This is a genomic window from Nocardia sp. NPDC050175 (assembly GCF_044459885.1).
Classification (GTDB): domain Bacteria; phylum Actinomycetota; class Actinomycetes; order Mycobacteriales; family Mycobacteriaceae; genus Nocardia.
In genome coordinates this window covers 704,977-762,647 of sequence record NZ_JBITJI010000001.1, presented here as the reverse complement: position 1 = coordinate 762,647, position 57,671 = coordinate 704,977, and the positions used below count along the sequence as shown (strand labels likewise).

The window sequence follows — 57,671 nt, the reverse complement described above, 5'->3', positions numbered from 1 at the left end:
GGCACCGCGTCCTCGGCCGCCGGCGTGCCCATCGGCGACGGCATTCTGCTGCGCATCGCCATGCTGGTGGTGCTCACCGCGGTCACCGTCGGATACGTGCTCTGGTACGCGCGACGAGTCGAGCGTGATCCCGAAAAGTCTTGGTCGGGTTGGCAACCCGGCGACCGCGACGTGCGCGCCGAAGATCACGCGCCGGACCCGATGACGCGCAGGCAGGCCGCGGTGCTCTGGCTGGTCGCGGTCACCTTCGCGTTCATGATCTTCGCGATCATTCCGTGGGCGGAGGTGATCAACGGACCCGAGGCCGAGCGGTTCGGGTGGGAATTGGATTGGTACTTCCCCGAACTCACCGCGCTGTTCCTGGTCGGCGCGGTGCTGATCGGGCTCGTCGGCGGCCTTGGCGAGAACAAGATGTCCGAGGCGATCGGCAAGGGCTTCGGCGACTTCGTCGGTGCGGGCATCGTGATCGTGCTGGCTCGTGGCGTGACGGTCATCATGAACAACAGCGAAATCACCAGCACCGCACTGCATGCGCTGGAAGGTGTGGTGACCGGCACCTCGTCGGCGCTGTTCGCGGTCGCGGTGTTTCTGGTGAATATTCCACTGGGCTTCCTGATCCCGTCCAGTTCCGGCCACGCCACCCTCGTGATGCCGATCATGGCGCCGCTGGCCGATTTCGCGAATGTGCCGCGCTCCCTTGTGGTTACCGCATGGCAGTCGGCGTCCGGCTGGGCCAACCTGGTCACCCCGACCACGGCGGTGGTTACCGGCGGTATTGCCCTGGCGAAGGTGCGCTACGACCGCTACGTGCGGTTCGTCGCGCCGCTGATGGGCATCCTGTTCGTGCTGATCTGCGCGTTCCTCGCCATCGGCGCCTGGGTCTGACACCCATGACCGCCACCCAGTGCGTCATCGGGCTCCTGGTCTCGGGCGTCGTCGCAGCCACGAGTTCGGTGTGCGGCGGTCCCGATCTCGAGCCCGTGCTGCACGCTCTTCCGCCGACCACCAGCCAGGCGGTGATCGTGCACGCGCCCACCGCCGCAACCACTTACGCGACGTTGGAAACATTCGAAAAGGTCGACGGCGACTGGCACCCGGTGTTCCCGGCGATGGTCGCCAGAATCGGCGAAAACGGCTTCAGCGACCACCATCGAGAATCGGAGCCATCAACCCCAACCGGCACATACGGCTTCGGCGACACCCTCTACGGACTCGAACCCGACCCCGGCACCCACTATCCCTATCACGTGCTAGCCGTGGATGATTGGTGGAACGCCAACCCGTCCACGCCCGGCTACAACACCTTCCACCACGGTGCCGACCCAGGCGGTGCCAGCGAAGCCCTATGGCAGGTCACCCCGCAATACGCCTACTTCGCCTTCATCACCTACAACGTGCCACCCGTCCCCGGCGCCGGCAGCGCAATCTTCTTGCACGCCAACGGGTCCGACGACACCTCGGGTTGCGTCAGCCTCGCCCGACCCGACCTGCTCCGCGTCCTGCGCTGGCTGGACCCGACCCGCTCGCCGCGCATCGTGCTCGGTCCCGACGACGAACTGGCGTGAATCAGGCGGACCCCTGCGTCGCCCCTCAGCCGTCCAGTGCCGACGCGATGACGGTCGCTATCTCGCGAATCTGGCTGCACGCCTCGGGAACCGGGACGGGTGCGGGCGGAACGGTCAGCGAGATAAGCAGTGTGCCGTCCGGTGCTTCGACGGCGGCGTCGCAGGTGGGAATGGCCACCGACGATCGGTAGACAACAGCCGGTCGACCATTGATCGGATCGGTACCGATCACCTGGTTCCGCTTGCTCTCGCCGAACTCCGCGACCTTGTCTGTGTTCGTCGTAATGGAGAGGGATCCGGTGAAGGCTTCTACCCCGTCGACCGTCGCAACCCTGCGGAAGGTGCAGCCGATATGGGTCAACGTTGTCATCGACGTCACTTCGGCGACATACCGTTCGCGACTCCCCGGATCGAATCCGACTTGATCGATGAGCGAATCACGCACCCGGAAACACGGATCGAACGCGACGAGCCGCGGCACGACCTGATCGGCGGCGGGCGGTACGGCCACCTTGATGCCGGGCACCGGCTCGGCCGCGGGCGTCGAAGACACCGGACCCGCGACCGCACTGGTGGGCGTGGCATCGCCAGGCTCAGCAGAGGAACAGGCGGCGAGCATGCCAATGGTGCCCAGGAGCCCCAAGCCGGTCGCCACGGTCCGCGTACGACGGCTGAGCCGCGATGGCCTGCCCGCTGTCGATGAACTCTGTCGCTGGATCACGTTCGGATCGTCCCCCTGTCGCGCCGGGCAGCTACCCGGTCGATGAATCGTCGGCCGCTCGCTCTCGTCGGCACGATGCTGACCCGACTGTATCGGGAGCGGGGACATACGCCGGGGGCGGCCTCGGCGGCGATGTTATCGTTGCCAACGATTTGCAGTAGGAGGGGAACCTTGGGGTGGGATCAGTGGCATCGCGTCGGCCCGTTCCTGCGCGATCTCATTCGCCGCGGTCCGGTGAGCTGGCGAATTCGGCTGGTGCGCATTGTCCTGGCGGTCGGCTTCGCCGCGGGCTTCGTGGTGTACGTCACGCAGACCGGGAATCCGCATCTGGACAATCAGGACTCGGTCGAGAGCGCAGCTTCCGCGTGGCGACCGCCACCACGCAACGTTGGCCCGGTCGACCCGGCCCTGCCGCCGGGATTTCCGTACCTGGAATTTCCGCCGTCGACGACTCCCGCGTCGAACGGAATGCCCCAGCCCGTGCCGACTCGATACGGGCTCACTTACGCGGTGCCGTCCGGGACGGATTGGATGGCGAGCAACGAGACGGTACTCGGCTTCGTCGACGAGGCCGGGCAGGCAACGATCGCCACCTATGCGGCGGTGAGCAGGTACCGAGTCGGCTATTGCCCGGAGATCGACACTTCGAAGCTGGCCTATGTCGGCGTCACCGGCCGCAACGGTATCGACGTCGCGTCGGCCGCGCGGCAAGAGATCGACAAGACAGCGCAGTTGTTCAGTGATGCCAAGGTCGGGGGACGGCCGACGGTCGAGATTCGCGGACCGATCGAGTTCGAGATCGGCGGCAGGCCTGCTGTGCGCTACACCGCCGCGATCTACCACATCCCGAAGCGGGCGTCGTGCGAGCCCGACTCGGCGGAGTTCGACGTCATCGCCACGCCGGGCTATGCGAGTGCGGAAGTAGCGGTCTTCGTCGTGGAACGTCACATCGACTTGAAGAACTCATTGAAGAAAGAAGACATCGATTCGATCGTGCGGTCGATACGCAAAACCGGCTAGGGGATAGGGCAGAGATACATGGGTGAACAGTTCGAGGCGACACCGTCGGAAATCGCCGGACTGAGCAAATTGATGACCGACATCGGCCGAGACGCTTGGCATGCGTCCGAGTTCATCCACAAGGAGGGGCCGCCCGCGGAGTGGGTCAGCGCGATCATCATCGATGACTTGCTCGATCCGTTGAAGTCATTCGCGGAGCTGACACGACAGCGCATGCTGAGTATCGGCACCGTAACCGCCGACACCGCCCTCGAACTGAACAACGCGGCCTGGCTTTACCACGACAAAGACCGGCAGACCTACGAGGCGCTCAACCGGCACAAAGCCAACCTGCTGGCCACCGGCGATCAGTCGGTGCCGGTCTACTCCGACAAGGAGGCGGTCGGCGCGACGAGTCCCTACGAGTCGGCCGCGCAGTATCCGAAGCCGGAGGAGGTAAAACTCGATGCGCCGTCCGGCAACAAAGAGGAACTGATCGCGCTGATCGGCGATGTGGCGCCCCCGCTCGGTGCCGTCAACGACACCGTGAAACGCCTTACCAAGAGCGTCGGCCGGGAGTACGACCCGCTCGGTGAGGCGCTCAAGCCAATTCCCGGAAACTGGACCGAGATTCGGCGCATCGGTGAGGCCTACAAGATCGCCGGCGAGGCGATGGAGAACTGCGGGAAGAACCTCGAATCGGGCGTCAAACGACTCGACCCGCATTGGAACGGTAAGGCCGCGCTGTCGTTCAACGACTGGGCGAACCGGCAGGTCGCGGCGATGCAATGGGAAGGACCGACCGGACGGATCCTCGGCGAGGCGCTCGGCAAGGTCTCCGACGAGATCCGTGACGCGGTCCGCTCAGTGCTGAAGTGGCTGTGGGAACTGCTCGAGAGTCAAGTCAAGATCGACGGCATCACGGACGCCTTCAAGTTTGCCTTCAAGAAGATTCCGGTGGTCGGTTGGACCGCCCAAATCACCGAACTGGCCATCAAATTGGCGAAAATCGTGAGCGACGCGCTGACCCTGGTGGATAAGATCCAGAAGCTCGTCGACGCGACCAAGAAGTTCCTCGAGGTCATCAAAGATCCGGTGAAGGCCGCGCAGGACAAGGGGAATCAGAAGTTCGAGGAGCTGGTCGAGCCGTTCGCCAAGGGCGTCAAGGCCGCCGACATCCTGAACGATGCGCGCAAGGCCGCCGACCTCAGCCAGACCAACAACCGGCCCACCGACTACGACGTCGGCTCCGGCACGCAGCCATGGGACAACGCATGAGGCCGCCGCGCGGTTCCGGCCCCGACCCGAACGTCGATCCGGCGGTCGAGGCCGCCTACCGCGGCTTGATGAACGCGGTCGACGATCTGCGGACGGCGCGAATTCGGCTGGACAACTTCGATCTGCAAGCCTTTCTGGACGAGCCGACCGAGATCGATGAAGAATTCATGCGATTGCTGGCGGCGCGACCCGGGGCATCGCCGGAACTTGTCGCCTATGCGATCCGGGTGCAGAACGGCGAGTGCCGATGGCCCGACATCGAGGCGCTCGCACGGCCGTTGCCGCCCGAGCTCGAGGAGTTGCGGACCTCGGATCGGTTCATTTGGAAGTGGACCCCGGAAACCCCTGTAACGCAGCCTGATTCGCATATTTCCGGACGCTCTGATCCGTCGGTTGTCGGCCCATCCGACTGGCCCGACGATTTCGACGACTACCCCGGACGGAAATCCTGGCTGGTCTGACGTTTCCTTGCCCCGGCAGGGTAACTGCCGGGGCCGGAAGTGAAACTGTCAGCGCGGTGGTCCCAAAAGCCAGTTGCCGGGCGCGTTTTCGTCGTCGCTGAGGTAGAACTCGGTGATGGCGGTTCGGAATTCGGCGTAGCTGAGGGAACCGTCGCCGTCGCGGTCCAGGCGGCGGAAGGCGTCGCTGGAGTGGGCTGGGTCGATGCCGAGGCTGTCGTACATGTGGACGTATTCGTCGCGGCTGAGGGTGCCGTCGTTGTTGGTGTCGACGATGCGCATGAAGGCGTCGGCTATAGCTAGCACTGCGGTTTCGAAGTTCTCCGGGGTGGTGACGCTCGACTGCATGACGGTAATGAATTCTTGGCGGTCGAGCTTTCCGTCGCCGTCACTGTCGCCGCCGGCCAGTAGCAGACTCCACCATTTGTCGAAGGCGTCGTGTAATGCCTTCGCGTTTTCCGGGGCGTCGCCGCCGGGAAGGGCGGTGAAGAGGATGGCCATCTGGTGGAAGTCGGATTCGGAGAGGTAGCCGTCTCGGCCTTGGTCGAACCAGTCGAAGAGGGTGTTGAACTTTTGATTCTTCGCACGATCTGCCATGGGTCTGTCCTTCTCGCTGACCGAGGTTCGTCGGTCGTGGATCGTCAGGTTGTAGCAGCGGGGCCGAGCCCGAGCAGGCGCGGACACCCGTTGTGGGGCCCGGATTATCGGAAATCGGGCCCCACCGAAGAACAACTCCCATTGTCGCTTGAATCCACTGTGCTGGTGGTGTTTTCATACAGTGATCCGATGGCTGATCATAAACCGAACGCTCGCAATGGATCTCGACGCCTGGCGTCGAATGCCACTTTCGCTTGGTGCGATTCGTTGTCAGGCCGGTTGGAAGGTGGCCTCGACTTGGGCGGTGTCTTCGGTGCCGCGGAAGTAGACGATGTGGCTGTCGTGGAAGGTGAATTGGTGGTGCAGGTCCATGGTTACCTGGCGGCCGGTGGCTCGGTTGGTGGCGTGGAAATGGACGACGGTGAGAACGTCGGAGTCGGCGACGGCGTAGCGGACCGGGGTGAAGTCTTTGACCTCGAGTGTTTCGGCGAGTTGCTGCAGGTATGACGCGACGGCGTCCTTGCCGTGGCGGATGCCGTACCAGGGAGCCACGGTGGAGGTGGTTTCGCTGGCCCAGTCGATGTCGTCGCCGAGGGTGGCCAGCAGGCCGGGCACGTCACCTTGGACGAAGGCTGCGTAGAAGGTCTTGACCGTCTGAATGTGGGACTCCGCGCTCACGGTGTGCTCCTTTGTCGAGGCCGAAACTGCAACGGGGCGTAGGGTTTACGCCCCGGACCGGCTGTTGTCCAGCTATTAGCAGTGTGGCTGTCGGCAGGTCAGCGGGTCTATGCAACCTTCGTAGTGGATGTGGTCGTAGTCCGGAGATCGGTTAGCTGACCACGGCCTGCTGGTCGGGTTTGCCCTGTTCGGTCAGCGGGATGTGGTCGGCGAGGGTGACGGTGAGAGGTACGCCGAGCGAGGCCGACGCGTTGGTAGCCAGCCGGACCGGGTCTAGGGTGGCGCCGGGTTCGGGCACGACGAGGGCGTAGAAGCCGTCGGCGCGCGGGAAAGCTGTCACGAGGCGGACGCCGGGGTATTCGTAGAGCAGGTTCTCGACCTGGGCGGGGAAGACGCCGTTGATCATGTCGCGGCGGCGGCCCAGGATATGGAGGTAGCCGTTGTCGTCGAGGAAGCCGACGTCGCCGGTGGTGAGCCAGCCGTCGGCGATGGTCGCGTCGAGGTCGGGGCGGCGCCAGTAGCCGACGGCGACGCCTGGTCCGGCGACGGCGATATCGCCGGATGTTCCGTCCGTGTCGGCGAAGCGTATGCGGCTGTCGGGCAACGGTTTTCCGGCGGTGTCGGCTAGTTCGGGTGTGTATTCGGCGGGGTCGAGGATGGCGATGAGTCCGGTTTCGCTGCTGCCGTAGCCGTGGCAGAGGATCGGGCCCAGTCGTTTCAGCGCGATGCGGCGGGCGGCGGCGGGTGCGGACGCGCCTAGATGGAATAGGCGTCGCATGCTGGATATGTCGTGCGCGGCCAGGTCGGGATGTGTTGCGAGAGCGAACAGTTGAGGTTCGACGAGGAATAGGTTCGTGATGCGATGCTGTTCGATCGCGGTGAGGACGACGGCGGGGTCGAAGGGCGTGGGGGAGTCCAACAGGACGACCTGGCCGCCGGCCACCAGTGCGCTGTCGACGAGGGTTTGTGCCAGGTAGGCGAGCGGCGTGACGACCAGCAGCCGTGGTCGCGGTTCGCGCACCGTGCCGACGAACGAGCTGTGGTCGGCGTAGGTGTGGCAGCTGCCTTTCGGGGTGCCGGTGGTGCCGCCGCTGAACACGATGAAGCACAGATCGTCGGGCGAGGCCTGGTCGTGGATCGGCGTGGCGGGCATGGAGTCCGCTAGGGCAAGCAGATCGAGGCAGCCGGGAGCCTGGCCGAGACTGTAAGCGCCTTCTTTGGCGAAGCGCGGCGCGGTGACCAGCAGGTCCGCCGCGGTGAATGAGACGAGCTCGTCGGTCGCGTGGGTCGGGAAGACCGCACTGCACGCCCCGAGCAGGTGAGTTGCCATGCGCACCGCGACGACCTCGGGACTGTTCGCGGCATGGATCGCGACCAGGCGACCGGCGGACACTCCGGCGGCCCGCAGAGCACCGGCCAGTCGATAGACGAGGTCGGCCAGCTCGGCCCCGGTCAGGGCGCGTTCGTTGTGGATGAGGGCGACGTCGTCTCGCCCGGCCAACGACTCGACCGCGCGATCTGCTTGGGACCGGAATCCGTCCATCGAGAGCTCCTCCGCGTCGGAACCTTATTCGTACCGTACCGACTGGTCTGAAACATGATTCCAGCGGCCGCTCGGCGCGTCGCGGCGTGCCGAGTGTGGTTCCGGTGACGGGCTCGATTCGCGAATGGACTGCTAACCACCAACTTTCGGCAGCAGCAGCGCAATCCGAAGCTTCGAATCGATGGTTGCGCTGAGGCTGAGCGTCTGGTCCAGCCGTTGCCCGAGCAACTGCGCCTGCGCGTCGGCCTGTCCTAGCGTGTCGGCGATCTGCGTCGCCTGATCGGCCGCCGCGTTGGCCTGGTCCCCGGCCGAACCGCCGAGCTGGATGATTCCGGCGAGCGGCGCATCGACCGACGTCAACGCTCCTGCCAAGGCTTGAAGTTGGTCGGCGAGGCTGCCGAGGGTGTGGTCGGCGCGGGTGAGGGAGTCGATCACACCGACTACCTGGGGCATGCCCTGATTGACCGCGGCGTCGGCCGGTCCGAGATGGGAAACGCCCTGTAGCGCGTCATCGGTGGTGTGATCGATGGTTTTCGCCTGCGCAACACCATCTTTGAACAGGTCGTTGGTGATGCTCAGGTCTCGCGTCAGGATCAGAATTCCGACAAGCGCTGAGACGGTGAGGGACAGGGCGAGCGCCCAGGACAGACGGAGCATGGGATTCTCTCTCGCAGAGGTCAATTCGGGCCATTGACCAGTGGGCCGATGATGGCAAGCAGCGGGCCGAACTCCGAGACGTGACTGGCTTCTTCCTGAATGGTGGCCAGGGTGGCCGCGAGGGTGGCCGCTTTCGTGCCCAGTGTGCCGAGGGTGAGCTGGATGGTCAGCAGTCCGTGGTGGACCGATTCCAGTTGCGTGGTCACCGAACCCACGGAGGTCGACAGAGCGGCGACAGTCGGGCTGGCTTGATCGACCCGACCGGCAACGTGATTCAGCAGATCGGGCAGCGGCCCGGCGAGCGAGACCACCGTCGACGTGGATTTGCCGAGGCCGATCGCGAGTCCGGAGAACTCCCCGGCCTTGTCGGTCAACTGTTGCACATCGCTCGACAATGGCACGAAAGCCTGTGCGCCGGAAGCGAGTTGGGCGTGCTTGGGCATGAGCGACGCAGTGAGCGTATCGAATTGTCCCGCAGAGTCGATGAGTTCATTGCTCAGGGTCGACGGTCGGCCCAGCGGGTCACGGACATCGCGTGGCGCGGGCACGAAGCCGTTGACCAGCGCCAGGATCACCGCTGGTACGACTCCGACCAGCAACACGGTCAACAGGAACACCCGCCCGGTGATCATCGAGTACCCCCGGGTGCTGGAATGAACGCGTCCTGCGCGGGTATCGGCGCGAGTTTGCGGGCGGTGCGGCCCAATTCGGCATTCAACTGGTCGACCAGGCCGATCGCCGCGGTCAGCTGGTTGTTGACGGCGGTGACCGTCGAGTTCGCGTCCGCCGCGATTCGATGGATCGATGCCGCGGCGCTTTGCAGGGTCTGCGCGATTGTCTGCAGTTGGTTCGCGATGCTCGCGTCGTCCTGCCCCGCGGTGAGCAGCGACCGCATATCGGGCAGCACAGCGGCGAGCTGGTTCGCGTCGGCGGCGGCAGCCGTATTCAACTCGGTGAGTACGGTTTTGAGTTGCTCGATCTGCCGCCGCGCGGTCGCCGGTGCGGTGAGGTCGGCCCGTTCGGTGAAGTACTGATTGGTGTCGCGGAAGTTTCGCACAATGGTGCGGGAGCTGTGCTGAACGTCGAGTCCCTTCTGAATGGAGACCAGGACGAGCGCGAGCAGCACCGCGGCCATGACGGCGGCGAGACGGCCCACCCATTCGGTCGCGACGGCGTAGCCGCCGGACGTGGGCAGTGCGGTGGTGGGGAGTAGGTGTATGTCGTTGGGCATCATGAGGTTCCAATCGACGGTCGGGTTCGGAGGCTTCAGCCGGGTAGCGGGAGCATCCGATTGATGGTTTGCGCCGCAGCCACCGAAGCCTGCAGATCGCCGACCAGTCCCTGCAGGACGGCGAGCAGCTGCTTGCCTTGACCGCCGAATCCCTCGGCCGACGCGACGAGCGGCACGATGGTGTCCTGTACCTCGCCGAGAATGTCGTGGATATCGGTCAACTGAGTCTTCGTGTGCTGCGCCCCAGCGGCGCTCGAGCCCAGTTGCCTTGCGGCAGGGGTGATCGCGTCGTGTAGCCGGGCGAGTAGCGGGCCGAGCGCGGTCGTGGCGTCGAGCGCGCTCTGCGCGGTATGGGTCAGTTCGGTGAGTTGCTGCAGCTGGCTGGTCAGCTTGTCATTGACGTCGACGATGCTGTGCGAAGCACTGATGCTGGTCTCGTTGACGCGCTGTTGATTGTCGAGTCGGGTATTCAGCGTGATCATGACGAAGATGAGCAGGCCGAGCACGCCGACGGCCACGATCGACAGCACCAGCCGGGCCGGTCCGCCAGGTCGTCCGAAGAAGATCACTGGCTCCTACTTCCCGCCGAGATCAGCGGCGGCGCTCGCCGCGGAAGCCCGCGCGCGATGGACGGAATCCGCAGTGCCACGGGCATTGTCGAGGATGGCGGCCAGGGTGGCGCGGTCGCCGGCGAGTGCGGTGGTCGCGCCGTCCGCCGGTGCGCGCAGCCCGTTGATCTCGGCGGTCAGCGTGTTCAGCGCCGCGACCAGGGCGGTGACGTTCGTTCCCGCGTGATCGAGAATGCCCTGGAGATCCTTGGCGACCTGCCCGATCAACGATTCGAGTTGCGTGGCGACCACCGCGTCGGTGACCAGCACGCTTTTCAACGCCGTGTGCGCGTTGTCCATCGGCTCGAACGCCGCCACCGTGGTCTGCTCATGATCGACGATCTCGCGCAGCGCCGGGTTGTAATGGTGCGCCGAAACCACTGCGCGATCGAGCCGATGGGGCGTGGCGACGAGGTCGTACATGCGGGGACCGAGATAGCAGAGCACAACGAGAATCGATGCCGCACAAGCGGTAATCCTGGCAGCGTTGAGAACTGTCATAAGTGCGCCTCCGGTGAGTAATGGTGGAATAGAGCGACTTTCGGTTCAGTCCTTTACTCCTCTCGTCTATTCGGCGGGGTCTTGCAAAGATCCAACTATGCGCTGATTCTCCGCAGGCGCACCGACCGCGAGGAGTACGACAATGGACAGAGAAACATCGGTGCGAGACGCGATTTTCACCGTGATCAGCCGGCATTTCGCCATTCCCCGGGATCGGATCAAGCCCGAGCTGACGTTCGCCGACCTCGACCTGGACTCGGTGGCTCTGGTAGAACTCGCCGTTGTCCTCCAGGAGGAACTCGACCTCGATGTGACGGAGGTGGATTTCCTCATGGAGGACAGCATCGGGCGGCTCGCCGAACTACTGGCGGCCGATCCGGCGAGGTAGTCGAATCACGTGGTGGCCGACGGGAGGAACCCGGCGGCCACCGTCGTCGTCCCCGGCACCTCCCCGGCCACGTACATCGACCGGCAGGCCCGGCGCCGCACCTTGCCGCTCGTCGTCTTGGCAACCAGTCCCGGCCCGCCGACAACGACTGCGTCGCAGGAGATTTGGTGGTCCAGGCGCAGGCATTTGCGGATCGCATCGGCGATCTCGGTGGTCAATGCTTCGCCCGCCGGATCCGCGCTGGTCTCCGCGAACACCACCAACTGCTCGGCAGTGCCGTCCGGCGCGGCGACGGAAAAGGCCGCGATACCGCCAGGCCGGATGCGCGGATGGCATTGGCGGACACTTTCTTCCAGATCCTCGGCGTGATAGTTGCGGCCGCGCACGATGATCACGTCCTTGAGCCTGCCGGTGATGAACAGTTCGTCGTCCGCGAAGAATCCCATGTCGCCGGTGCGCAGGTAGCCGCGGGGATCGTGCTCGTCGGCGACCTTGGCGTAGAAGATTTCCGCGGTCTCGGTCGGGCGGCCGAGATATCCGGCGCCTTTGGTGGGGGAGTCCACCCAGATCTCGCCCACCCGGTCCGGCGGGCATGGCAGGTGGGTCTCCGGGTCGACGATGCGAACGCGCGAGTCGGGCTTGGTGATCCGGCCGCAGCCGAAGAAGGTGGTGGCCCGCCGGACCGCGGCACCGTCGACCGGATCGATCCGGACCACCCTGCCCTCGGCCAACGCGTCGGCATCCACGGTGAGTCTGATTCGGCCCCAAGAACTTACGCTCAACGCGGCCTCGGCCAATCCGTACGTGGGGCAGAACGACTCCGGGCGCAGGCCGGTGACGGCGAACTCCGCGTAGAACCGATCGACGCTGCGCGGCAGGATGGGTTCCCCGGCGGACATGACCAGCTCCACCCGGCTGAGATCCCAGGCCCGCCGCTGCTCCGGGGTGGTACGGCGCACCGAAAGATCGAGGGAGAAGTTCGGCGCGGGCGTGCCGGTGGCGCCGACCCGCGACATCGTCTCGAACCAGATGGCCGGCGACCGGATGAAGTCGAGCGGCGAGATCAGATACATGTGTCCGCTGCCGCTCAGCCCGTTCAGGAGCACCGCGATGAGACCGAAATCGTGGTAGTGCGGCAGCCAGGAGACGCCGACGGTGTCCGGCCCCATGCCGTAGTCGCGGATGTTCGAATCGACCTCGGTGCGCAGACTGCGATGTGTCATCACCACACCGCGCGGCGTGCCGGTGGACCCCGAGGTGTACTGCAGGATCGCCCGCTCGTCGCTGTTGGCCGGGGAGTACCACGGCAGATCCGGACCGGGGCCCGCGTCCGGTTGGTCGGTCGCGTACCAGGGCACCTCGGGCCAGCGCAGCCCGCCGCGGGTCAACGCCCCGCTGGCAACGGCCATCTTGCGCAACTCGTCGTAACTGCTGCAGGTGAGCACCGCCCGCGCCTGGCAGTCCCGCACCGCGGCAATGAAACCCGCCTCATTGCCGCGGCCGCCGCCGGGGACGGGCGGCAGCACCGGCGCGGGCACCACGCCTGCCATCAGGCAACCCACCAGCGCCACAATGAATTCCGGCCCGTGTGGGTAGGCCAGTACGGCCCGGTCTCCCGGCACGAAGCCCGCGCTGTCGAGCAGTCCGCGCACTCGATTCGCCTCGGCTGCCAAGGAATTCGGCGTCAAGACGACGTCGTCGTTGCCTGCCTTGTCCACGAAGGTGAACAATGGTCGATCAGGCCGGACCGCCCGATCGGCGGCGAACAGATCGAGAATGGAATCCCCACGCATCATGTCTCCTCAATGCCCTTGTCGGGTCAGGTGGTGAGTGCGGCGCCCGCACCGATCCGGGACTGAAATCCTCGGGTGGACAGGCAGAACAGCGGCCGTGCGCCGTGCAGCCCCAACTCGCGCAACCGCAAGGCGATCGGCTGCTGCGACGGGCCGACCTTCAGCCGGGCGGTCGTCGCCGCATGCGCCCAGATCCGGCCCTTGATGTCCATCTGCGACCGATGCACGGTCCGGTCGAGCCGCGAGTAGAACACCAAATCGCGGGCCGGGTAAGGCATTCCGGGACCGAGCAGGCCGGACATGCCGAGGATCTGCCCGTCCTCGGCGTAGGCGGCGACCGAGGTCCGCAGCGGCCCCACCGCCACCGACACATCGGCGCGCAGCGACGGATAACCCCACACCTCCCGGTTGAGGTCGTCGGCCTCGTCGGTGGAGACCATCATGCCGAGTGGGCGAAAACCGATGCCGCCCTGGTCGGCTCGGCCGATCAGCTCGGTGAGCGTGCTCCAGCCGGACTTCCACGGACCGGGCACCACCAGACCGGCGGCCAGGCAGCGGAACGGTGCGAGGCTGCCGTCGCGCTGGTCGATCGCGAGCAGCGCCGCCAGCACCCGGCCGGGGCCGATCGGTACCAGCCTGCCCAGATCCCGGCTATCCGGCAGGGCGGCTGCGGCTTTCGCGTCGGCGGCGAAGAAGGCGATCAGACCGCGACCATCGCGGCAGATCACCGGCAACTGCACCGGACCGGAGGTGGTGTCGACGGTTTGCGACGCCACCGTGAGGAAGGGGTAGCCGACCGGCCGCGGTGGCTGGTCATAGGTTTGGTAGAGCTGGGTCCTGGTGACGTCGCCGTGATACGGCGTGAGCTGCTCCTCCATGTACGCCATCGCCTCCGGCAGCAGATGTTCGAGATCGTGCAGATAGTGGGCGGGGCTGTGACATTCGGGAAACTGGTGTGCCGCTTCGGTGTAGCTCACGGTGCACCAGTCCGGATGCAGGTCGAAGCAGCTGCCCGCGCCGATCCCGTCCAGCGACGGGACGATGTCGTGCTGGTTGGCGATCGCGGCGACCCACGTTCCCGGATCGACCGGATGTTTGTGCTGTACCGGCGAACCCACCGCGATGGCGTGGGTGACCTTGAAGCGGCGGCAGAACTCCGCCTCCTGCGTGAGGTTCATGACGGCGGGGCCGCCCGCGCTGTGCCCGATCAGCGCGACTTCCGCGCCGTCGGGGATGCCGTACTGATCGATCGCGCTGTGCAGCGCACCGCTGTAGGTGGATTCGTTCTTCAAGGTGGCACTGAATGCGCCGACCAAGTCCTGCGGTGACTCGTTGCGTGCGCGCCCCGGCCGCATGCCCGGCACCTGGACGGCGTATCTTTCGACACCGTCCTTTCCTTGGATCGTTTGAATCACGATGCGTCCGTCGTTGCCCAAAAGCACGATATTGCTGAGGAATCCGAACAACGAACCCTCGTCGGCGAGCGCGCTCGACACATGCGGTCCCGCCTCGATCGGCCTGGCCCCGCCCGCCCCGCGGTCGAACCTGGTCATCACCTTGGTCGAGACCCCGAGCAACAGTCCCGTGGTTGGTGCCGCTTTCCCCGACGCCACCCCCCACGCCGACGCGTCGTTGAACGGATTCTTGTCCTGCAGCGCCTTCACGCTGAGGATCTCCGCGAACATCGGTGCGATGCCGCTCAAACCCGTCACCGCGCCGCGATCCTTGAACAGCACCTGCAGCGCGTCGATGGTCTCGATCTCGTTGCCCGCGAACGCGGCATCGATGAAGCGCGCCAGCTTCGGGTCCTCGGTGAGCTCCGGATGGACCAGCTTCAGCGCCGCCATCCGCAGGCTGAGCGAGCTCACCATGATCTGCACCGCCAGGCTGGTCTGCCCGAATACCCCGCCCAGCGTGGCGGTGAGCGCACCGACCAGCCCGCCGGTGAAGGCGAAGCCGAGACCCTGCCGATTGGTCAGCGTGCCGAGCAATCCGTATGCCACCGCGATGCCGGCTTGCGGCGCGCGCAGCGGCGGTGGCTGGCCGACGAGCGCGGTGGCCCGCTGGGAGATGTCCCGCACGCTTTCGGCGATCTGCACGAGTTCCAGGGCGGCCCCTTTCAGCCGCTGGATATCGTCGTCATGTTCCCGCTCGTGTGGCGAGATGAATCGCGGAGGTCGCCCACGGACGGCTCGGCCGTTCGAACGAGCAGCCGATATCTTGCCAGTTTTCATGGCATATCTCCTGGCCTGAGGGAATCAGATAATTCAGCAGCCACGCTAATTCGATTTCTGGGCGGTAGTCAACGGACTACAACCGGTCCCATTGTTCTAGGAAATGCTTTGGTCGTGGATCGAATTCTCCAAGGCGCACTGACGAATTCGTCAATACGATGGAGAGATGCTTTCCGGGGGATTTCCTTGATCAAATACCTGACGAGTGTCGTCGGCGAGGATGGTGGTGGCAGATGCCGTATGCGCGGTGGTCTCGATGATTCAGTGGGTCGGCGATCTACTTGCCTGGATGGAGAGTTCACTGCCCGAGCTCGGCGAGCAGTACGGGCCGTGGCTGGTGCAGCAACCGCACCCGGACGCGGTCACGGCCTGCGTCCGCGTCGACGTGGCCGCCGCCTCGACCGAGTTCGTGCTCTCGGCGATCCCGCTCGGCGAGCCTGCGCAGGTGGCGCCCGAGATGATGTGCGGGCGTAGCGCATGAGCCGCCGCCGGGCCCGGATAGCCGCCGGGATCCTCGACCGCTGGGCCGGGAATGCGGACGTGCTGCGGCTTTCGATCCGATCGAAACTGCCGAGCGGCGCGGCCGAACGGCGACTGGCCGATGACGTGCAAGGCCTGGTCGCCGACGGTATCGGCGGCCAGGAATGGGCGCGACGGCTGATGGACCTGCTGCTCTATCCGCTCAGCGGAACCGCCTGGCGGCTCGAACACGATGTCACCGGACTCACGGAGGTATGGGAGCTCAGCGGTCGCTACCCGATGGTCTTCCTACCCGCGCACCGTTCATACGCCGATTCCCTTCTGCTGGACCGGATTCTGCGCAGCGCGGGCCTACCACGCACCTATCGGCTCGCGGGTGACAACCTGTCGTTCTGGCCGTTGGGCGCGCTCGGCCGCCGGGCAGGCACGATCTTCATCAAGCGGGATTTCGGCCGCGATCCGACCTACCACTTCGCGGTACGCGCGTATCTGGCCCATCTTTTGGAGCAATGCGCCCATCTGGAGTGGTACCCGGAAGCGGGTCGGACTCGCACCGGTCGGTTGCGCCGGATTCGACCGGGCCTGCTGCGAATCCTGGTGAACGCCTTCCACGATGCCCGGATCGATGACCTGTACCTCGTGCCGGTCTCGATCACCTACGACGTGCTACCGGAAGCGCGAACGCTGGTGGACGAGGATCGAGGCGGACCCAAGCGGCCCGAGGGGTTGTCCTGGATGCTGCGCTACTACCGGGCCAACCGCGTCGCGCGTGGCGGCACCGCACGGCTGGTCTTCGGCGAACCCCTTTCGCTGCGACAGCAATTGGCGTTCGCCGGCGACGCGGGTGACTGGGCCGCCGTGGAGACGATCACGCACGAGCTGGCGCATCAACTCGCCGGCGCGACACCGCTGACCGTGGAGTCGGCGCTGACTCTGGTGCTGGCCGAAGGGGAACGCGGCCCGCAGAGCCTGCGGCAGATCAGCCGTGCCCTCGAACCACTGCTCGCGTTCGCCGCGAATCGGCGAATCCCGGTGGCGGGCAAGGACCGAGTCCGCGGCCCGCGCGGACTGCAGACCGTCCTCGACCGCCTTGTCCGCGCGGGCGTGCTCACCGAGGTCGAGGGAAACTTCCAGCCCGGCTACCGAATCGGCGCGGAGCAGCACCACATCGCGGCCTACTACCGGTATTCCGGCAGCCACTGGTTGATCATGCGGGCGATCGCCGAACTGGCCCTGCTGGCCGCCGAGGACGCGGTCGACCCGGGAGCTCGGGCAATTCGTCTGCGGGACTTGCTGAAACATGTCTTCGTGCTCCCCGAGCCGGTGGAGTACGCGGAGGTGGTCGGCCGCGAAGTGGCCGACCTGGTGCGGGCGCGACGGCCGGAGGACCCGATCTCGGCCAGCCTAGGCAATCAGGCGTTCCTGCTCGCGCCCCGGCTGCTCGGTCCGGTGCTGGAGGCCTATCACCGAGTTGCGGTGTGGCTCAGGGATACTCCCGACCCGCTGCGGGATCGGCGACGCTGGTCGTGCACCGAGGTGTTCGCCGGTATCGACATGAGCACGGTGCACTGGCCGGAATCGGTCTCGCGTGAACTGTGCCGGGCGGCGCTGGCCGCGGCCGCCGCAGCGGGCCTGATGGAATCCGAACCCGATGCGGCGCAGGCGCGTTCGGCCTTCGCGGACGAACTGGCGGCGCTGCTCGATCAGCTTGTCCATCTCGCCAGGTCCGACACCGTGCCCGGCCTGCTGAGGGGGTTGGATGAACGTCTTTGACGCGCATGTCGACGACGTGCTGCGTGGGCAGGCGGGTCCGCGGATCGCGGCCTTCTTCGACTTCGACGGCACGCTGGTGGACGGGCAATCGATCACCGCGTTCCTGCCCGCCGTGCTGCCGATGTTGCCCGCGATGCTGGCCGATCGGCTCGGCCGCCCCGGCGTCTCCACCGCGGCGATGCTGCGCGAAATGCTCGATACCGGGCTCCCTTTGGCCCGATGGCTCGCGCCGACTTGGCTGCGCGGGGCGGGCGACGACGACATCCCGTCGGCGTATCGGCTGGCCCTGCGCCTGTGCGCGGGCCGTCGGGAAACGGAACTGCGGCAGCTCGGCGAACGCGTCTTCACCGACACCCTCGCCGGGCGGCTACGCACCGGCCTGTGGGCGTTGCTGCAGGCACATCGCCGCAAGGGCCACACGATCGTATTGGTCTCGGCCGCAACGCGTTACCAACTCGCGCCGATGGCAAGGGAACTTGGCATCGAGGACGTGCTGTGCACCGAACTGGAGGTCGTCGACGGTGTGGTCACCGGGCAGCTGACCGGACCGCTGCTGTACGGCCCCGCGAAAGCCGCTGCGGTGCAGGCATTCAGCGCGACCCACGAGATCGACCTCGCGACCAGCTATGCCTACGCCGACACCATCGATGACGTTCCGTTCCTGGAGATGGTCGGCAAACCCTGCGCCGTCGGTCCGGCTGACGAGCTAGCAACGCTTGCCGTCGAACGGAACTGGGATGTGCTGCAACCTGATACGGAGCACACGCCAGCCGGGCTGAGCGCAGTGCGCACGGCCGCCGCCTACGGTGGGCTCGTTGTGGGGGTGGGCACCGGACTGTGCGTCGGTCTCCTCGGCGCCGATCCCCGTCGCGCGGCCGAGCTCGGCGTGCTGCTGGCCAGCGACACCTATCTGGGCCTGGCCGGCATCCGGTTGCAGGTGCAGGGTGCCAGGCACCTGCGGGCCCGCAGGCCCGCCGTGTTCCTGTTCAACCACCAGAGTCCGCTCGATCTGGCGATCATGATCAAACTCCTCGGCCAGGACTACACCGGCTTCGCCAAATCCGAGTTGGCCGAGACGCCCGGGCTGTCCCAGCTGGGCAGGCTGATGGATGTCATGTTCATCGACCGGGACGCCAAGCTGCTGTCGCCGGATTTCCTGGAGCCCGCGCTGGATTGCCTATCCCGTGGGCTCTCGCTCGCGGTCGCGCCGGAGGGCACCCGGTCGCGGACTCCGATGCCGGGTCCGTTCAAGAAGGGCGGCTTCCTGCTGGCGCGCAAGGGCGGAGTTCCGGTGGTGCCCATCGTCATTCGCAACGCGGGTCAGCACATGGCCCGCAACGCGTGGACGGTACGGCCCGGCCGGATCGATGTGGTCGTCCACGAACCCATCGATGTGACCGACTGGCCGATCCGCGAGCTGGACGAGCGGATCGAGGGGGTCCGACGGCGCTACCTGGAGACGCTCGTCGGTGTCCCGCAGCCCGACCATCCCATCTCCTGAGGAGCGACGATCATGAGACTTTCGGAGCAGTTCGGTGCGGGCGCCTGGAACCTTCCTCGGCAGCTCAACGCGCTCGATGCCCTGATGTGGCGCTGCGAGGCCGACCCTCGGCTGCGCGCACCGCTGATCGGGCTGTTCCTGCTCGACGAGGTACCCGACTGGGACCGGCTGCTCGCGGGCCACGACTGGGCCACCCGGATGGTGCCCCGACTGCGTGAGCGGCCGGTGACCCCGCCGCTGGTGCCCGCGTCGCCGGTGTGGACCGCCGACCCGGAATTCGAACTGGGCCACCATGTTCGACGGGTGCGACTGCCCGAACCCGCAGGCCGCCGTGAGCTGCTCGACCTCGCCGAGGCCATGGCCACGGCGCCGTTCGACCCGAATCGACCGCTGTGGGAAAGCGTGCTCGTCGAGGGACTGCACTGGGAGGGCAAGACCTGTGCCGCGGCGTGGCTGCTGCGCTTCCATCACAGCATGGCCGACGGTCAGGCCGCGGTCACCTGGTTGACCTCCTTGCTCAGCCGTCAGCGCGCGCCGCGGCTCGACAAACCCCAGCCGCCGGTGCCTCCGGTGCCGCCGCATTCCTCGGTATTGGCTTCTCTCCCTTCGCATTTGGGGTCCGGTCTGGTGTCCGCGGGGCTGGTCCGGCTGGCCGAGGAGGTGCTGCGGGCGGCGACCCGACCGCAGCATGCCGTCGTGGAGCTCACTCGAATGCTGCGCACGATCATCGAGCTGGCGCCACGCCCCGTCGGGCCGCTGTCGCCGCTGCTGAGCGGGCGCGGCACCAGACGACAACTCGACCTGCTCGCGGTGCCGGTCGACGGGCTTCGCGCCGCCGCGAGTAGCGCGGGGGCAACCATCAACGATGTCTTCCTCACCGCGATGCTCGGCGGGCTGCGCCGCTACCACGAGCTGTATGGTGCTGCGCCCGAGACGCTTTCGGTGGCGATGCCGCTGCGCGTGCGCGGCAACCGGCCGATGGCGGGCAACCGGTTCGGCGGGGTGCGGGTGGCCGCGCCGATGACCGAGAAGGATCCGCTGGCCCGGCTGGCCGGCGTGCACCGGGTACTCGCGGAGGCCAACGCGGCCTTCGATCACAGCGGCCTGGATATCGTGACGACCCTGCTCAATCGGCTGCCGACGCCCTTGGTGCTCGAGGTGGCCCGGCGGATCGGACTGAGTTTCGATCTGCAGCTGAGTCAGATCCCCGTCTTCGACCGCGGCTTCTATCTGTCCGGCGCGGCCATCGAGGACTTCTGGTGTTTCGGCCCGGTACCGGGCTGCGCCGTCACCGCGATCATGATCTCCCGGCGGTCGGGAGCCTCAGTGGGTGTCACGGTGGACGCAGCCTCGGTCACGGACCTTCCTGCTTTCATGAGTTGTCTGGCCGACGGGTTCAGCGACCTTCGGTAGGCGGCGGCGTGGCCCGCCCGCTCAATATCATCGCGATGACCTGTGCCCGGCCGGTCACCTTGAGCTTCATGAAGATCGAATGCAGGTGATTCTTGACGGTTGCCTCGGCGATGCCGAGGGTCCGGGCGATGAGCCGGTTGGTGAGTCCTTCGATGAGTAGCCGGAGCACCTGCTGCTCCCGTTTGGTCAGCCCCATATCGGGGAGTTCTATTTGAATTCGAGGCTGTGGTGCGGTACGTTCGCCGACACCTGCTCCCGGTCTATGAGATATCTGCACCATCTGATCTATTCTGCGGTCGCCGGCGGATTCCTCCAGCTTCTTGATGATATCGATCAGTTTGGCCAATTGGCTGGACGCCTCCCGGGCTAGCTCGATGGTTGTGGCACTGAGCTCGATGGGATCGCGCGAAGCTGACATTGCGGCACTCTCCTCCAGTTCCGGGACTGCACCATAGGGTGGAGGGGGCGCTAAGACGGATCATGCATTAGATATGACTTGCTAACGCGCTATCACGACGTAATTGCTAACACTATTACGACACTAATGCGAAGCAATCATGATCGACAATCTTGGCGAATTAACCCTGAAATAGCAGTCATCCCGATGCGTACTGGACTGATTCTAAATGTATAGCGCGCTGAGCGGAAGCTATTTGAGATAGCTAGATAGCTAGATAAGTTGCAGTCTACATCGTTCGGCCCGGGTCGTTTTTCGTATTGTTCAGGTGTGCTTCCAAGTGGTTATGTTGCAAATCGTGAAGAATGTTCCTATAAAAGACAAGGGGCCTCGCGGACCGAAGCCTCGCCGTCTCGCCATCGCGGTGACGGGTATCAGCTCGCTGATGCCGGGCTCGGTCGATGTTTCCGGTTTCTGGCGAGACGTACTGGCCGGTCGGGATTTGATGACGGACGTCCCGCCGAGTCATTGGCTGCTCGACGACTACTACGACCCCGACCCCAAGGCGTCGGATAAAACCTATGCGCGACGCGGTGCTTTTTTGTCGCCGACCAGCTACGACCCGCTGGCTTACGGCACCCCGCCGACCACGCTGCCCGCTACCGACGTTGCGCAACTGCTGGCGCTGCCGGTGGCCGAGCGCGCACTGCGCGACGCGGCGGGCGGCGGCGAACTGGCCGCGGCGGTGCGGGAACGGACCGGTGTGATCATCGGCACCGGCGCGCTGGAACTGCTGCTGCACATGGCGTGTCGATTGCAGCGGCCGGTCTGGCGTAACGCGCTGCGGGACAGTGGCGTTCCCGATGTCGAGGCCGAGCAGATCTGTGATCGGATCGCCGACAGCTACGCGCCGTGGCAGGAGGCGACGTTTCCCGGCCTGCTCAGCAACGTGGTGGCCGGCCGGATCGCGAACCGGCTCGACCTGCACGGCATCAACTGCACCACCGACGCGGCCTGTGCGAGCTCGCTCGCGGCGTTGTCGGCGGCGGTGGCCGAGTTGGAGCTGGGCCGAACCGATCTGATGCTGGTCGGCGGGGTGGACACGCTCAACCACATCACGATGTACATGTGTTTCAGCAAGACGCCTGCGTTGTCGCCGTCGGGGGATTGTCGTCCGTTTTCCGATCAAGCCGACGGGACCATGCTCGGCGAGGGCTTGGCGATGTTCGCGCTCAAGCGGCTGGCCGACGCTGAGCGCGACGGTGATCGGATCTACGCGGTGTTACGCGGAGTGGGAAGTTCGTCGGACGGTCAGGGCACCGCGATCTACGCGCCGGTACCTAAAGGCCAGGCACGGGCGCTGCTGCGGACCTATGACATGGCCGGGTACTCACCATCCACTGTCGAACTGGTAGAGGCGCACGGCACCGGTACCAAGGCCGGGGACCTGGCCGAGATGTCCGCGCTGTCCGGGGTTTTCGCTGAAGCGGGCCCGCCGGGCCGTCGGTGGTGTGCGGTGGGTTCGGCGAAATCGCAGTTCGGGCACACCAAATCGGCGGCGGGCGCGGTGAGCTTGTTGAAGGCTGTGCTGGCGGTACAGCATCGAGTGCTGCCGCCGACCATCAAGGTCGAGCGACCCAACCCGGCGCTCCACCTCGAGGACGGCCCGCTCTACCTCAACACCGAGAAGCGCCCGTGGGTCAGGGGCTCCGACCATCCGCGCCGGGCGTCGGTGTCCAGTTTCGGCTTCGGCGGCAGCAACTTTCACGTCACGTTGGAGGAGTACGTGCCCGCGCGGGGCGGTCGGGCGGCGGAGCGGATGTATCCCTTGTCCACCGAGCTGGCCTTGCTCAGCGCGGGTTCTGGAGAAGAACTGGTCGACCGGCTGCGGGCCGGTTCGCGGGCCGACTTCCGAGCGTCGGACCCGCTGCGGCTGGCGATCGTCGGCGGCCAGAACGAGCTGGACGAACTCGCCGAACAGGCGGCGCAGCGACTCGCCACCGACTCCGCCGAGCCCTTCACCCGTTCGGGCATCCAGTACCGGACCGGTCCGGCGGCCCCGGGCAAGGTGGCCTTCCTGTTCTCCGGGCAGGGCGCCCAATACACCGGCATGGGCGCCGATCTGGCGATGGCCTTTCCCGAAGCCCTTGCGGCCTGGGACGAGACGGCCGACCTGCGGTTCGCCGACCGAGCCATCCACGAGATCGTCTTCCCCCGTCCGGTTTTCGACGCGGACGATCGACAGAGTTTGGAGGATGACCTCCGCGCGACCGAGTGGACACAGCCCGCACTGGCCGTGCAGTGTGCGGCCCAACTGCGCCTGGCGGACCAGGTCGGTTTGCACGCGGACCTGCTGGGCGGGCACAGCTTCGGCGAACTGACCGCACTGCACGCGGCGGGCTGCTTCGACCTGCGGGCGCTGGTGCGGCTGGCCAGAACGCGCGGCGAATTGATGCGCGACGCGGGCGGCAAGCTCGGCGGGATGCTGATGCTCGGCGGCGACGCCGCGCTGGCCGCTACCCTGATCGGCGATGCCACCGGCTTGTGGGTGGCCAACCTCAACGGTCCGGACCAGACGGTGGTGTCGGGCACCCACGACGCCCTCGCCGAACTGGAACAGCGGGCCGGGGACCGCGGTGTCACCGCGGTCCGGCTGAACACCTCGACCGGCTTCCACAGCCCACTGGTGAAACCGGCGGGCAAGCAATTACAAGCCTTCCTGGACGCACTGGAGATCACCGCCCCTGAGCTGCCTGTATACGGAAACAGCGATGCGGCACGGTATCCCGCCGACCGCAAGGAGATCCGGGCGCGGCTGGTCCGCCAGCTCAGCTCACCGGTTCGCTTCGCCGACCAGATCGAGGCCATGTACGAGGCGGGGGCGCGCACGTTCGTCGAGTTCGGCGCGGGCGCCGCGTTGACCGGTCTGGTGCACCGGATCCTCGGTCCCCGTGAACATGTCGCGGTAGCCCTCGACCGCAAGGGACACGACGGTGTCACCGCGTTCCAGCGGGCACTGGCCGAGTTGGCCGTGCACGGCGTGGCCGTCGACGTTGCGCCGCTACGACTTCCGTCCCGAGTACACGCACCGATCGAGCAGAACCGGATGACGGTCGAGCTCCTCGGCACGCAATACGGAAAGCCTTACCCGCCAAGGGAAGTCGTCATCCCGCCGCGGCCGACCGACGAGAGACTGCCCCATCCGCCCCATGCCGACGAACTGGAGACCCCGATGCCGACTGATCACGACGATTCGATCCGCACCACGACCGGCGTGGTCGTGCCACGTACCGACCACGCCGGCGACGAGATCGGGCCGCCGCGGCGTGCGGCCGAGCCCACCGAATGGCTTGGGGCGCTGCAAGAGATCCAGCGGCAGACCAGCGAGGTGCATTCGTCGTATCAGCGCGCACTGGCCGACGGCCACGTCGCCTATCTGCGGACCAGCGAGGCCACCCTCAACGGCATGATCACCGCACTGAGCGGAGCGCCGGCGGCCGACTTCGGCTCTATCCCCGTCCGCGAGTCACGGAATCTGCCTGTCGCACTGCCGATGCCGACCGTCCATGCGACCCCCGAGCAGGCCATCGGCAACGGGCACGCGGCCACGCCGCCGGTGGCCGCGGAGCACGTCGCGCCGCGCACACCAGGTTCCAGCACGACCGGCCACTCGGCTGTCGCTGTTCCGGCGGATTTCGCGAGCGCTGCCCGGACGGCCCCACCGGCAGACGCGCCCGCGGCCGCGGTGGCCGTCGCTCCGGCACCGACCGAAGCAGCCGCCTCGGCAGACATCGAGGAAACATTGCTCGCGATCATGGCCGAACTGACCGGTTATCCGGTCGACATGCTCGGTACCGACATGGATCTCGAACACGACCTCGGCGTCGACTCCATCAAGCGGGTGCAGATCCTGTCGACCATCCGCCAGCGCGTCCCGGGCCTGCCGAAGCTGGATCCGGCCGAGCTGGCTCGGCTGCGCACGATGGGGGAGATCTCCGGCTACCTGCGCAGGCCGGAAGCGGCCCGCGAGCAGGCCACTCCGTCGCGGCACCGAGGCGAGAGCAATGGGCATGACGACGAGGAGGGCGAACCATCCTCCGGCCTCACGCGGCTGACACCGCAACTCATCTCGGTCACCCCGCCTGGCCTGGTGCTCCCGGGCCTGCTGCGCGGAACCGTCGCCGTCACCGACGACGGCGGCGGCGTCGCGAAGGCGTTGATCGCCAAGCTGCAGGACGCGGGCGTGACCGCGGTGCTCTACACCGACGCCGACGCGGACACCGTCGGTCTGCTGGACACCGTCGTCTTCCTCGGTGGACTGCGCCGCATCACGACCAGGGGCGACGGTATTCACGTGGCACGCGAGGCCTTTCGGTGTGCCCGAGCGGTGGCGCCGCGCATGACGGCCAAGGGCGGCACCTTCGTCACCGTGCAGGACACCGGCGGCGACTTCGGGATCAGCGGCACCTCGGCCCGGCGCGGCTGGGTGGGCGGACTCGCGGCACTGGCCCGCACCTGTGCCAGGGAGTGGCCCGCCGCGACGGTGAAGGCCATCGATTGCGAAGGCGCAGGACGCAATTCGACCGACATCGCCGCGGCATTGGCCGCCGAACTGCTCGGCGGTGGCTCCGCGCCGGAGGTGGCGCTGCGCGGTGACGGCAGCAGGAGCCAGCTGCGGTTGCGGCCGAATCCGCTGGTGCCAGGACGGATCGACGAGACGATCGACTCGGACTCGGTGATCGTCGTGACGGGCGGCGGCCGCGGGGTGACGGCGGCCTGCGTCCTGGCGCTGGCCAGGGCGCGCCGACCGCGGCTGGCCCTGATCGGGCGGACGGCCCTGGGGGTGGAGCCGTCCGATCTGCGCGCCGCCGAGGGTGAATCCGCTGTGCGCCAAGCGCTTATCGCCCGCACCAGGCAGAGCAGCCGGCGCCCGAATCCGGCGGATATCGACAAGGAGGTGCGCCGAGTGCTGGCCGTCCGGGAGATCCGCCGGAACGTGGCGGCACTCGAGGCGGCGGGCTCGCCTGCCCTCTACCTGGCCGCGGACATCACCGATCCGGCGGCCGTGCGCGCGGCGCTGGCCGAGGTCCGCGCGAAGTGGGGGCCGATCACCGGCCTCGTGCACGGCGCGGGTGTGCTGGCCGACCGGTTGGTCGCGGACAAGACCGACCGGCAGTTCGAGCAGGTGATGGGGATCAAGGCCGAGGGCTTCGGGCAGTTGTGTGCACAGCTTCAGGCCGATCCGCTGCGGCTCGTCTGTGTCTTCTCCTCCGTGGTGGCCAGTTACGGCAACCCCGGCCAGTGTGACTACGCCATGGCGAACCGGATCCTGGAACATCTGGCGTCCGGGTGGCGGGCGAAAGATCAAGGCATCGTGGTGAAGTCGCTGGCGTGGGGGCCGTGGCAGGGCGGGATGGTCGGACCCGAGCTTGCCGAGCAGTTCCGGCAGCGCAACGTGGAGCTGATCGAATTAGATTTGGGGGCAAGGGCTTTCGTTGCGGAGCTGACTTCGGGTTCGCCGGACGTCCGCGTGCTCCTCGCGGCGGGCGATGCCGTAGCCATGGATCCCGATCCGGCGGAGCGCACGGCGGAGATCGTGGTGAGCGACGCGTCCCATCCGCAGCTGGGCGACCACATGATCGTCGGACGCCGGGTCGTCCCGTTGGCGATGATGCTCGACTGGTTTCTGCGGGCCGCGGTCGACGCCGACGCGGGGCTGTCGGAGCGCGTGTTGGTGGCACAGAACGTGCAGGTCCTCGCGAAGGCCACCGTGCCGAGTTCCGGGCGCGCCAACTTCGTCGTCCGCACGCGCCGGACGGCAGGTCAGACCCCGTCGTTCGAGCTGGCCGGTCAATACGGCGAACATCATTGCCGTGCAACGGTATTTCCTGACGCCGAGACAATGCCACGGGCACCCCACCTCGGCGACAGTCCCGGGCTCACCCCGCTCGACCCCGCCACGGCATACGCGGGCCCCGCGTTGTTCCACGGACCTCGCTTCCAAGCGATCACCGACATCGAGGGAGTAACGGCGGCAACGGCAATCGGCACGGTGGTCGGGGTGCGTCAGCTCGGCTGGCCCAACGAGCCATGGCGGATCGACCCGGCCGCCGTGGACGGCGTCTTCCAACTCGCGGTGCTCTGGGCCGAGCAGGCGCTCGGCGCGACGACGCTGCCGATGGCGATTCGCGAGTGCCGATTCCATCCGTCCGCACCCACCGACGAGCCGCTGCGCTGTGTGGTGCGGGCCGTCGCCGTCAACGATGCCGATGCCGTGTGTGACGCCGTGCTGGCCAGGGCGGACGGCACAACCGTCGCCGAGTTCTCCGGGCTGCAGTTGGTCGCACGTCCCCGTTGATCGCCGCAACTGATCTGGAGGTTCACCGATGTCGCTGTTTCCCGCCACTCCCATCGCGGTCGTCGGCCGCGGCTGCGTGCTGCCCGGCGCACTGTCACCATCGGCCCTGTGGGAGTTGGTGATTGCCGGTCGGGCCAGCCTGGCCACCGCTCCCGACGGCAGGTGGCGGGTGCCTCCTGCTTCGGTGCTGACGCCGAGCACCGACTTCGTCCTGCATGAAATCGGCGGCTACGTCACAGGATTCGACGAGACCTTCGATCCGGCCGGTTTCGCGCTGGCACCCGACGATCTGCACGCCCTCGACCCTGGCTTCCGCTGGGGCCTGGATTCGGCAAGGCAGGCGCTGCGCGAGGCGGGCGAGGGGGTGCCGGAGCTCGACCGCTGCGGACTGGTGCTCGGCAACTTGACGCTGCCGAGCGTGACGATGGCGCGCTACGCCGAAAACAGCTGGCTGGGTGGTGAATTCGCGTCCGATCCGCGTGGCCGGTTTTGGCCTGGGCTCACCACTCACCTGATGGCCCGCGCGCTCGGCCTCGGCGCTGGTGCGTTCGCGTTGGACGCCGCCTGCGCGTCGTCGCTGTACGCGGTGAAGCTGGCGTGTGATCGGCTGCACGACGGTACCGCGGATCTGATGCTGGCCGGCGCGGTGAACAGTGCCGACGATCTGTTCGTGCACATCGGATTCACCGCACTGTCGGCACTGAGCCCCACCGGCAGGTCGCGTCCCTTCCACAGCGACGCCGACGGCCTCGTCCCCGCCGAGGGTGCGGGGATGGTGGCCCTGATGCGGCTGCGTGACGCCGTCAAGCGCGGCGTGCCGATCCTCGGTGTGCTGCGCGGGATCGGCGTCGGCAACGACGGCCGGCGCGACGGGCTGCTCGTCCCCCATCAAGCAGGCCAGGAACGGGCGCTGCGGCAGGCCTATGCCACGGCAGGCTTCGCGCCGGAAACGGTGTCACTGCTGGAGTGCCATGCGACCGGGACGGCGATCGGCGATACAACCGAAGTACGAAGCAACGCGCGTATTTTCGCCGACTCGGACGATCTTCCGATCGGCTCGGCCAAGGCGAACTTCGGTCATCTGATGACGGTGGCGGGTGTCGCGGGTCTGCTCAAGATGCTCGGCGCGATCGAGGCCGGGGTGCGGCCGCTGACGCCAGGGGTGGGACAGCCGCTGCGCGCGCTGGCCGGAACTCCGCTGCGGGTGCTGCGGGAAAACGAGCCGTGGGCGGGTCCGCGCCGGGCCGCGATCAGTGCGTTCGGCTTCGGCGGAAACAACGCTCACCTGATCGTGGACTCCTGGACGGATGGTCCCGACGATCTGGCCGCCGCGTTGCGGAAGCCACGCGGCAGTAGGCCGCCCACGCCACAGGTCGCCGTTGTCGCCATCGGCGCCAGGGTCGGTGATGGTCGAAACACCGCCGATTTCACCAGGGCGCTGCTGACCGGCGTAGGGGCCGCGACCAGGGAGACCGTCGACGTAGAACTCGACGAGCTGCGGTTTCCGCCCGCCGATCTCGATGCGGCACAAGCCCAGCAGCTGCTCGTCCTGGAGGCGGCCCGCGAGGCGGCACGGGGGATTCGATTGGTCGGCGACCGAACCCTCGTCCTGGTCGGCATGGGATGCGATCCGGAGCTGGCGCGCTTCAACCTGCGCTGGCGGGTGCGGGCAGGCCTGCCCGGCATCGAGCCCGAGTCGGCGGACTCGATCGTGCCGCCGCTCGATGCCGCCGCCGTGCTCGGCTGCCTCGCCAACATGGTGGCCAACCGAATCAGTTGGCAGCTGGACCTTTCCGGTCCGAGCTTCGCGATCTCCGCCGAGGAAGCCTCCGGGCAGGTGGCCTTGGACGTGGCCGCCCGGGCCATTCGGGCGGGCGAGGCGGATGCCGCGCTGGTCGGTGCCGTCGACCTGTCCGACGAACCGGTGCACCGCGCCGCCATGGCCGCGCTCGGCCTCGGCCGCGCATCGGGGGACGCCGCCGTGGTGCTCGCATTGAAGAATCTCGACCATGCCAGGCGGGACGGCGAACCGGTCCTGGCGATCCTCGATTCGGACCATGCGGTGCCGGAGTTCGGCGGCGAGATTTCCGATCTCTTCGGGTCCGCACACGCGGCCAGCGGGCTGGTGTCCGTGGCCGCCGCGGTGCAGGCCCTGCATCATCGGGCCCGACCGTCCCTCGCCGCGCCGGCCCGCCCTTGGCTCGCGGGCACGGGCGCGCAGGTGACGACGGACCCGATCGGAGCGGCGCCGGTTCGGACCAGCCTGCGAGCCGGCGATGCCGCGGGCTGGCTTGCCGAACCGGCGCCTCGACCGTACGTGTACGCCGGCGCGAACCGAGCCGAGGTGATCGAGGCGGTCGAGCGAGATCATCGATCCCGTTCCGGCCCAGCCCGTTTGGTCGTGCTCGCCACGGATCGGCATCAGCTTGCCGAACGAACCGAGCAGGCGGGCCGCTGGTTGCGCGGGGAAGTGCCGCAGCCGAACTGGGCGGTGTTTCGAGAGACACCCATCCACGGTGAGATCGCCTTCGTCTACACCGGCGGCGCGGCCGCCTATCCCGGCATGGGACGTGAACTCGGCCTTGCCTTTCCGCAGCCGGTGGCCGAACTGGTTGCCCAGTGCCCACCGCTGGTCGACGCGATTTCCTGGGTGTACGACGGCGATCCGCGGCCCAACGACGCGGTGTTGCGGATCTGCGGGGCGGCGTACCTCAGTCATCTGCATACCCACCTCACCCGATACGTTCTCGGCGTCACTCCGCATGCGGCACTGGGCTATTCGTCGGGTGAGAGCACGGCCCTCACCGCACTCGGCGCGTGGCACGACCTGGCGGCGCTGATCGAGGACCTTCGGGAATCGCCGTTGTTCACCACGGAACTCGCTGGAGAGTTCGACGCCGTCCGCCGGGTTTGGCAGCGCGAGGGCATCACCGGTGAACGATGGTCGGGTTATGTGGTTGCGGTGGAACCGGATCGGATGCGGCAGGTACTCGAGGACGAGCCCGCGGTCTATCTGATGGCGGTCAACTCGCCCGTCTCCTGTGCGATCGGCGGCGAAGCGACGGCCTGCACCCGGGTACTCGCTCGACTCGACACGGAGTACGCGCTGCCACTGGACTACGACCTCGCGGTGCACGCACCACTGCTGGCTGAGGTGCAGGACGAGTGGCGCAGCCTGCACCTGCGCCCGACCGCGCCGGTGCCGGGCGTCCGGTTCTACAGCTGCGGCCGAGCGGACTGGTTCACCGCCGACGCCGACGCGGCCGCCGACGCGAGTCTCGCGCACGCGTTGCGCGGCGTGGACTTTCGCGGCACTGTCGAACGCGCCTGGGCGGACGGCGTCCGGATCTTTATCGAGCACGGTCCGCAGGGCGTGTGTACCGACTGGATCGGACAGACACTCGGCGATCGAGAACACCTCGCGGTGGCGTTGGACAAGACGGGCCGGTCCGGGGTGCATCAGTTGGCCAGGTGCGTGGCGGAATTGATCGCCGCCGGTGTGGAAGTCGACGACGAAGCTCTGTACGCGCGACTGGCGGAGTGCTATCAGGAGGGCAGTGTCGAGGCGGGCAGGCTGTTGCGGTTCGCCGCGCATCCGCCGGCCATCCGACTGCCCGAGTCGGCGCAGCGGGCAGTCCATCAGCCGTCGCCGACCGCTGATCCCGTTCTCGGACAAGCTCATTCGGAGCCCGCCCGGTCGACCTCGCGTCTGCCCGCACGTGCTGAGCACGTCACCGTGCTGCCACCGTCATCCGCTCGCTCGGGTGCTGCGGCCCTTGTCGTCCACCACGAAACAGTCAGCCGCGCCCATCGCGATTTTCTTGCCCTCCAACACGAATTCCAGCACCGGTTCCTCAGCCATCGAGAATCAACGATCGAGCTGCTCGGGCGTGGTGCCGCTGATCCGGTGCCGCATGCGGCATTTCGTGACACCGCACTCGACCGCGATGCGCTGGAGTTCCTTGCCACCGGACCCATCTCGGCCGTGTTCGGGCCCATGTTCGCCGCGCAGGACGACCAGCGCAGGCAGACCAGAATGCCCGCACCGCCTATGCTGCTCGCCGACCGAGTCCTGCGGATCGACGCGACACCGGGTTCCATGAGCACCGGCACCATTTGGACCCAGACCGACGTGCGGCTGGACTCCTGGTACCTCGACCCGACCGGGCAGATGCCAGGCGGCATCATGATCGAGGCGGGGCAGGCGGATCTGCTGCTCATCAGCTGGCTCGGAGTGGACCTGCAGAACAACGGGGAGCGGGTCTATCGGCTGCTCGGCATGACGCCGACCTACCACGGCCGCCCGCCCGTCCCCGGCGAGACACTCACCTTCAAGATCACCATCGACGGGCATGCCGAGCACGACGGGGTCCGGCTGTTCTTCTTCCACTACGACTGCTGGGTGAATGGTGAACTGCGGCTGAGTGTTCGGGACGGCCAGGCAGGATTCTTCACCGACGCGGAGTTGGATAATTCCAAGGGCGTGCTGTGGCATACCGCCGATCTCGCGGCGCCGGTGCGGCCGTCCGAGCGGCCGGTGGTCAGCAGCGAGCCGCGTCCGTTTGGACCGGATGAGGTAGCCGCCTTCGCCGCAGGCCGACTCGCCGACTGCTTCGGCGCACAGTGGGCGAAAGCCGGTGCACACGTGCGCACGCCGCGGCTGATCCACCCCGGCCTCGAAATGTTCCAGACCGTAACAGAATTCGATCCCGACGGTGGCCCGCATCACCGTGGTTACTTGCGCGCGGAGCTGCCGATCACACCGGATAGCTGGTTCTTCAAGGGGCACTTCGCGAATGACCCGTGCATGCCGGGGACCTTGATGCTCGAAGGCTGCCTGCAGACGATGGCGTTCTACCTCACCGCGCTGGGATACACGCTCGACAAAGACGGTTGGCGATTCGAGACGGTGCCGGATCAGAGCTATCAGATGCGCTGCCGTGGCCAGGCGACCCCGACCAGTCGGGTTCTTACTTACGAGCTGTTCGTCGATCATGTCATGGCGGGCCCGCATCCCACCGTGACCGCCGACTTGCTCTGCAGCGTCGACGGGGTGAAGGCGTTTCACGTTGCGGGCCTTGCCCTTCGGCTGGTGCCCGACTGGCCGCTCGACCACTGGCGGCACCTCGGCCCGCCCGCGGTGCAGCAGACCGGTACGCCGGTACCACTGTCCGGTCTCGGCGGGTTGGCCGGTCATCAGGAGACCAAGGCCGTCGCAGTGGCCGCCGATGCCGAGCTCGGCTACGCGTCGCTGCTCGCGTGCGCTTGGGGCCGCCCCGGCGACATGATGGGCGCCAGGCTCGCAGGCCTGGACGGCGCGACCAGAACCGCCCGATTGCCCGGTCCGCCTTACCATTTCATGTCCAGGATCACCGACCTCGCCTGCCTGCCCGGCGACGCGGTAGGCAGCACGATGACCGTCGAATACGACGTCCCGGCCACGGCCTGGTACTGGTCGGAGAACGGCGACCACGCGATGCCGTTCTGCGTGCTGCTCGAGGTCGCGCTGCAACCATGCGGCTGGCTCGCGCTCTATACCGGCGACTCCGGACCGGGCACCAAAGAGCTCCTGTTCCGCAATCTCGACGGACACGGCACCCTGGACGGGGCGATCACCTCGGCCACCCAGGTACTGCGGACCGAACTCGAACTGGTCCGCCGCTCGCGGACCGAGGACATGATCATCGACTCGTTCGAGCTGACGGTGTTCGCCGACGATCGCCGAGTCGCCCAGTTGCACTGCGTCTTCGGGTTCTTCCCGCCGGACGCGTTCGCCGAGCAACCGGGACTGCCGCCCACCGACGCGGAGCGAACTCAGCTGCCGCCCGCCACCACGGTCGATCTGGACAGCCTGCGGGCCGGTCCACCATCGCTGGCGGGCTCGATGCTGCTGATGCTGGACCGGATCACCGGCTACTGGCCCGAAGGCGGCCGGGCCGGACTCGGCAGGCTTCGCGCCGAGAAGACGGTCCGTCCCGATGACTGGTACTTCCGCGCGCACTTCTTCCAGGACCCCGTACAGCCCGGCTCGCTCGGCCTCGAGGCGATGCTGCAACTGCTCCAGTGCTACATGATCGGCAAAGGGATGGCGGCGGGGCTCGCCGAACCGCATTTCGAGACCAGGATGGACGAGCATCCCGTGACCTGGAAGTTCCGCGGGCAGGTGATTCCTGAGGACGGCATAGTCACTGTGGAGCTGGAGGTGGTCGAGGTGGGCACCGATGACCGCGGCCCGTTCGCGGTCGCGGACGCCTGGCTCTGGGTGGACGGCCGCCGGATCTATCACGCGACGGACCTCGGTATGCGCATCGTCACGGCCGTTGGGGCCCATGCGATTTCGGCCGATGAGGTGCTCGATCCGGCGGTCGATACGTGGCTCGCCGATCACCGCCCGATCTGGACGGCTCCGGCCCTGCCGATGATGTCGATTCTCGACCGGATCGCCAGTGCCGCCGCCGAACACAGCGGTAAACCGGTGACCGGCCTGCGCGACGTCCGGGTCCGCGAATGGTTGCTGATCGATCGTCCGGTCCGGCTGAGCACGAAAGTGACTGCCGCACCGGACAACTCCATCCACCTCGAACTCCGGTGCCGACGGGAGGGATCCACCGACGACGTGACCGTCGCGACGGGGACGGCCCTCGTCGGCACTCCTCCACCGCTGCCACCGACGCTGCTGCCGCTGACCTCGCTGTGTCGCACCGAGCTGCCCTACGCGCGCGGAAGGGTGTTCCACGGCAAGGCTTTCCAGTATCTGACCGAATTGCGTGAAGGGCAGCTCGGGGCATCCGGCGTCCTGGACGTCGCGCGGGGCGGTGTGCCCCGCGGCCACCTGCACCCGGGGCTACTGGACGCGGCGATCCACGTCATCCCGCACGCCGAGCTGTGGCTGTGGTCCGACCGCATCGACCCCGGTCAGGTCGGATTCCCTTATCGGTTGGCCACCGCCGACTTCTATGACCCGCTCCCCGACACCGGCCTGCTCCGGGTGGACGCACGCTTCGCCGGCTTCGACGGCGACAACGACATGCTGCCCATGTTCGACGTCCGCATCTCGTCCGCCGATCGACCGCTGGTCTGCTTCCGGCTGGTCGAGCTGCTGCTGCCGATGGGCCCGCTGGCCCGCCCGTCCCTCGATGAGCGAACCGCCTTTCTCCGCGATCGCCGGCATGTCCCCGGCTTCGGCCTGTCGACCTTCCACGACGGCACCACGCATCTCACGCTGCTCGATCTGGAAAGCCTCGACTGGTTCCCCAACGCGGTCGCCGACCTGTACGACCTGCCCGCCGACTGCACCGAAATGCGCAGACTCATCGAGGTAGCCGTGCGCGACCACGTGGCGCAACGCGCAGCGGTCCATCCCAGCCAGGTCGTGCCCGCCGCGGACCTCCGCTCGGCGCAGATCCGAAACCGTTCCGGCGACCTCTATTTCGTGCACACCGAAGTGTCCGACGAGAGCGTGACCGTCCGCGAGTGGGACTACCCCACCGGCTGATCGGCCACCGGGCAACGACGCCCGCACCGAGCCTGGACCGACAACGGCGTCGATCCAGGCTCGACCCTCGTCGACGAGCTGATCAGCTCTGCGGAGGTTTCCAGCCGGCCTTCTTCAACGCCTCGACCGCCCTGCGCTCGGCCGCGTCGGCCGCTTGGTTCTTCTGCACGTTCCGTGCCCCGGCGCTCTCGGCAGCCAGCGAGGCGGCATTGGCCGCATAGCTGGTGGCGAAGATGAGGTCCCTGGGAGTTTTGGCGGCTGTGACAGCCTTCTCGTATTTGTCGACCATGGCATCGATGTCGGCGGGTTCGTAATCGTCGGTGGCATCCCCGGAAGCGGCGCCGATGGCGCCGCTCGCGCTCTGTGCCGCGGCGGCCGACGCGGCGCGGTCCAACGCTTGTGAACATATGTCGCTGTCGGCTTTTTGCACGTCAGCAGACAGTTCTTTCCCCTCGGCCTTGGCAGCCACGCCATTCTCGACACAGAGTCGAACGGACATGCTCTTCGCCCGAGCTATATGGCATTTCTTCGCGGTGTCGTCGTCGGCGGTGGTTCCCGTCGCCCCGGCCGCCTCCTCCGCGTCGGTGCACACAACGACCGGCTGCGACGGATTGCCGGAGTCGGTCGTCGGGGAAGCGCCCGCGACACCGGTGGCGGTCAGCACGATGGCGGCCACCGCCACACCGCGCGCCGTCCTGGCTACGGCCGAATCGAAACGCATTGTTTCTCCCATTCATCGAGGTGGACCCGCCGGTCGGCGCATCACATGTCCACCTATTCGTTATGGCAGGGGCCTTGGATCGGAATACGTCGATCGTGGGACCACACGCCAATGGCACCGCACGTCAGTGCGGTGCCATTGGCGACGGCTAGCTGTTCAGTGTTGATCCGGGTCGGGCGGGCGGCCGACGATGAACGACTTGCCGGGGATGGGGAGTCTGCTCACGGCCATTTGTGAGTACTGCAGCAGGGTCTGTACTCCGGGCGGCATGGGCACCGCGCCGGCCGCCGCGTGCTGGCCGGCCGAGGCGGTGCCGGTCAGCCGCGCCACGATCAGCTCGAGATCCTTTGCGGCAGTGCGACAACGGGCCGCGTACGTGGTCATGAAGGCGCAGAACTCGGACGAGACGCCGACCGACCCTTGCAGGCGGGTGCCGAGTTCCTCCAGTCGGGTGGCGCACTCCTGGAGGGTCGCGGCGTCCGCGATCAGCGTCTGCGCCTTTTCGGCCACGGTCATTGGACATCCTGGCGGGTCATGGTCACAAGTCGGGGCTGGGGATCCTCGGGGACATTGCGGTGCAACACATCCGACAGTGTCTGGGTGGAGTCGATGACCTCCATGCCGATCTCGGTGAACGTCTCCTTGTTCAGAATGCGTGGCGCGACAAGGGGATTGGTCAGTGCCTGGGAGAACGCGTCGATCGCGATGATCTTGGTGAGCAGCGGCCCGAGGATGGCCACGTCGGAGCCGCGTTCCTCGGCGAAAAGCCCTACGTAGAGATCGATGTCGTCCACGCTGCGGTACATGTCGCGGACCGCGCCGTACACCTTCGGGTCGCTGGAGAGCTGCCGGAAGTCGTGGATCGGGCGCATCTTCAGGTGCTTGCGGTAGGCGTTGTACGGCGCGAGCCGCAACTGCCGGGAGCGGGTGATGCTGGCCAGGTCGGTGGGGACCAGTGAGGGGTCGGTATTGAACAGCCCGATCTGGCCTGCCCCCTGCCGCGAGGCCTCCTCGAACGTGCGGCCGAGGCCGGCCTTGGGCAGCATCGGGCCCGCGTACAGGGTCTGCGTCACGGGCAGCTCGCGCCCGCCGACGGTGAGAACGGACGGAATGAGACTGTGCCAGCGGTAAACCAGATTGAATTCCACCGAGGCCCAGTTCTGCCGCTGCCACGGCGAATCCGCCACATCGCTGCTCAGTCGCGGGGTCAGTTTGAACTGGAAATGGTACGGCGTGATGTGGTTGATGTACTCCTCCAGCACCAGCTTGAGCAGCACCACGATGAGAATGTTGCGAGTCGTCTGGAACAGTCGTTCGTCGTCCCAGTCCGGGTGTTCGTCGGCCAGCAGTCGCGCCAGCCGATTGTGCTCACGCAGGAACAACACGGTGAGCATGGTGAAGCCGATCTGGCTGTTGCCGCGGTCGCTGCCGGTGGCGAACAAGGCGTCGCGCTGGGCTTTGTTGAGCTCGTTCCAATGGACCACGCCCAGCGCCGAGAACTCGGCCTTGATCTTGCCGTTCTCGCACAGGTACGGCGGGAACTCGCCGCCGTTGATGGACTGGCTCTTGAGCTTTCCACCCTCGTGGCTGCGCAACTGCGTCGTTGCCTCGTCGGTCAGCCCGTACAGCTGATTCAGGTCGATGCTGTGGTTCGACGAATTCTTGCGCGGGTCCGGCGGCACGTGACTGTCGCTGCGCAGAAAGCCGTCGGTGAACCACTGCGCGAAATAGGCCAGCATGACCGTCGAGCGACGGCACGGGATCATCCCGCCCGCACGGGTGAACAGGCTCTCGGTCGCCTTGACCGGCGGCCTGCCGGTCTCCGCGTCATCGATCGGCGGCAGGTGCCGCCCGCTGTAGGTGCGGTCGTTCAGCGACGACCATGAGGTGTACGGCGCCATGGTGCTCAATGGCTCTGGCCGCGGCGGCATCTCGCGGATCGCATGATCGATCAGATAGGTGTTGAGACCCTCCCGCACCGGCGCGTAGCGCTGGGCCAGATCCCACACGGGTTTGCCGTTCGTCAGGGCCAGGTACCGCAGGCGGTTCGCCGCCCCGTCGGTGGCGATGCTCCGGGCTTTCATTCTCATACCTCCGTGTTTCTCTTCGTGGCACAGGCCGTTCGCTTCTTGCCGGAAAAGAGTGATATCCCCAGAATGGGAAGGGCGGCAAAGAAAACGACCATGGCGATAGCTCCGGCCGGTCCACTCGCCACGATCGTGTCGAATCGATGGTGCAGGCTCTGTGGTATCAACCGGCGAATGGTGTGTAGGACCCCCTCGAGGTATTTCAGGTAATTTCCCTGTTGGTGGTCGAGATGTTGGGCAAAGCCGTGACCTGCGGACATGTATTCCTTCTCGGGTCGAATGTCGAACACCGGTAACGCATTCAGTGTGGACAGGACGCCGTGAATCGGTCAATGCTCGGACGCTGCAACCTTCGGATCCATTGTGTACCGGTCCGGTCCTATTACTTTCTTCTCATGGAATCGGCGACCGTGCTGCCCAAGAATTGGTTGCGGACGGATATTCCGTTCGGACGCCGACAGTTAAGGCCGTGCGCATGGAACCTGAAGTGCTGCCTCGAACGCGCTGGACCGAGGGTGCAACGCTGACTTGGCACTCCGAGGGTGAACCGCCGGTGTTCCGCGGACCGGGGATAGCCGCATTCGCGGCGCGCATCCGTGAGCCGCTGTATATCCTCACCGGCGACCGCGGGTCGGCGATCGGTGTCGGTGGTGGCGGGGTCGTGGAACCCGGGACCGGCGCGTATTCGGTCGTCGGTCTGCTGCCTCCGCTCTATCCGGAACGGCTCGGCGATCGTTCCTTCGGCGAGGCGCACGGCGTCCGCTTTCCTTATGTCGCAGGGGAAATGGCAAATGGCATCGCGACCACCGCCATGGTCGTCGCGATGGCGCGGGCGGAAATGATGGGCTTCTTCGGTGCCGCCGGACTCGCGCCCGAGCGGGTGGCCGCGGCTGTCGCGGAACTGGTTTCGGCCCTGCCCGGCCGGACCAACTGGGGGGTGAACCTCATCCATTCACCCGCCGAGCCTGCCACCGAGGACGCGGTGGCCGACCTGCTGATTGCGAACAACGTACCGGCGGTGTCCCTTTCGGCGTTCATGGATCTCACCCCCGCCGTGGTGCGTATCGCGGCGAAGGGGCTGATCAAGGATGCGCATGGCCGAATTCATCGCCCGCGCAGTGTTTTCGCGAAGGTATCCCGGCCCGAGGTGGCCGCGCATTTCCTGGCGCCCGCGCCCGCGGAGTTGTTGCGGGAGTTGGTCGAGCGGGGTCAGCTGACCCCCGAGGAGACCGAACTCGCCGCCCAGGTGCCGGTGGCCGAGGACATCACCGTGGAAGCCGACAGCGGCGGTCACACCGACAACCGGCCACTGACCGCGCTGCTTCCAGTCATTCTCACCTTGCGCGACACCATTTCTCGCCGGCACCGCTATGACCGGCCGATCCGGGTCGGCGCGGCGGGTGGGCTCGGCACCCCGGGTGCGGTGGCGGCCGCGTTCGCGCTCGGCGCTGCCTACGTGCTGACCGGTTCCATCAATCAATCCGCGATCGAGTCCGGCCTGTCCGCCGACGCCAAACGCATGCTCGCCGGGGCCGGGTTGGCCGATGTGGCGATGGCGCCCGCGGCGGACATGTTCGAGTTGGGGGTCAAGCTGCAGGTGCTGCGCCGGGGCACCATGTTTCCCTTTCGCGCGGAGCGCCTGTATCGGATCTATTCGAGTCACGCCGCGTGGGCGGACGTCCCGGAGCAGACCCGCACGAAGGTCGAAAAGGATTTGTTCCGAACCTCTTTCGACGAAGTGTGGGCCGGTACCCGCGCCTTCTGGCAGGACAGGGAGCCGGACCAGGTGGTCCGGGCCGAACGCGACGAACAGCACCGGATGGCCCTGGTGTTCCGCTGGTATCTGGGCATGTCCAGCCGGTGGGCGATCCAGGGGGACGACACCCGCCGCGGCGACTACCAGATCTGGTGCGGGCCTGCGATGGGTGCGTTCAACCAGTGGACCGGCTCGGGTTTCCTGTCCGACCCGGCCGATCGCTCCGTCGTCCAGATCGCCCGGAATCTGCTCGAAGGCGCCGCCGTGCTCACCCGGGCGCAGCAGCTGCGCAGCTACGGAATCGCCGTTCCCGCAGCGGCTTTCGCGTTCGCCCCGCGCCGTCTCTCCTGAACGACCAACTGACCGCATACCCGCACCAACAACTAGATGGAGGTCGATCCAATGACGACAACCGAGACGATCGCAGGCGGTTATCTGGAACAGTACGACGCCGCCGGTCCGATGGGGCAGGTGGAACTGCTACAGAAATGGTTCCTCAGCGACTCGCAGGAACTGTTCGCCGAGCTCCGCGCCCACCGGCCGATCCTGGTGACGCCGGCGTTCACCCTGGTGACCCGGTATGCCGACGTGACCGAGGTGCTCTTGCGCCATGAGATATTCAACGTCCGCTACGACCCCGCGCTGGCCACCGCGTTGGGTGGGCGGCACATGTTGGCCACCGATGGGGACGTCATCAATTGGCGGGAACGCGGGCTGATGCAGGTCATGCTCGCCCCGGAGGATCTGGCTCGGCTCAGGGAGGTGGCGGGCCGCTTCGCCGCCGAAGCGCTGGACGAGGCCTGGCCGACCCGCCGGATCGATATCGCCAGCGGGTTCGTCCGGAAGGTGATCATCCGAATGTGCCTGGAATATCTGGGGTTTCGGGGCGCGGACCCGAACGACCTGTCGGCCTGGGTGCGACCCATCCTCGCGGACATGGTGACCAACTTCAGTAACGACTCGGAGATGCGCAAGGCGACCGAGCACGCCGGCGGCGAATTGATGGGCTGCATACGCGACCTGGTCGCGCAGCGGCGCGCGGGAGTCACTGTGCCGCACCGCGATCTGCTGACCAGGCTGCAGAGCACCAGCATCGGTTCCGGCCTGGACATGGACGATGAGCGGGCCGCGATCAACCTCGGTGGCATCCTGCTCGGCTTCGTGGAGAACGGCATGAGTTCCGCGACGCAGCTGGTGGAGCAGTTGCTGCGCCACCCGGAGCTGCCGCTGCAAGACGTCGCGCAGGATCCGAAGCAGTTCGACCCGTACGTGTGGGAGGCCCTGCGGCTGAACCCGTTCTTCAAGATGGTTTCCCGGGTGACCCGCAACGAGTACACCGTGGCGGCGGGAACATCTCGGGGGACCACCATCCCCGAGGGCACCCTGGTGCTGGTGGCCCTCGAATCGGCGATGTCCGACGAGGATCACGTGTCCGAGCCTGCGGCCTTCCGGCTCGACCGGCCGCCGCACATCTACAAGCTGCATTTCGGTCTCGGTCACCACGACTGCGTCGGCGGTGGCCTCGGCGCGGCGACGGTCGCCGAGTCGGTGCGTCAGCTGTTCCTGCGCGATCCGTGGCCGCTGCCGGGACCGGAAGGGCAGATCGTGCGCGGGCCGGAAGGCTTCCCCCGGCACCTCGTGGTCGGGCTGGGCGACCACTGATGACCAAGGCCGAGAGCCCTACCATCACCCCGGTCCGCCGCAGGTTGGACGTGACCGGCGTCAACCCACTGCGGGCTCGATCGCGGATGCGCAAGCTATTGCACCGCGACCTGCTCACCCCCGCCGATCTGGTCGCGCCGATCCTCGTGCAGCCCGACCACCGCGACCTGGCCCGCTACCGGTACCTGCCCGGTGCGGTGCCGCTGTCCGGGATCGCCGACTACGCCGAGGAATTGGACGCGGCCGGGGTGCGAGCCTGCCGGGTGCTCGTCTACGGCGAGCACAAGACCCTCGACGCCGCCGACGCGTTGAAGCCGGACAACATGATGATCGATGCGATCCAGTCCATTCGAAACGCGGTGCCGGACATGGTGATCGCCACCGAGGTGTGCGGCTGCGCCTGGACCGAGACCGGTGAATGTGTGCTGCTGGACTCGCGGGGACACACCGACATCATCGGCACCTACGAACTGATGGCACGCATGTCGGTGCTGCACGCGCAGGCCGGCGCCGACATGGTCGGCCCGGCGGCCGTGCTCGACGGCTCGGTGCAGGCGATCCGGTTCGAACTCGACGAGGCCGGATTCACCGACGTGAGCGTCACACCGTCGGTGATCTTCGATTCGGCGCTGTTCGGTGTCTACAAGTCGACGATGAACACCGACCCCGGCCGCGGCAACCGTCGCGGCTTCCAGATCGACTCCTGCCAGCCCGGCCAAGCGCTCGACCAGGCCGTCCGCTGGATCTACGAGGGCGCCGACGGATTGCTGGTGCAGCCGGCGATGACCGCCATCGATCTGCTCACCCAGCTGCGCGGCATGACCAGGATGCCGCTGACCGCGTTCAGCGTCTCCGGCGAGGACCAACTCTTCGCGTCGGCGCCGATCGCCGTGCAACTCGAATACGCGCGGGCGCTCAAACGCGCAGGCGCGGACCTGATCCTGACCTACGGCGCGCTGCGCCTGGCCCGAGCTCTGGAGGACAGCCGTGAACGATGAACCCTCCGTATTGCCACCACTGGTGGTGCAGGCCCAGAAGGCCGCCGCCGACGCGGGTTTCGTGATGTCGTGCACCAACCGGACCGGCGCGCTGCTGCGCACCCTCGCCGCGTCCAAACCGAACGGGCGGGTGCTCGAGCTCGGCACCGGGGTCGGCGTCGGGTCGGCCTGGTTGCTGTCCGGGATGACCACCAATTCGCAGCTGATCACGGTCGAGGCCGACCGCCCGATCGCCGCGCTGGCCCGCGGCGTGCTCGGCGACGACGCTCGAATCGTCGTGCACACCACCGACGCCGACAGCTGGCTCGACGATTACACCGGGTCCGGGTTCGACCTGGTCTTCGCCGACTGCCGGCCCGGCAAGTTCCGCCGCCGCGACGACCTGCTCAAGTTGCTGCTGCCCGGTGGTCTGTTCATCGGCGACGATCTGCTGCCGCAGCCGATGTGGTCGGCCGGGCAGCCGACCAGGGTCGGGCAATTCCTGGCCGAGATCCCCACCCAGGACGGCATGCACGTGACGCTGCTCAACTGGGATTCCGGTCTGGTCATCGGCGCCCGGACCTGGCAGCGGTAGGTCCGGCACATGTCGCGCATCATCCGGATCGCCACTCGGTCGAGTCCGATGGCCCTCGTGCAGGCCGCGCAGGTTGCCGACAACCTGGCAAAGCTCGGGGCCGCGACGGAACTGGTCCAGGTCACCGCTGCGGGTGACCGGTGGATGGGCGACCTGGCTCGGCTCGGCGGTAAGGGCGCGTTCGTGAAGGAGATCGACGATGCCCTGCGCGAGGGGCGGGCCGACCTCGCGGTGCACTGCCTCAAGGACATCCCCGGCGATGTCCCGCTCGCCGCCGGGCTGTCGTTCGCCGCGTTTCCGCCGCGCGGCGATGTGCACGATGCGGTGGTCACCCGCAGCGGCGCGCGGCTCGCGGAGTTGCCGGAGGGGGCTGTGGTCGGCACCAGCTCCGTCCGGCGCACCGCGCAGTTGCGCCTGCACTATCCCTACCTGCGGGTGAAACCGCTGCGCGGCAACGTCAACACCCGGTTGGCGCGGCTCGACGAGGGGCACTTCGACGCGCTGATCGCGGCGGTGTCGGGTCTGCACCGCGTCGAGCTCGGCCACCGGATCGCGGAGGTGCTGCCGATCGTGGTGATGTGCCCGCCGATCGGTGCCGCGACCATCGCCCTGGTCTGCCGAACGGACGATATCGAGCTGGTCGACCTGGCCGCAATGCTCGACGACCCCGACACGCACCGGCAGGCGGACGCCGAGCGCGCCATGCTGCACGCCTTGCAGGGGCACTGCAACTCGCCGATCGCCGGTCTGTGCACGACCGATCCGTCCGGACGACTTTCCTTGCACGGCAAGGTGTTCGACCTGGACGGCGCGCGCTGGCTCGACTCGCACCACTGGGGCGTGCCGGACGAGCCGCACGCGCTCGGCTTTTTCGTCGGATCCGATCTGCTGCGCCAAGGCGCGGGCACCCTCATCGATTCGATCCCGCACTGCCGGGAGATCGCCTTGCGGGATGGTCCGAACTGCTCGCCGATCTGAGTCGGCCGGGACAGCTCAGTTCTGCTGTCGCCCAGCGTGGCTGAGGATGTGGTGCGCAGCGGTGATGGTGACGTGGGTGGTCGGCGTCGGGCCGTGATTGATGATGTGGTGCGCGGTGCTGGTGAGGGTGTGTGCCAGCGTCTGCAGCACGGCGGGGTGCAGATTGCGCAGCGGATTCCTGGTGTCGGTGCTCGACTGCTCGGTGCGCTGGGCGAGCGTGTCGAGATGGCTGGCCGCGTGGTAGAGCGTGGTGATGTCGGTGTAGCGCTGTTGCCAGCGTTGTGGCGTGCTGTCGTCGCTCGATAAGTGTTCGCTGTCGGGTGTGCCGAGTTCGCCGGTGTCGGTGGTGGTTTGGGTGAATTGTCCGTGCGGGATGGTGGTGGCGAGGTAGACGCCGCGACCGGGCTGGGTGGTGGTGAGACCGTGTTCGCGGAGTTTGCGTAAGGCCGCTGCCGCGGTGGCCATGGAGACGCCGTAGGTGGTCATCAGTTGCGATTGTGAGGGAAGTCTGTCCCCTGGTTGGTAGTGACCGTTGTGGATGGCCGTGATGAGATCGACGGCGATTGCGGCTGCGGTGGCCCGGTGGGCGGGGTCGGCTAAGTTGGCGGCGGTCACTCCGGAGACTGTAATCCCAAGCAATCCAGCCGGTTTGGATTGGTCGGCTGTGTGTCCGACTTGCCGACTGTGCGGCAGTCGAGAACGGGTGCCTGAATCGCAGGGGTCGATTACCGCGGCGACAACACTTGTTCGACCTTTGATCCGGTCGTCTATTTTGCGACTATCGGCCTAGTCGCAATCCGTTGACCAGGTGTCGATGCTGAATTAGCGTAACTATTGGATGTTCTGAATTCCACGGGCCCGCAAGGGAATTCATGACGGTCGGGCCGCATATACGCGGTTATGACTTTGCTCACCGCACCTGCGAGAGCGCCGTGCATCCGGAATATCCGTCAAAACCTTCGACCGGTATGACATGGCCGGCGCGCTCCATTCGATCCCGATTCCCATTTCGCCTGAGGAGAACTGACATGGACTACCCCGAACACCCCGACACCGACGCTGCGGTCGTCGTCGAGCAGAGCATCCACATCGGCGCGCCGATCGAGCGGGTCTGGGCCCTGCACACCGATATCGGCGCCTGGACCACCTGGCGCACCGACATCACCGAGGCCACCATGGACGAACCGCTGAAGCCGGGCTCGACCTTCCACTGGCACACCCCGCGGATCGGCATCGAGTCCACGATCTATGCCGTCGATTCCCCGCACCGCATCCTGTGGGGTGGGTCCCAGCACGGCATCACCGGCATCCACCTGTGGACCTTCGAGGCGGACGACGACGGCACCCTCGTGCACAGCACCATGTCCTGGGATGGCGACCCGGTCCGGGCCGACCTCGACAATCAGCGCGACGGGCTGGCCAACTCCATGCATGTGTGGCTCGAAAGGCTGCGCGAGACAGCGGAATCGGCGGCCTGAGTCGCGGTTGATCGGATGAACGAGTCGGCGGTACGCGTGCGTACCGCCGGCTGAATCTATGGTCGGGCAGCGGCGCCGACCATGCGTAGGGCTAGGTAGGCGTAGTGGTCGGCGACGGCTTCGGGGGTGAAGCGTCCGTTGTCGCGGAACCAGCGCGCGACGTCGATGCCGAGGGAGAGCACGGCGATGGAGGTCATGTCGGGGTCGACGGCATCGAACACGCCCCTCGCGTTACCGGCGTGCAGTACCTCGCGAACCATGGTGAGCACCTCGCGCCGGATCGTGAGGATCTCCGTGCGATGTTCCGGGGCGAGTGAGGCCAGCTCGTAGCTGACGATGCGCGCGAGCGTGTGGTTCACCGCGTAGTCGCGAACGAAGCTGCGGACCAGCCCGGTGAGCTGCTGTACCGGGTTGTCGGTCGCCGCGATCTGCTCGGCGAACGCGCGTGCCGTGCGTTGGTGGCCCTCGAGTGCGATCAGGTAGAGCAGGTCTTCCTTCGACTTGTGGTGCACATACACCGCCGCCGGACTCATCCCCGCGCCCGCGGCGATATCGCGGGTGGTCGTGCCGTGGAAGCCCTTGACTCCGAAGGTGTCGATCGCGGAGGCGAGCAGGCGGTCCTTGGGGTTGGCCGAGGGGTGTGTGGTGTCGGTCATAGGCCTCCTTTGTTGACGCGTGCGGCAATTCTATAGCAAACTAAGCGAGCGCTTAGAGGTAAGCAATCGCTTAGTCGGCTGTATTCCGTTTCGGCAGGTCGCTCCACTCTCCAGAAGAGGTCGGACTGATGAACGAAGACGAGTTCGCGCGATACGTAGAGCTGTACAACTCCGGTAACTATCGCGACGTGGTGGACAGCTACTACCACGAGAATGTTCGGATCGACATCTACGGCGTGAACTTCACCCGTGGCGCGTCGGACACCCTGCACTGGTTGCAGAACACCCATGTCGGCCTGATCGAGATCATGATCGTCGATGGTCTCCGGGTCAGTGCGAACGGCCGCGATATCTACGCGCGGGTCCGCGAGACCTTGGTGGCGCTCGAGGCCGTGAAACGGTTGGCCTCCGGGCCGTTGGCTCCTGGTCAGGTCAGAACGACCAGCTTCGCCGCGCACTACGTCGTGGCGGACGGCAAGTTCACCCACGTCACCCTCGAGCTCCCGAGAAGCCCGCTGCCGCAGGTCGATCGGCCGAACGTGGTGTCGAGGAGTGCTCGCGACCGCCGGGCCGCGCCGGTGGTTACGCCGATCATCGGGTACGACGACGAACGCGTGATCCACAGTCCGGATCAGTGGATCATCGGCCCGCAACCCGAACGCTCCTATCCGAACTGAAGGGGACCGTCATGCCATTGGATCCAGCGATCGAAATCCTCGTCAAGCAGATGGAAGCCGTGCCGAAGCCGGCCAGGGAGCTGACCATCGCCGAGAAGCGGGCCCGCAATGCGCTACTGGCGCTTGCCATGTCGCCGAATCCGCCGCTGCGGGTCAGCTCGATCGGTGATGACAACCTGGCCGGTGTGCCGGTGCGGGTTTATCGGCCGAAAACGACCGGCAAGGTGCCGACCGTCGCCTATTTTCACGGTGGCGCTTTCGTTTACGGCGATTTGGACACCCACGACGAGATCGCTCGTCGGCTGTGCCGGGATCTGAACGCGGTGGTCGTCAGCGTCGGTTATCGCCTCGCCCCGGAGTACCGCTATCCCACCGCGCATGACGACTGCCTGGTGGTGACTCGATGGATCGCCGACCACATCGATGAGTACGGTGGCGCGAATCTCGCAGTGGCCGGGGATAGTTCAGGGGCGAACCTGGCGGCCGGGGTGGCCCTCGGCTTTCGAGATGAGGGCAGGCCGCTGGCCGGACAGCTGCTCGCCTATCCCAATCTCGATCTGTCCCACCGCATCAACTACCCGTCGTACAGCATCTACGTGACCGGCGATGTGATGGCGCCCGGCGAAGCCGCCGACTTCGCCGAGCTCTATCTCTCCAGTGATCCCACCGCCTGCGATCGCGCACCCGCCTCGCCATTGCTCGCGACGGACTTCACCGACCTCGCCCCGGCCGTGATCGCGACCGCCGAGTTCGATCCAGTGCAGGACGAGTGCCTTGCCTACGCGCATGCCCTCACGACCTCGGGCGTACCGGTCACTACGCTGGTCTACCCCGGACTCATTCACGGATTCCTCAATCTGGAGGCCGTTTCCCCGGCTGCCGCGGGTGCCGTCGGCGAGGTGTTCGGTGCGTTCGCGGAACTTATCAATAAGGCTGTGGTCCAAGAGGATTCGCGCGATCGGAGTGCCGTGGCATAGTGCCGCAGGCCTGATCCGCCCGAATGGTATTCGCGCAGAACAGGAGACAGTCATGTCTGTTTTCGACACTCTCGGCGATATCTATCAGCGTTCGGCGACGGAATTGCCGTTTCGGGAACATCTGGAGCGCTACTCGATGCATCGGGTAGTGGGCGATGTGACCGGGCTCGACGTGCTCGACCTCGGCTGCGGGTCAGGGCTCTACGCTCGCCGCTACGCCGAGGCGGGTGCCGCATCGGTTGCGGGCGTGGATATTTCGGAGGGGATGTTGGCCACCGCGCGGGCGGAATCGAGCGCAGGCCCGGCGACTCTCGAGTACTTTCTCCGCGATGCCGCGCATCCGGCCGCCGCAGGTGATCCCTTGCTGGACAACCGATTCGACCTCGTCACCGCCGTGTACGTGTTGTGCTACGCGACCACGCCGACCGAACTCGCGGGGTTCTTCGCGACCGGACGCCAGGCACTGCACGACTCCGGCCGGTTCGTCGCCATGACACTGAACCCGGACTACGGACTCGGCCGCGACTATTTCGCACACTACGGATTCACCATCACTCAGGACGCCGACGGCGAAGGCGCGCCGGTCACGATGGGTGGCACGATGCCCGACGGTGCGCAGTTCAGCGTGACCGCGCACTGGTGGTCCCGCCAAGCGTATGAAATCGCCGCGAGGGCAAGCGGATTCGTCCACCTTCGATGGACGGCACCTACCGTGTCCGAGGCAGGCCTCGCCGAGTATGGCGAAGATTACTGGGCCGCCTGCCTCGCCGCACCGCACGCGCTGATCCTCGAAGGGGAGGCGGATGCGGACTGACGTGGGCTCAGCCGGTTCGTACATCATTCGTGGCGGGGTCGAGGGGCGAGAACGGTTGCGCGTCATGGCCGGAGTGCTGGCGCCGATGGCGCGGACGCTGCTCGAGCGGTTGCCGGTTCGGCCGGGGGAGCGGTGCTGGGATGTCGGTTCCGGCGGCGGCGATGTGACGCGGATGATCGCCGAGATGGTGGGACCCACCGGCCGAGTGCTCGGCACTGACATCGATCCGGCGAAGGTGGCATTGGCTCGGGCCGAGTCGGTGGCGTATCCGCAGGTGGAGTACCGAGTGCTCGATATCCAGGGTCAAGAGCCGGGGGAGACGTTCGATATCGCGCACGTTCGGTTCCTGCTCTCGCACCTGACCGAGCCCGGCGTGGCGGTCGCGGCGATCGGTCGAGCCGTCCGGCCGGGCGGCGTCCTGGCGGTCGCGGACGTGGACTTCGGTGTGCCCGTGTGCTGTCCCGATCTGCCTGCCTACCGAGCGTTCTGCGAACTGTATGTGCGCACCGGTCGCCATCACGGTGCCGATCCGCTTATCGGTCCTCGGCTGCCGCTGTTGCTGCATGCGGCGGGTTTCACCGATATCCGCATCCAGATCGACCAACCCGCCGAACCGGATCCGGCGATCAAGCTCGTCCACGTTCTCACTCTGGAGAGCATCGCCGATGCCGCGCTCGATGCCGGTCTTGTCAGCGCCGCCGAGATGGCCGCGATGCTCGCCGATCTCCGCGCGGCGGTGGATGATTCCTCGATGGTGTTGGCCGCGCCGCGGATAGTCCAGGCCTGGGCGCGAAAGCCTCGATAGTCGATCAATACCAACGTTGTATAGACCGGATCACCGAGGCATTGGCACACTGATGGCGACTTGTTCGGCTCATTTCTCCATCGAGGTTCGCTCGGCGACCGTCGATCGCGGTGCGGCGTCCGGGCGTCCGAAAGGAAGCCGCATCCATGAACCCGACCGATCTCGTGACCCGTCTTCGCGTTCTGGTCCGCGCGGGGCTGACCCGGCCACTGGCCTGGCGCACCCAGCAGCTTCGGCAGCTGCGTGCGTTGTTGACCGAGTGCGGGCCTGATATCGCCGCTGCGTTGTACGCCGACCTGCACAAGCCCGAAAAGGAGTGCTACGACTACGAAATCGATTTCGTGGTCCGGGAGATCGACCATCTCCTGACTCACCTGGAGTCGTGGCTGACTCCCGAACCGGTCCCGACGGCGGGCTACGGATATCCCGACGGGACCACCGCGAGCACGCGATACGACCCGCTCGGAGTGGTGCTGGTCATCGGCACCTGGAACTATCCGGTGCAATTGCTGCTCGCGCCCATCGCGGGCGCCTTGGCGGGCGGCAACACCGTGGTGGCCAAGCCCAGCGATATCGCGCAGGCGACCTCGGCGCTGTTCTCTCGGCTGCTGCCGCAATATTTCGACGCCGACACCCTGGTCGTGGTCGAAGGCGGCGTAGCCGAGACGACCGCGCTGCTCGCCCAACGGTTCGACCACATCTTCTTCACCGGTGGCGGCACCGTCGGGCGCGTCGTGATGACCGCCGCCGCCGAGCATCTCACCCCGGTCACCCTCGAACTCGGCGGCAAGTCCCCGGCGTTCGTCGACCGCGATGCAGACCTCACAGAAATAGCTACCCGGTTGGCCTCGGCCAAGTTCTCCAACGCCGGACAGACCTGTGTCGCACCCGATTACGTGCTCACCGATCCCGACACCGCCACCGCGCTGGAGACGGCCCTGCCCTCGGCCATCTCGAAGCGGTTCGGCGCGGATCCCGCGACATCGCCGCAGTACGGCCGGATCGTCAGCCAACGCCACTTCGATCGCCTTGTCGCGCTGCTGGATTCCGGCCGCCTGGTCACCGGTGGCGAGCACGACCGCGCCCAGAATTACCTCGCACCAACGGTATTGACCGATGTAGCACCGGATTCCCCGGTCATGCAACAGGAAATCTTCGGCCCGATCCTGCCCATCGTGATCGTCGAAGACCTCACCCACGCCATCGAATTCATCAACGACCGTGACAAACCCCTAGCCCTCTACGCCTTCACCAACTCCGACACCACCCGAGAACGCCTCGTCACCGAAACAACTTCCGGCGGAATCTCTTTCGGCCTCCCCATGGCCCAACTCCGCGACTCCGACCTCCCCTTCGGCGGCGTCGGCGCCAGCGGCATGGGCCACTACCACGGCCGCTACTCCCTGGAAACCTTCAGCCACAAGAAGGCAATCCTCGACGTGCCGCTCAGCTGAGTCGGACAGTGCGCTCAGGTTTCGAGTAACCGCTCGAATACCGCTCGTGTCTTTCCTGGTCCCTTGTAGTCGGTGATCACCGAGGTCCCGTGAACCGTGGCGTCGCCGCGGACGTTGTGGAAACCGAGTGCTTCCCAGGTGCGGTGAGCTGTGGTGTTGCCAGGCGTGGAGGTCAGATACATTCGGCGACACCCCAGATCCTCGGCATGTGCCCGCAGGTGATCGATCATCGCGCGGGTGATGCCGCGACGCCGATAATTGGGATCGACCATGACGTCCTGAATGTAGAGATCCGCGGGATCGTCTTGGCTGCGGAAGGCGCTGATCGCACCTGCCAATCGGTTATCGATGACGGCGACCGGGCACGTCGAGGAGAACAATGTCGCGTACAGCCAGTAGTCCGAATAACTGCGGGCCGTGATGTCGGGCGCGCCCAGCCCCATCAGGGCGATCACCTCGGGAATCAGCTGCTGCCGTAGCGGTTCGATCAACATCGAATGGTCCTCCACACATGAGGCGGTTCAGGAATCGGTCCGGAGGGCGTCCATTGCCGCCGTGATCATCGCGCGGGCATCCTTGCCGTGTACGGCCTGATCCTTGAGTCGATGGAATGCCTTGTCGTACAACGCGATTTCGCTGGGTTGGGTGATCGTGAGTTCGGCCGTGACTGTCTCGACCTGCACCATACGAGTGTCGAACATGATGAAGTTGTTGGTGGGTGTGGTGTACCGGTGCGCCGACGGCACGATGCCAAGGACCACACGCGGCAGAGACATCGCGGTGAGCAATCGGTCCATCTGTTCGAGCATCAAGTCCGCGGTGCCGACGCGAGTGCGGAGGGCTTGCTCGGCGAGCATGAAGTAGAAGCGGTGATTGCCTCGATACAACACTTGCTGGCGTTCCAGGCGCGCGGCAAGTGACTCGTCGATTTCGGATTCAGGCTCGTCGCAAAAGTTGAGCACGGTGCGGAGGATCGCCTCGGCGTACGGCGGGGTCTGCAATAGGCCGGGCACAAGGACTGGCTCATACCACCGCATGAGGTGGTGGTCACGCCTTGACGTAATCAGCGTGGGGGACGGCCTTGTCCCACACGCGGTCCCACACCGTACGAGCGTGATCAACGATCACCGGGTCGTGACCGATAGCCCAACCGACGTAGCGCCCCGACGGTTCGAAGACGGTGAACGCGAGCGTCCGGTCATCGATCAGCCAGAAATCGTCGGTGGTCAGTTCGGCAGGGTCGATCTGGTGTCGGGAGAGGTACCGGATCTCCTCGCCCACGGCGATGTTCTGTTCCGCGACGACGAGCCCCCAGCGGGTGTAGTCGACGTGTGGCTCCGTGACGATGCGCGCACGCCGCACAGCACGGCCGGTACTGGTGACCTCACGAATCAGGTTCCACCAGTCAGCGCCCCATGCGTAATCGTCGGGTTCGCCCGTCAGGAACTTGTTGAAGGGCTCGGCCTCTTCGGGCGTCTCGTATGTATCGAGCACTTCGAGGTGGAACGCGCTGTGTTCGCAGGAGCGGAGGAAGTTGTCGATCTCCTCACCTCGGAGTAGCTGCATGAACCCAAATCTCCTGTCCGACAGGAACCTCGATGCTGGTCTCGTGTTCTTGCCGAGGAACGCTAAGCGCAAAGGTATGTCTTCCAATGGTGCGTTTCGCACGATTTCTTCCATGCGATCGATGGTCGGGTACCAGTGGAAACTGGTCAACAGAAATCGTACCAGCGAGAAATGTAGCGAAATTCTGTTCATATTCCGCGGGCTTGTTCGTAGCGTCGACTGCGGCGGGCCGGGTGGGCTGCACGATCGGTCGTCTACCCGGACCGCATACCAAGACTCGTCGGAAGGGCTTGGGATGCAGGAGAAACAGTGCCGGGTGCGGGTGATGCTGGCGGGACGCGTGTTCTCGTATCGCGCAGACAGGCAAGCGGCGGACCTCTATGCCCACGACGTGGGTTCCTGGCTCGGGGTCCCGGTCGTTGTAGATGACGGCCCCAGCGACGACTTACCTCCTCTGCCTTGTAAGCGCCTATGGGCGTAATCCTTTTCGCCACAGCAGTTCTCGTGTCGTTCGGGCTCGGGTTCGCGAACTGCCGAGCACGGTTCTCAGGTTGCGAGAAATGCGGTCGGCGGGCTCAGTCCTGGAGGGCGGCGAGCATGCGTTCCTTGCCGGACAGGATGTGGGCCTCCATCAGGCGGCCTGCGGTGAGTGTGTCACCCGCTGCGATGGTGTCGAGGATTTCGGTGTGCTGGTGGTTGGAGATGGTGCGGGCGGTGTCGGATTCGAGGCCGTGGCGGCGGAAGAGGTGGAGTTCTTTGGAGACGTCGTCGTAGAGGTCGGCGAGGCGGGGGTTGTTCGAGAGGGCGACGAGGGTGCGGTGCAGGTCGACGTTGCGGGGGTAGTAGTCGTCGACGGTGGGGACGGCGGCTTGGAGTTGGTCGACCTTGGCGCGTAGTTCGGTGAGCTGGTCGGGGGTGATGCGTTCGGCGGCCAGGCGGCCGGCCAGGCCGAACAGGCTGGCGCGGATGTCGTAGAGCTGGGCGGCCTCGGCGACCGAGACCTCGCGCACGAACATGCCTCTGTTGGTGCGGAATTCGACGAGTTTGCCGCGTTCGAGTTGGCGCAGCGCCTCGCGCACCGGGCCGCGGCTGACGCCGAGCCGGGCGGCGAGGGACGACTCGTTGATCCGGTCGCCGCCGGTGAGGGCGCCCGCGATGATCAGCTGCTCGAGTTCCTCGGCGATCACCTGCAGGAGCGAACTGGACTGATGTTCGGCGACGCGGCGTTGCAGCGCGGTCATCGCCTGTGCCTGTTCGGTCATCACCGTCTCCCTCGCCCACACCCAGCCAACAGCTCCGCAGTTTCGCATAGTCAATCGTCAATTGCAAATCGTTGACAGTTGACGATTGACGCGCGCAGACTCGATCCACCGTCCCGAGCGAACAAAGGAGGACGGAAATGAGAATCAAAGACATCCGGGCCAGCGTGCACACCACCTCGATCGATGTGCCACTACTGAGCGAACGGGTCAGCGGCTACGGCCGCGAGGAGCAACGCGAGTTCGTGTTCTGCGAGGTCGAAACCGACGAGGGCCTGACCGGCGTCGCCCTGACCGGTCACTTCTTGGCCAGAGCCGTTGTCGTCGCGCTGGAACAACATTTTCTGCCCGTCGTGGTCGATATGGATCCGCGCGAGCTGGAGGCGATCCACCAGCGAGTGTGGCGAAAACTGAACCCGCGCACCATGACCGGCGTGGTGTCCAGCGCCCTTTCGCTGCTGGACATCGCGCTGTGGGACATCAACGGCAAGGCGGCGGGGCGTTCAGTCGCCAGCCTGCTCGGTGGCGCGCGCACCGAGGTGCCGGTGTATGTGACGTTCGGCTTCCCGCAGTACGACCGCGAAACACTTTGCGCCGCAGCGCAACTGCAGCTGGATCAGGGCGTCACCGCGCTGAAGCTGGTGGTGGCGGTAGACGAGGGCGGCTGGCGTGAGGACGCGGCGCGTATTCACGCGGTCCGTGACGCGGTCGGCCCCGATGTCGACCTGATGATCGACGCCAACTACCTGTTCACGCCCACCGAGGCCGCCTGCCTGTGCCGCGCCATCGAAGACGCGAACCTGACCTGGTTCGAGGAGCCGTTGCACCAGAACGATGCCCGCGCGATGGCGGATCTGCGCAGGCACACCAGGATTCCGCTGGCCGCCGGGCAGATGGAGGGGCATCGGTGGCGGCTGCGCGAGCTCGTCGAAAAGCAAGCCGTGGACATCCTGCAGCCCAATGTCTGCTACTGCGGTGGCTTTACCGAGGCACGCAAGGCCGCCCACCTCGCGCAGATCTACAACCTGCCGCTCGCGCACGGCGGCGGCTGGCCGCTGTTCAACCTGCACACCCTGGCCGGGTTGATGAACGGCTGGATTCTCGAATGGCACCTCGGCATGGTGCAGGTCGGCGAACTGCTGTTCCCGGATGCGCCGAAACCGGTGAACGGCCGGATCACCGTGCCGGACCGGCCTGGTCTAGGTCTGACGGTCGATCGCGCCGCACTGCGCGACACCCTCGTTCGTGATCATTGATGTGCGGCGATTCCCATGAGCGAGCGTAGCGAGCGAATCATGTTGCAGCGCGCGTTGCGCATGCCGGAACCGAGCGCCAGCGAGGTGAAGGCATGAGCGAGACGACAATCGAGGTCACGTCAGAGCCGACGGCGCCTCATCCACGGTGGCGCAGGCTGGCCACCAACACTAGTTTCCAGGTGCTCGTCGCAGCCATTGTCGCCGCGATATTCGGCATCGTCGCGCCGGATGCGGCGGCCGCCATGCAGCCGATCGCGAAGGCGTTCATCGCGCTGATTCAAATGCTCATCGCGCCCATCGTGTTCCTGGTGATGGTTACCGGGATCGTAGCGACCGGCGGGATGAAGGCGGTGGGTCGGATCGCGGCACGGGCGCTGATCTACTTCGAGATCGTCACGACGGTGGGCATGTTGCTCGGCCTGCTCGCGGTGAACCTGTTCCGGCCGGGCTCGGGTGTCGCGCCGCCGGCACACGCCTCCGGTGACCTGTCCACCTATGTGACCGGCGGCGCCGACCATAACTCGTTCGGCGAATTCCTCTCGGAGATGGTGCCGGACAACGCCGTCAACGCGTTCGCTACCGGCAGCATCATCCAGGTGCTGATCTTCGCGGTGCTCTTCGCCATCGCGTTGCTCCGGATGCCGGATCGGATCTCGCAGCCGATCGTGGACGGCTGCGCGAAACTCAGCGACGTGTTCTTCCGGATGATCGGCATGATCATGCTGCTCGCGCCGATCGGCACCTTCGGTGCGGTGGCCGCGACGGTCGGCAAGTACGGGCCGGAAACCCTTACCGCACTGATGAAGTTGGTCGCGGTGTCCGCGGTGGCGTTGCTGGCCTTCGTGGTCGTGGTGCTCGGCGGTGTCTCGCTGCTTGCGGGCTTCTCGCTGTGGCGGCTGATCAAGGTGCTGCGCAAGGAGTTCGCGGTGGTGCTCGGCACCTCGTCGTCGGAAGCTGTGCTGCCGCAACTGATGCAACGATTGGAGCAGGTCGGTTGCCGACGCAGCGTGATCGGTCTGGTTGTGCCGACCGGGTTTTCGTTCAATCTGGACGGGGTCGCGGTGGTGGTGCCGATCTGCGTGGTCTTCATCGGCCAGGTGTACGGCATCCCGCTCAGCTTCGGTGACCAGCTCGGGTTGTTCCTCATCTTCCTGGTGCTGTCCAAAGGCACTGCTGGAGTGAGTGGTTCGGCCTTCATCACGCTGGCCAACACGGTGGCCGCGACCAGTTTGGTCCCCGTCGCCGGACTCGCGCTCGTCCTCTCGGTCGACCGCTTCCTCTCGCTGATGCGCGCGCTTACCAACGTCCTCGGCAATGCGGTCGCGACCGTCGTCATCGCCCGATGGGAACCCGACGGTCTCGACCGCGAACTCGCCGCCCGCACCATCGGGCTGACCCGCCCGAAAACCACAGTAGGAGAAAAGTAATGCCGCGAATCGTCGCTATCCACGAAGGTGTCGTGCCGATCAGTTCCTCGATGAGCAACGCGTTCATCGACTTCAGCGCGATGGACTGCTCGATCGTCGCGATCGTCAGCGATGTGATCAGGGACGGCGAGCCGGTCGTCGGCTACGGCTTCAATTCCAATGGTCGCTACAGTGCGGGGGAGATCCTGCGCCGCCGCATCATTCCCCGGTTGCTGCGGGCTGAGCCCGACGAGCTGCTGACCGACGACGGTGCCGCCATCGATCCCGCTCGAGCATGGAACATCATGCTGCGCAACGAGAAACCGGGCGGGCACGGGGAAAGATCGGTCGCCGTCGGCGTGGTCGATATGGCGCTGTTCGATCTCGCCGCCAAGCTCGCCGGACTGCCGCTCTATCAATGGCTCGCCCGGCACTACGACCTCGGCGCACCGGAGGAGGACGTATTCGTCTATGCCGCAGGCGGATACTACGCACCGGGCAAGGGGCTGACCCAGCTCCAGGACGAGATGCGCGGCTTCCTGGCCCAGGGCTACGACGTGGTGAAGATGAAGATCGGCGGCGCGAGCCTGGCCGACGACGTCAAGCGGGTCGAGGCCGTGCTCGACGTACTCGACGGCGACGGATCGCGATTGGCCGTCGACGCCAACGGCCGCTTCGACCTCGACGCCGCGCTCGAGTACGGCCGCGCCCTCGCGCCGTACGGCCTGTTCTGGTACGAGGAACCCGGCGACCCGCTCGACTTCGCCTTGCATGCAACGCTTTCCGAGCAATACCCGGGCCCGCTGGCCACCGGCGAGAACCTCTTCTCCCGGCAGGACGCCCGCAACCTCATCCGCTACGCGGGCATGCGCCCCGACCGCGACTACCTCCAGTTCGACCCCGTCCTCGGCTACGGCCTCGTCGAATACCTCCGGATCCAGGACATGCTGCGCCAGCACGGCTGGTCCGCCCGCCGCTGCATCCCGCACGGCGGCCACCAGTTCTCGCTGCACATCGCCGCGGCCCTGCGCCTCGGCGGCAACGAGTCCTATCCCGGGGAGTTCCAGCCCACCGGCGGCTTCGCCGACGCCGCCGTCATCGAACACAGCCGCCTACGACTCACCGACACTCCGGGTATCGGCTTCGAAGACAAGGCTGACCTCCACCGGGTCTTCCGCGCCCTGCACACCGACATCGACCTCCCCACCGCAGAGCCCGGCACGGGTTAAGATCGGTCCGGCCCAAGCGGACGTGGCGGCGTCCCTGGGTGAACGGGGAAGTGGCCCGCCCAGTGGAGTTCGACCCTGCTGGGCGGGCCACACACCGTCTGTAGGCGGCAGTATGGTGCCCCGACCTGCAGTGGGTCATCGCGATAAGCGCAACTCCTCGAATGGGCCAACCGCGACAAGGTAGACGCCGACCTCGACCGCGACCGCGACCGCGACCGCGACCTCGACCTCGACGAAGACTCCCCCCACTGCGCCGAAGCGCCGCACCGCGCGCAAATTCTCTCGCCGCGCACGAACCAGCCAGCAAAATCGTGCGCGCCAAGCAAAACTGTGCGCGCCATCGGCGGATGCAGCGGCCGTAAGGCGTGCACTCGGTGCGCCTGCATCGGGTGCTGGGGCGCGGCGCGCACCGATTCTCTCGCCGCGTACGAACCAGTTAGCAAAATCGTGCGCGCCAAGCAAGATCGTGCGCGCCAGGCGAACTTGTGCGCGCTATCGGCGGATGCAGTGGCCGTAAGGCGTGCGCTCGGTGCGCCTGCATCGGGTGCTGGGGTGCGGCGCGCACCGATTCTCTCGCCGCGTACGAACCAGTTAGCAAAATCGTGCGCGCCAAGCAAGATCGTGCGCGCCAGGCGAACTTGTGCGCGCTA

48 protein-coding genes (1 of these 48 running past the window's edge) are annotated in these 57,671 nt (G+C 66.5%); 26 read left to right on the top strand and 22 right to left on the bottom strand.

The window, feature by feature from the left end; genetic code table 11:
• Positions 1–885, top strand: the 3' portion of a protein-coding gene (locus ACIBK2_RS03440) for a YfcC family protein (protein ID WP_396963175.1). 639 nt of this gene lie to the left of the window's left edge; 885 of the gene's 1,524 nt are visible here — the last part of the coding sequence; its start codon lies beyond the left edge, outside the window; it ends in the stop codon at positions 883–885.
• 5 nt (positions 886–890) lie between these two features.
• Positions 891–1,565: a L,D-transpeptidase family protein gene (locus ACIBK2_RS03435; protein ID WP_396963173.1), complete on the top strand. Its 675-nt coding sequence runs from the start codon at positions 891–893 to the stop codon at positions 1,563–1,565.
• A 25-nt stretch (positions 1,566–1,590) separates the two neighbouring features.
• Here the strand turns inward: ACIBK2_RS03435 and ACIBK2_RS03430 are convergent, their stop codons facing one another.
• Positions 1,591–2,184, bottom strand: a complete 594-nt coding sequence (locus ACIBK2_RS03430; protein ID WP_396964018.1) for a DUF3558 domain-containing protein — start codon at positions 2,182–2,184, stop codon at positions 1,591–1,593.
• A 273-nt stretch (positions 2,185–2,457) separates the two neighbouring features.
• On the opposite strand from ACIBK2_RS03430, the gene ACIBK2_RS03425 reads away from it, so the two are divergent.
• The 3 genes from ACIBK2_RS03425 to ACIBK2_RS03415 are packed head-to-tail and all read left to right on the top strand — an operon-like array spanning position 2,458 to position 5,024.
• The gene (locus tag ACIBK2_RS03425; RefSeq protein WP_396963171.1) at positions 2,458–3,306 is read left to right on the top strand and encodes a hypothetical protein; all 849 of its coding nucleotides are present in this window, start codon (positions 2,458–2,460) and stop codon (positions 3,304–3,306) included.
• An 18-nt stretch (positions 3,307–3,324) separates the two neighbouring features.
• Entirely contained in the window at positions 3,325–4,563 is a 1,239-nt protein-coding gene (locus ACIBK2_RS03420) for a hypothetical protein (protein WP_396963169.1), read from the top strand.
• The gene (locus ACIBK2_RS03415) at positions 4,560–5,024 is read left to right on the top strand and encodes a hypothetical protein (protein WP_396963167.1); all 465 of its coding nucleotides are present in this window, start codon (positions 4,560–4,562) and stop codon (positions 5,022–5,024) included. Before ACIBK2_RS03420 ends, ACIBK2_RS03415 begins: the two co-directional genes overlap by 4 nt.
• A 48-nt stretch (positions 5,025–5,072) precedes the next feature.
• Here ACIBK2_RS03415 and ACIBK2_RS03410 read toward each other — a convergent pair whose 3' ends face one another.
• The 8 genes from ACIBK2_RS03410 to ACIBK2_RS03375 form a co-directional block, all read right to left on the bottom strand.
• A complete protein-coding gene (locus ACIBK2_RS03410; RefSeq protein WP_396963165.1) occupies positions 5,073–5,618 on the bottom strand; it encodes an EF-hand domain-containing protein in 546 nt (181 codons plus the stop codon).
• Positions 5,619–5,888: 270 nt separating this feature from the next.
• Positions 5,889–6,296, bottom strand: coding sequence for a nuclear transport factor 2 family protein (locus ACIBK2_RS03405; protein WP_396963163.1), 408 nt, complete (start codon positions 6,294–6,296; stop codon positions 5,889–5,891).
• A 151-nt stretch (positions 6,297–6,447) separates the two neighbouring features.
• Positions 6,448–7,839 carry a class I adenylate-forming enzyme family protein gene (locus ACIBK2_RS03400; RefSeq protein WP_396963161.1) on the bottom strand — a complete coding sequence of 464 codons (1,392 nt, stop codon included), beginning with the start codon at positions 7,837–7,839 and terminating at the stop codon, positions 6,448–6,450.
• Between the two features lie 132 nt (positions 7,840–7,971).
• Positions 7,972–8,496, bottom strand: a complete 525-nt coding sequence (locus ACIBK2_RS03395) for a hypothetical protein (protein ID WP_396963159.1) — start codon at positions 8,494–8,496, stop codon at positions 7,972–7,974.
• 20 nt (positions 8,497–8,516) lie between these two features.
• Entirely contained in the window at positions 8,517–9,128 is a 612-nt protein-coding gene (locus tag ACIBK2_RS03390; protein ID WP_396963157.1) for a hypothetical protein, read from the bottom strand.
• The gene (locus ACIBK2_RS03385; RefSeq protein WP_396963155.1) at positions 9,125–9,727 is read right to left on the bottom strand and encodes a hypothetical protein; all 603 of its coding nucleotides are present in this window, start codon (positions 9,725–9,727) and stop codon (positions 9,125–9,127) included. The genes ACIBK2_RS03390 and ACIBK2_RS03385 overlap by 4 nt, the downstream gene beginning before the upstream one ends.
• 35 nt (positions 9,728–9,762) lie before the next feature.
• Entirely contained in the window at positions 9,763–10,296 is a 534-nt protein-coding gene (locus tag ACIBK2_RS03380) for a hypothetical protein (RefSeq protein WP_396963153.1), read from the bottom strand.
• Positions 10,297–10,302: 6 nt separating this feature from the next.
• On the bottom strand, positions 10,303–10,836 hold the full coding sequence (locus ACIBK2_RS03375; RefSeq protein WP_396963151.1) for a hypothetical protein: 534 nt from the start codon (positions 10,834–10,836) through the stop codon (positions 10,303–10,305).
• A 142-nt stretch (positions 10,837–10,978) separates the two neighbouring features.
• Here ACIBK2_RS03375 and ACIBK2_RS03370 point away from each other — a divergent pair, with 142 nt between their 5' ends.
• Positions 10,979–11,224: an acyl carrier protein gene (locus ACIBK2_RS03370; RefSeq protein WP_396963149.1), complete on the top strand. Its 246-nt coding sequence runs from the start codon at positions 10,979–10,981 to the stop codon at positions 11,222–11,224.
• Positions 11,225–11,229: 5 nt separating this feature from the next.
• On the opposite strand, the gene ACIBK2_RS03365 is transcribed toward ACIBK2_RS03370, so the two are convergent.
• Both ACIBK2_RS03365 and ACIBK2_RS03360 read right to left on the bottom strand, forming a co-directional pair.
• Positions 11,230–13,017, bottom strand: a complete 1,788-nt coding sequence (locus tag ACIBK2_RS03365; protein WP_396963147.1) for a fatty acyl-AMP ligase — start codon at positions 13,015–13,017, stop codon at positions 11,230–11,232.
• Positions 13,018–13,043: 26 nt separating this feature from the next.
• The gene (locus tag ACIBK2_RS03360; protein ID WP_396963145.1) at positions 13,044–15,251 is read right to left on the bottom strand and encodes a hypothetical protein; all 2,208 of its coding nucleotides are present in this window, start codon (positions 15,249–15,251) and stop codon (positions 13,044–13,046) included.
• Between the two features lie 226 nt (positions 15,252–15,477).
• Between ACIBK2_RS03360 and ACIBK2_RS03355 the strand changes: the two genes are divergently transcribed.
• The 4 genes from ACIBK2_RS03355 to ACIBK2_RS03340 are packed head-to-tail and all read left to right on the top strand — an operon-like array spanning position 15,478 to position 20,418.
• On the top strand, positions 15,478–15,732 hold the full coding sequence (locus tag ACIBK2_RS03355) for a hypothetical protein (RefSeq protein WP_396963143.1): 255 nt from the start codon (positions 15,478–15,480) through the stop codon (positions 15,730–15,732).
• Positions 15,729–17,504 carry a 1-acyl-sn-glycerol-3-phosphate acyltransferase gene (locus ACIBK2_RS03350; RefSeq protein WP_396963141.1) on the top strand — a complete coding sequence of 592 codons (1,776 nt, stop codon included), beginning with the start codon at positions 15,729–15,731 and terminating at the stop codon, positions 17,502–17,504. Before ACIBK2_RS03355 ends, ACIBK2_RS03350 begins: the two co-directional genes overlap by 4 nt.
• Positions 17,491–19,005, top strand: a complete 1,515-nt coding sequence (locus ACIBK2_RS03345; protein WP_396963139.1) for an HAD-IB family hydrolase — start codon at positions 17,491–17,493, stop codon at positions 19,003–19,005. The genes ACIBK2_RS03350 and ACIBK2_RS03345 overlap by 14 nt, the downstream gene beginning before the upstream one ends.
• A 12-nt stretch (positions 19,006–19,017) precedes the next feature.
• On the top strand, positions 19,018–20,418 hold the full coding sequence (locus ACIBK2_RS03340) for a wax ester/triacylglycerol synthase domain-containing protein (protein WP_396963136.1): 1,401 nt from the start codon (positions 19,018–19,020) through the stop codon (positions 20,416–20,418).
• Here ACIBK2_RS03340 and ACIBK2_RS03335 read toward each other — a convergent pair.
• Positions 20,402–20,836 (bottom strand): LuxR C-terminal-related transcriptional regulator, encoded by a 435-nt coding sequence (locus tag ACIBK2_RS03335; RefSeq protein WP_396963134.1) that lies wholly within the window; start codon positions 20,834–20,836, stop codon positions 20,402–20,404. The genes ACIBK2_RS03340 and ACIBK2_RS03335 overlap by 17 nt on opposite strands.
• A gap of 337 nt (positions 20,837–21,173) precedes the next feature.
• Here ACIBK2_RS03335 and ACIBK2_RS03330 point away from each other — a divergent pair, with 337 nt between their 5' ends.
• Entirely contained in the window at positions 21,174–27,173 is a 6,000-nt protein-coding gene (locus ACIBK2_RS03330) for an SDR family oxidoreductase (RefSeq protein WP_396963132.1), read from the top strand.
• 28 nt (positions 27,174–27,201) lie between these two features.
• Entirely contained in the window at positions 27,202–34,668 is a 7,467-nt protein-coding gene (locus ACIBK2_RS03325; RefSeq protein WP_396963130.1) for a beta-ketoacyl synthase N-terminal-like domain-containing protein, read from the top strand.
• 82 nt (positions 34,669–34,750) lie between these two features.
• On the opposite strand, the gene ACIBK2_RS03320 is transcribed toward ACIBK2_RS03325, so the two are convergent.
• From ACIBK2_RS03320 to ACIBK2_RS03310, 3 genes are all read right to left on the bottom strand, one after another.
• Positions 34,751–35,389: a hypothetical protein gene (locus tag ACIBK2_RS03320; protein ID WP_396963128.1), complete on the bottom strand. Its 639-nt coding sequence runs from the start codon at positions 35,387–35,389 to the stop codon at positions 34,751–34,753.
• A gap of 156 nt (positions 35,390–35,545) precedes the next feature.
• Positions 35,546–35,905: a hypothetical protein gene (locus ACIBK2_RS03315; protein ID WP_396963126.1), complete on the bottom strand. Its 360-nt coding sequence runs from the start codon at positions 35,903–35,905 to the stop codon at positions 35,546–35,548.
• Positions 35,902–37,473 carry a peroxidase family protein gene (locus tag ACIBK2_RS03310; protein ID WP_396963124.1) on the bottom strand — a complete coding sequence of 524 codons (1,572 nt, stop codon included), beginning with the start codon at positions 37,471–37,473 and terminating at the stop codon, positions 35,902–35,904. The genes ACIBK2_RS03315 and ACIBK2_RS03310 overlap by 4 nt, the downstream gene beginning before the upstream one ends.
• A gap of 478 nt (positions 37,474–37,951) precedes the next feature.
• Between ACIBK2_RS03310 and ACIBK2_RS03305 the strand changes: the two genes are divergently transcribed.
• Genes ACIBK2_RS03305 through hemC form a run of 5 tightly spaced genes read left to right on the top strand, consistent with a single transcriptional unit; the run spans position 37,952 to position 43,444 of the window.
• Positions 37,952–39,583 carry a PfaD family polyunsaturated fatty acid/polyketide biosynthesis protein gene (locus ACIBK2_RS03305; protein ID WP_396963122.1) on the top strand — a complete coding sequence of 544 codons (1,632 nt, stop codon included), beginning with the start codon at positions 37,952–37,954 and terminating at the stop codon, positions 39,581–39,583.
• 51 nt (positions 39,584–39,634) lie between these two features.
• Positions 39,635–40,894, top strand: a complete 1,260-nt coding sequence (locus ACIBK2_RS03300; RefSeq protein ID WP_396963120.1) for a cytochrome P450 — start codon at positions 39,635–39,637, stop codon at positions 40,892–40,894.
• Positions 40,894–41,892, top strand: a complete 999-nt coding sequence (locus tag ACIBK2_RS03295; protein WP_396963118.1) for a hypothetical protein — start codon at positions 40,894–40,896, stop codon at positions 41,890–41,892. Before ACIBK2_RS03300 ends, ACIBK2_RS03295 begins: the two co-directional genes overlap by 1 nt.
• Complete coding sequence (locus ACIBK2_RS03290) at positions 41,882–42,466, top strand: O-methyltransferase (RefSeq protein WP_396963116.1); 585 nt, start codon at positions 41,882–41,884, stop codon at positions 42,464–42,466. Before ACIBK2_RS03295 ends, ACIBK2_RS03290 begins: the two co-directional genes overlap by 11 nt.
• A gap of 9 nt (positions 42,467–42,475) precedes the next feature.
• Positions 42,476–43,444, top strand: coding sequence for a hydroxymethylbilane synthase (hemC, locus tag ACIBK2_RS03285; RefSeq protein WP_396963113.1), 969 nt, complete (start codon positions 42,476–42,478; stop codon positions 43,442–43,444).
• Positions 43,445–43,459: 15 nt separating this feature from the next.
• On the opposite strand, the gene ACIBK2_RS03280 is transcribed toward hemC, so the two are convergent.
• On the bottom strand, positions 43,460–44,059 hold the full coding sequence (locus ACIBK2_RS03280; protein WP_396963111.1) for a winged helix-turn-helix domain-containing protein: 600 nt from the start codon (positions 44,057–44,059) through the stop codon (positions 43,460–43,462).
• 413 nt (positions 44,060–44,472) lie between these two features.
• On the opposite strand from ACIBK2_RS03280, the gene ACIBK2_RS03275 reads away from it, so the two are divergent.
• Entirely contained in the window at positions 44,473–44,922 is a 450-nt protein-coding gene (locus tag ACIBK2_RS03275) for an SRPBCC family protein (protein ID WP_396963109.1), read from the top strand.
• 56 nt (positions 44,923–44,978) lie between these two features.
• Here the strand turns inward: ACIBK2_RS03275 and ACIBK2_RS03270 are convergent, their stop codons facing one another.
• On the bottom strand, positions 44,979–45,578 hold the full coding sequence (locus tag ACIBK2_RS03270; RefSeq protein ID WP_396963106.1) for a TetR/AcrR family transcriptional regulator: 600 nt from the start codon (positions 45,576–45,578) through the stop codon (positions 44,979–44,981).
• 128 nt (positions 45,579–45,706) lie between these two features.
• On the opposite strand from ACIBK2_RS03270, the gene ACIBK2_RS03265 reads away from it, so the two are divergent.
• The 5 genes from ACIBK2_RS03265 (at position 45,707) to ACIBK2_RS03245 (ending at position 50,305) form a co-directional block, all read left to right on the top strand.
• Complete coding sequence (locus ACIBK2_RS03265) at positions 45,707–46,255, top strand: hypothetical protein (RefSeq protein WP_396963104.1); 549 nt, start codon at positions 45,707–45,709, stop codon at positions 46,253–46,255.
• Positions 46,256–46,266: 11 nt separating this feature from the next.
• A complete protein-coding gene (locus ACIBK2_RS03260) occupies positions 46,267–47,232 on the top strand; it encodes an alpha/beta hydrolase (protein ID WP_396963102.1) in 966 nt (321 codons plus the stop codon).
• Positions 47,141–48,046: a class I SAM-dependent methyltransferase gene (locus ACIBK2_RS03255; RefSeq protein ID WP_396963100.1), complete on the top strand. Its 906-nt coding sequence runs from the start codon at positions 47,141–47,143 to the stop codon at positions 48,044–48,046. Before ACIBK2_RS03260 ends, ACIBK2_RS03255 begins: the two co-directional genes overlap by 92 nt.
• On the top strand, positions 48,036–48,851 hold the full coding sequence (locus tag ACIBK2_RS03250; RefSeq protein WP_396963098.1) for a methyltransferase: 816 nt from the start codon (positions 48,036–48,038) through the stop codon (positions 48,849–48,851). Before ACIBK2_RS03255 ends, ACIBK2_RS03250 begins: the two co-directional genes overlap by 11 nt.
• Before the next feature lie 146 nt (positions 48,852–48,997).
• Positions 48,998–50,305: an aldehyde dehydrogenase family protein gene (locus ACIBK2_RS03245; RefSeq protein ID WP_396963096.1), complete on the top strand. Its 1,308-nt coding sequence runs from the start codon at positions 48,998–49,000 to the stop codon at positions 50,303–50,305.
• A 14-nt stretch (positions 50,306–50,319) separates the two neighbouring features.
• On the opposite strand, the gene ACIBK2_RS03240 is transcribed toward ACIBK2_RS03245, so the two are convergent.
• The 4 genes from ACIBK2_RS03240 to ACIBK2_RS03225 form a co-directional block, all read right to left on the bottom strand.
• The gene (locus tag ACIBK2_RS03240; RefSeq protein WP_396963094.1) at positions 50,320–50,799 is read right to left on the bottom strand and encodes a GNAT family N-acetyltransferase; all 480 of its coding nucleotides are present in this window, start codon (positions 50,797–50,799) and stop codon (positions 50,320–50,322) included.
• Positions 50,800–50,826: 27 nt separating this feature from the next.
• Positions 50,827–51,342, bottom strand: a complete 516-nt coding sequence (locus tag ACIBK2_RS03235; protein ID WP_396963092.1) for a DUF5753 domain-containing protein — start codon at positions 51,340–51,342, stop codon at positions 50,827–50,829.
• Positions 51,343–51,352: 10 nt separating this feature from the next.
• A complete protein-coding gene (locus ACIBK2_RS03230) occupies positions 51,353–51,985 on the bottom strand; it encodes a DUF6879 family protein (protein WP_396963090.1) in 633 nt (210 codons plus the stop codon).
• A gap of 461 nt (positions 51,986–52,446) precedes the next feature.
• Positions 52,447–53,133, bottom strand: coding sequence for an FCD domain-containing protein (locus ACIBK2_RS03225; protein ID WP_396963088.1), 687 nt, complete (start codon positions 53,131–53,133; stop codon positions 52,447–52,449).
• A 137-nt stretch (positions 53,134–53,270) separates the two neighbouring features.
• Between ACIBK2_RS03225 and ACIBK2_RS03220 the strand changes: the two genes are divergently transcribed.
• The 3 genes from ACIBK2_RS03220 (at position 53,271) to ACIBK2_RS03210 (ending at position 57,021) form a co-directional block, all read left to right on the top strand.
• On the top strand, positions 53,271–54,386 hold the full coding sequence (locus tag ACIBK2_RS03220) for a mandelate racemase/muconate lactonizing enzyme family protein (RefSeq protein WP_396963086.1): 1,116 nt from the start codon (positions 53,271–53,273) through the stop codon (positions 54,384–54,386).
• Between the two features lie 92 nt (positions 54,387–54,478).
• A complete protein-coding gene (locus tag ACIBK2_RS03215) occupies positions 54,479–55,813 on the top strand; it encodes a cation:dicarboxylate symporter family transporter (protein ID WP_396963083.1) in 1,335 nt (444 codons plus the stop codon).
• Entirely contained in the window at positions 55,813–57,021 is a 1,209-nt protein-coding gene (locus tag ACIBK2_RS03210) for a mandelate racemase/muconate lactonizing enzyme family protein (RefSeq protein WP_396963081.1), read from the top strand. Before ACIBK2_RS03215 ends, ACIBK2_RS03210 begins: the two co-directional genes overlap by 1 nt.
• A 135-nt stretch (positions 57,022–57,156) precedes the next feature.
• Here ACIBK2_RS03210 and ACIBK2_RS03205 read toward each other — a convergent pair whose 3' ends face one another.
• Positions 57,157–57,288: a hypothetical protein gene (locus tag ACIBK2_RS03205; RefSeq protein WP_396963079.1), complete on the bottom strand. Its 132-nt coding sequence runs from the start codon at positions 57,286–57,288 to the stop codon at positions 57,157–57,159.
• Between the last annotated feature and the right edge of the window lie 383 nt (positions 57,289–57,671).

What these genes read in the sequence shown, in the direction of transcription:
- ACIBK2_RS03310 (WP_396963124.1), bottom strand. Translation starts at nt 37,473, where the DNA reads ATGAAAGCCCGGAGCATCGCCACCGACGGGGCGGCGAACCGCCTGCGG.
- ACIBK2_RS03245 (WP_396963096.1), top strand. Translation starts at nt 48,998, where the DNA reads ATGAACCCGACCGATCTCGTGACCCGTCTTCGCGTTCTGGTCCGCGCG.
- ACIBK2_RS03420 (WP_396963169.1), top strand. Translation starts at nt 3,325, where the DNA reads ATGGGTGAACAGTTCGAGGCGACACCGTCGGAAATCGCCGGACTGAGC.
- ACIBK2_RS03275 (WP_396963109.1), top strand. Translation starts at nt 44,473, where the DNA reads ATGGACTACCCCGAACACCCCGACACCGACGCTGCGGTCGTCGTCGAG.
- ACIBK2_RS03325 (WP_396963130.1), top strand. Translation starts at nt 27,202, where the DNA reads ATGTCGCTGTTTCCCGCCACTCCCATCGCGGTCGTCGGCCGCGGCTGC.
- ACIBK2_RS03375 (WP_396963151.1), bottom strand. Translation starts at nt 10,836, where the DNA reads ATGACAGTTCTCAACGCTGCCAGGATTACCGCTTGTGCGGCATCGATT.
- ACIBK2_RS03415 (WP_396963167.1), top strand. Translation starts at nt 4,560, where the DNA reads ATGAGGCCGCCGCGCGGTTCCGGCCCCGACCCGAACGTCGATCCGGCG.
- ACIBK2_RS03215 (WP_396963083.1), top strand. Translation starts at nt 54,479, where the DNA reads ATGAGCGAGACGACAATCGAGGTCACGTCAGAGCCGACGGCGCCTCAT.
- hemC (WP_396963113.1), top strand. Translation starts at nt 42,476, where the DNA reads ATGTCGCGCATCATCCGGATCGCCACTCGGTCGAGTCCGATGGCCCTC.
- ACIBK2_RS03235 (WP_396963092.1), bottom strand. Translation starts at nt 51,342, where the DNA reads ATGCGGTGGTATGAGCCAGTCCTTGTGCCCGGCCTATTGCAGACCCCG.
- ACIBK2_RS03250 (WP_396963098.1), top strand. Translation starts at nt 48,036, where the DNA reads ATGCGGACTGACGTGGGCTCAGCCGGTTCGTACATCATTCGTGGCGGG.
- ACIBK2_RS03225 (WP_396963088.1), bottom strand. Translation starts at nt 53,133, where the DNA reads ATGACCGAACAGGCACAGGCGATGACCGCGCTGCAACGCCGCGTCGCC.
- ACIBK2_RS03335 (WP_396963134.1), bottom strand. Translation starts at nt 20,836, where the DNA reads ATGTCAGCTTCGCGCGATCCCATCGAGCTCAGTGCCACAACCATCGAG.
- ACIBK2_RS03320 (WP_396963128.1), bottom strand. Translation starts at nt 35,389, where the DNA reads ATGCGTTTCGATTCGGCCGTAGCCAGGACGGCGCGCGGTGTGGCGGTG.
- ACIBK2_RS03210 (WP_396963081.1), top strand. Translation starts at nt 55,813, where the DNA reads ATGCCGCGAATCGTCGCTATCCACGAAGGTGTCGTGCCGATCAGTTCC.
- ACIBK2_RS03435 (WP_396963173.1), top strand. Translation starts at nt 891, where the DNA reads ATGACCGCCACCCAGTGCGTCATCGGGCTCCTGGTCTCGGGCGTCGTC.
- ACIBK2_RS03295 (WP_396963118.1), top strand. Translation starts at nt 40,894, where the DNA reads ATGACCAAGGCCGAGAGCCCTACCATCACCCCGGTCCGCCGCAGGTTG.
- ACIBK2_RS03260 (WP_396963102.1), top strand. Translation starts at nt 46,267, where the DNA reads ATGCCATTGGATCCAGCGATCGAAATCCTCGTCAAGCAGATGGAAGCC.
- ACIBK2_RS03370 (WP_396963149.1), top strand. Translation starts at nt 10,979, where the DNA reads ATGGACAGAGAAACATCGGTGCGAGACGCGATTTTCACCGTGATCAGC.
- ACIBK2_RS03400 (WP_396963161.1), bottom strand. Translation starts at nt 7,839, where the DNA reads ATGGACGGATTCCGGTCCCAAGCAGATCGCGCGGTCGAGTCGTTGGCC.
- ACIBK2_RS03350 (WP_396963141.1), top strand. Translation starts at nt 15,729, where the DNA reads ATGAGCCGCCGCCGGGCCCGGATAGCCGCCGGGATCCTCGACCGCTGG.
- ACIBK2_RS03410 (WP_396963165.1), bottom strand. Translation starts at nt 5,618, where the DNA reads ATGGCAGATCGTGCGAAGAATCAAAAGTTCAACACCCTCTTCGACTGG.
- ACIBK2_RS03395 (WP_396963159.1), bottom strand. Translation starts at nt 8,496, where the DNA reads ATGCTCCGTCTGTCCTGGGCGCTCGCCCTGTCCCTCACCGTCTCAGCG.
- ACIBK2_RS03360 (WP_396963145.1), bottom strand. Translation starts at nt 15,251, where the DNA reads ATGAAAACTGGCAAGATATCGGCTGCTCGTTCGAACGGCCGAGCCGTC.
- ACIBK2_RS03365 (WP_396963147.1), bottom strand. Translation starts at nt 13,017, where the DNA reads ATGCGTGGGGATTCCATTCTCGATCTGTTCGCCGCCGATCGGGCGGTC.
- ACIBK2_RS03300 (WP_396963120.1), top strand. Translation starts at nt 39,635, where the DNA reads ATGACGACAACCGAGACGATCGCAGGCGGTTATCTGGAACAGTACGAC.
- ACIBK2_RS03265 (WP_396963104.1), top strand. Translation starts at nt 45,707, where the DNA reads ATGAACGAAGACGAGTTCGCGCGATACGTAGAGCTGTACAACTCCGGT.
- ACIBK2_RS03385 (WP_396963155.1), bottom strand. Translation starts at nt 9,727, where the DNA reads ATGCCCAACGACATACACCTACTCCCCACCACCGCACTGCCCACGTCC.
- ACIBK2_RS03220 (WP_396963086.1), top strand. Translation starts at nt 53,271, where the DNA reads ATGAGAATCAAAGACATCCGGGCCAGCGTGCACACCACCTCGATCGAT.
- ACIBK2_RS03340 (WP_396963136.1), top strand. Translation starts at nt 19,018, where the DNA reads ATGAGACTTTCGGAGCAGTTCGGTGCGGGCGCCTGGAACCTTCCTCGG.
- ACIBK2_RS03230 (WP_396963090.1), bottom strand. Translation starts at nt 51,985, where the DNA reads ATGGAAGAAATCGTGCGAAACGCACCATTGGAAGACATACCTTTGCGC.
- ACIBK2_RS03240 (WP_396963094.1), bottom strand. Translation starts at nt 50,799, where the DNA reads ATGTTGATCGAACCGCTACGGCAGCAGCTGATTCCCGAGGTGATCGCC.
- ACIBK2_RS03345 (WP_396963139.1), top strand. Translation starts at nt 17,491, where the DNA reads ATGAACGTCTTTGACGCGCATGTCGACGACGTGCTGCGTGGGCAGGCG.
- ACIBK2_RS03390 (WP_396963157.1), bottom strand. Translation starts at nt 9,128, where the DNA reads ATGATCACCGGGCGGGTGTTCCTGTTGACCGTGTTGCTGGTCGGAGTC.
- ACIBK2_RS03305 (WP_396963122.1), top strand. Translation starts at nt 37,952, where the DNA reads ATGGAACCTGAAGTGCTGCCTCGAACGCGCTGGACCGAGGGTGCAACG.
- ACIBK2_RS03270 (WP_396963106.1), bottom strand. Translation starts at nt 45,578, where the DNA reads ATGACCGACACCACACACCCCTCGGCCAACCCCAAGGACCGCCTGCTC.
- ACIBK2_RS03315 (WP_396963126.1), bottom strand. Translation starts at nt 35,905, where the DNA reads ATGACCGTGGCCGAAAAGGCGCAGACGCTGATCGCGGACGCCGCGACC.
- ACIBK2_RS03430 (WP_396964018.1), bottom strand. Translation starts at nt 2,184, where the DNA reads ATGCTCGCCGCCTGTTCCTCTGCTGAGCCTGGCGATGCCACGCCCACC.